Consider the following 55,438-nt stretch of genomic DNA (forward strand, 5'->3'; position numbering starts at 1 on the left):
GATGTACGTGGCGACCTCGGCGTGCGCGGGATGCACCTGATACTCGTCGATCGCTTCGACCGACGCGAAGTCCGCGACGAGCGTGACGTCCCAGTTCGCCTCCGGGTAGGCGACGTTCGCCCCTGCCGAGATGGTGAGCAGCTGCGGCACGACGCCGTCGAGCGCGTTGAGGCGGCGGGCGACTTCCGCAGCCTGCGCCGCGCGCTCGGCAGCATCTTCGGAAGCGAGCTTCCAGGTCACGACATGGCGGATCGTCATAGCGCTTCCTTCACTCCGGTCTTCGCCGCCCCGTCACGGAGAGCGCCCTCGAGCGCCTCACGCAGTCGATCGGGTGCCACGCGCCAGTGCGCATGCAGCTCGCCGTCGATCAGGACCACGGGGATCTTCTCCCACCACAGCTCGTACAGTGCGGGGTCGTCCTGGATCGACGCCTCGACGATCTCGATCTGCTCGGCTGCGGCGTCTGGCAGTTCGGCGACCACGGCGTCGATGACGTCGGAGGCGACGTCGCACAGGTGGCAGTCGGGCTTGCCGATCAGAGTCAGCGTGGTCACGCCGACGGCACCTCGACCGCGCGGCCCTGGGCGATCCACTCGCCGGTCCCGCCCTCGACGTTCGTGGCGTCGTAGCCGCGCGACTCGAGCGCCTCGACCACACGCGCCGATCGACCGCCGGCCTGGCAGATGACGTCGAACGCCTCGCTCGGCAGCTCCTCGAGACGGTTGCCGATCTCCGACATGGGGATGTTGACGGCGCCGGGGACGTGTCCCGCGGCGAACTCGTCCACTTCCCGTACATCGATGAGCGGGGTACCGGTGCGCTCGGCGAGCTCGGTGACGGTGATCGACTTCATGACAACCTCTCGGCAGGACGGAGATGGGGCCGGAGACACAAAGCGCCCGTCCGAAGACAGGCGCTCGTGTCTGGTCGCTTACTTCTTGTTGCGACGCTGGTGGCGAGTCTTGCGAAGCAGCTTGCGGTGCTTCTTCTTCGCCATGCGCTTGCGGCGCTTCTTGATGACAGAACCCACGGAAACCTCACTAAGTCAGTGGCTGGGTGTCTCCGAAATCGGACACCCGGGTACGGGCACGGAAAATGCCTCGGGTCAGTCTAGCAAACCCGAAGGCGTGGGCTGTCACACGCGCCTTCCGCCCGAGGGCGGCCGAGCATGGGACAGCCTGCGACGTCAACCGACGTCGGCGATGGGTCGCTGCAGCGCATCGGCCACAGCGGACTCCGGAACACGATAGCTGCGGCCGAAACGGACGGCGGGCAGCTCCCCAGCATGAACCAGCCGGTACACGGTCATCTTGGACACGCGCATCAGCTCGGCGACCTCAGCAACCGTGAGGAATCGGACGTCAGGAACCTCGGGCATCCCACGTACCCCTTTCTCGATGTGCACACTCTATGTGGTAGCTGGGACACGTGTAAACCTCTGTGACCCGTGTGATCAGTGAGGCATCGCGGGACTCTGAGAGGCGCCCAGCCGGCGCATAGGCATTCTGCGGGCTTCGCTCAATCGCGACTGGCAGAGTCATCGCAGGTCTCGTGCGGCACCGCCGAGTCCGCCCCCCGGGTGTGGGGACCCGCACCTCTCCCCTGACGGCAAGCCCCCCGTGTCGTCAGGGGAGAGTCGTTGCGGGGATCGCCCGAACGTCAGGCGCCGAGGCGCTTGAGGGCCGACGCGACCACATGCTTCGCGGATGCCGCCGCGCGTCCGACGACCTCGGCCGCGTGGGCGGCGCTGTCGGGAAGCGAGGCACCCGGGTATGCGATGTCGGGCGCACCATCTCCGAAGGCATCCACCAGGAACGGCACCAGCCAGTCGTCGACGACCTCGAGCGGCTCGACCGCGAGGCTGTAGAAGCGACGCTGTCCGTCCTCGCGCACGGTGACGAGTTCGGCATCGCGGAGCACCTTGAGGTGCTTCGACACGGTGGGCTGGCTGATACCCAGATCGGCGACGATCTGGCTGACGCTGGTGCCGGCCTCTCCTTCGGTCGTGCGCCGCAGCAGGAGCTGGAGGATGTCTCGCCTCGTACCGTCTGCGATCACGTCGAAGATGTCCGTCATGAGTTCAGGGTAGTCGTCCCCGGCACGGAGTACCATGACGAAGGCTCGGCGACAGGCGCCGTGCCGCCGCCCGAGGCAGGGCGTGCGACGACACACAGGGGGCAGCGATGTCGGGCATCGTTTCGGCGTCGTCCCCGCGCGAGAGCCTGAAGAGCGCAGCCGGCTGGGTCAAGCACCTCGTGACGTCATCGCCGTCGCGCTTCGCGATCGTGATCTTCGCTCTGCTGATCCTCGTCTTCACGGTGCTGCTCTCCCTGCCCATCGCCTCCGCGTCCGGCAGGGTCACCCCCCTCAGCGATGCGCTGTTCACCGCCGTCTCCACCATCTGCGTGACGGGACTCGCCACCGTCGACATGGCCAACTACTGGTCGCCCTTCGGACACGTGCTGATCTTCCTCGGCGTGAACATCGGCGCGCTGGGGGTGCTGACCCTCGCATCGCTCATGGGAATGCTGATCTCGAAGCGTCTCGGTCTGCGAGCCAAGCTGATGGCGGCAGGCGACACGAACCCGATGCGCGCGCACGGCGGTGTCGTCAACGAGAGCCAGACCGTGCGACTCGGCGAGGTCGGCCAGCTACTCACCACGGTCGCCGTCTCGGCGCTGATCATCGAGGCGTCGCTCGCGATCCTCCTCTACCCCGCTCTCGTGATGGCCAAGGTCGACCCGATCGCGGCGCTCTGGGAGGCGCCCTACTTCGCGGCGATGGCGTTCACGAACACCGGATTCGCGCCGAACGACGGCGGCGTCGCCGTCTTCGCCGACGACTACCTGGTGCTCTCGCTCCTGATGGTCGGCGTCTTCCTCGGCAGCATCGGCTTCCCGGTCATCTATACCCTCGCCAAGCATGTCTGGCATGTGAAGCGCTGGTCCCTGCACTCCAAGCTCACCATCGTCACCACCGTCCTGCTCTTCATCCTGGGTGCGGCCGTCTTCGTGATCCTCGAGTTCAACAACCCGAAGACCTTCGGCTCGATGGATGCCACCGACACCACGTTCCAAGCCTTCTTCCTGTCGGCGATGACACGCTCCGGCGGCTTCAACGTGATCGAGATGGACGACCTGAACGGCTCGTCCCTGCTCGCGGCGAGCATGCTCATGTTCGTCGGCGGCGGCTCCGCCTCGACCGCGGGCGGGATCAAGGTGACCACCCTCGCCGTCCTCGCCATCGCCGTCTGGTCCGAGGCCAAGGGACGCCAGTCCGTCGAAGCCTTCGGTCGCCGCATCCCCAGCGACGTGCAGCGCGTCGCCCTCAGCGTCGTCGCGTGGGGAGCGACGATCGTCGCGCTGTCGACCATCGTGATCGCGCAGATCACCAAGGCCGACATCAGTCACGTGCTCTTCGATGTGATCTCCGCGTTCGGTACCGTCGGTCTCTCGACAGGCCTCACCGGCGAGCTGCCGGATTCCGCCTCCTACGTCATGGCCGCGACGATCTTCATGGGCCGCGTTGGTACAGTGACTCTCGCCGCGGCGGTCGCCGCGACATCGCGAACGCAGTACTACTCACTGCCCGTGGAAAGGCCGATCGTTGGTTGAAGTCCTCCGGGGCGACGCTCCCGTCCTCGTCATCGGCCTCGGCCGGTTCGGTGCCGCCTGCGCCGGTGAGCTCGACCGCCTCGACCGCGAGGTGCTCGCGATCGACGACAACCTCGAGCTCGTGCAGAAGTGGTCCGACCGCGTCACGCACACCGTCCAGGCCGACGCCAAGAACATCGACGCCCTGCGGCAGATCGGTGCGCAGGACTTCCAGGTGGCCGTCGTGGCCGTCGGCTCCTCCATCGAGGCTTCGGTGCTCATCACGGCGAACCTCGTCGACCTCAAGGTCCCGCAGATCTGGGCCAAGGCGGTCTCGCAGTCGCACGGCAAGATCCTGGCGCGCGTCGGCGCCAACCACGTCATCTACCCCGAGCGCGAGGCCGGCGAGCGCGTCGCGCACCTCGTCTCCGGGCGCATGCTCGATTTCATCCGCTTCGACGACGACTTCGTGCTCGCCAAGATGTACCCGCCGAAGTTCATCCGCGGCGTCGGCCTGAACGAGTCCGGCGTGCGCTCGAAGTACAAGGTGACCGTCGTGGGCGTGAAGAGCCCGGGCAAGCCGTTCCGCTACGCCGAGGCGAACACCATCGTGACCAACCACGACCTGATCATCGTGTCCGGTACGAACAGCGACATCGAGCGGTTCGCCGGCCTCGACCGCTGACGTCTCCCTCCCGCCTTCCGAGCGACTCCCCCTCGCGGCGGATGCGCGACGCCCGGCGGCCGTGGTGGGATGGGGCCATGACCGACCCCACAGCGGCCCCGCCCGTCCTCGCCCTTCGCGGGCTTCGCAAGCAGTTCGGGCAGAAGGTCGCCGTCGACGGTCTGTCCCTCGACGTGCCGCCCGGATCCATGCTGGGCCTGCTCGGGCCGAACGGCGCAGGCAAGACCACGACGCTCGCGATGGCCACCGGACTGCTCCGCCCCGATGCCGGCACGGCGTGGGTGCTGGGCGCCGACGTGTGGCAGAACCCCGCCGAGGCGAAAGCCCGCATGGGTGTGCTCCCCGACGGCATCCGCATGCTCGATCGTCTCAGTGGAGCAGAGCTGCTGCGATACACCGGACTGCTGCGCGGCATGGCAGAGGCCGACGTCGTCTCGCGGACGGGTGACCTGCTCGAGGCGCTGGGGCTCGCAGAGGCGCGAGACACCCTCGTCGTGGACTACTCCGCCGGCATGCGCAAGAAGATCGGGCTCGCCTGCGCGCTGATCCACGCTCCCCGCCTGCTCATCCTGGATGAGCCGCTGGAGGCCGTCGATCCCGTCTCGGGCGAGACGATCCGCCAGATCCTGCGCTCGTTCGTCGACGGCGGCGGCACCGTGGTGCTGTCGAGCCACGTGATGGAGCTCGTCGAGTCGATGTGCGACCGGGTGGCCATCGTCGCCGAGGGGCGCCTGCTCGCGCACGGTCCGCTCGACGAGGTGCGAGCCGGACTCTCGCTTCAGCAGCGGTTCCTCACGCTCGTCGGGGCGCACGATCTCGGGACGGAGACGCTCGCATGGTTGCGCTCCTCGTAAGCCTGCGCTGGCGGCAGTTGCGGCATCAACTGTCGCGGAACCCGTGGATGATCGTCACCCTGATCATCACGGGGATGATCGCCCTCGGGCTCCTCGCCGGACTCGCTGCGGGTCTCGTCGCTCTGCGCTTCGCCGCACCGGAGGGCGCTGTCACCGCCATCGTGCTCACCGGGTCCGTGCTCGTCCTCGGATGGTGGATCGGCTCCATCCTGGTCAGCGCCGACGACTCCCTCGCCCCCGAGCGCTTCGCCCTGCTGCCGGTGACCGCCCCCTCCCTGTTGCCGGGCTTCGTCGTCGCCGGAGCCACGACCATCGGCGGCATCGGGACCACGGTCGCCCTGCTGCTGATGCTCCTCGGCTGGTCGGTGAGCCTTCCCGCACTGCTCACCGCGGTGATCATGATCCCGGTGGCGGTCGTGACCTGCGTGCTCGGTGCCCGCGTGGTGAGCGGACTGCTCGCCGGATGGCTGGCCCGACGCAGCACCCGCGACCTGGTGCTGACCCTCGGGGTGCTGCTCGCCGCCTCGTCCGGCCTCATCCTCAACCTCGGGATCGGGGCGCTCACCACCGTGACGGACGCCGGGAGTGCCTTCGCCTCGGCTGCCGACATCGCCGCCTGGACGCCGTTCGGCGCCGTGTTCGGGGTGTCGGCATCGGCAGCGCAGGGCGACGTGCTCACCGCGACGCTGCGATTGCTGATCGCCCTCGCGACGGTCGTGGTCCTGTGGTGGGCGTCTCAGCGGCTGCTCGCCGCCCGGCTCGTCTCCCCCATCCAGAGCAGCGGCGGTGGACGGGTGCGCTCCGGCGGTCTGCTCGATCGACTGCTGCCGGCGAACCCGATGGGTGCGATCGCCGCACGATCTCTGCACTACTACCGCCGCGACCCGCGGCAGCTCGTCAACATCGTGATGCTCCTGCTGCTGCCCGCGATCTTCATCGGCATCGCGCTCATGAACGGCCTGCAGGAGGCGTCCCTCGGTTTCGCCCCCGCGATCACACTGATCCCGGCGATCAACGCTCTCCTCGCCGGGACGATCGTGCAGATGTCGATCGCCTATGACAACGATGCCGTCGCGGCGCACATCCTCACGGGTGTGTCCGGGGCGGCGGACCGTGCCGGGCGCCTGCTCGGCTTCGGGATGATCGCAGTGCCGGTGACGCTCGCCCTGTGCGTGGCGACCTGCCTCCTCGCCGGGCGGCCGGATCTGCTCCCCGGCAGCATCGGCGCATCCCTCGGTCTCACGGCGATCGCTGCAGGGGCCGGCGCCTGGGTGGGGAGCTTCCTTCCGGGCCGTGCGCCCGCTCCGGAAGCCAATCCCTTCGGGCGCGGATCATCCGGCGGGGTGCAGTCGCTGCTCGCGATGATCATCATCGGACCCATCACGCTCGTCCTCGGAGCACCCGCATTCGGGTTCGCCATCGCGGCGATCTGGAGTCCCACGCTCGGCTGGATCAGCCTCGCGTGCGGACTCGCGTTCGGCGGCCTCGCGCTCTGGGGAGGGACCGTGCTGGGCGGGAAGATGCTGGATCGCCGCTGGCCCGAGGTGCTCGCCGACGTGTCCAGCGAGAGTTGAGCGCGGACGGATCCCACGCGACACGCAGGCCCCGGGCGCCAGGCCTCCCGCGACATCAGGCCCGACGGATCAGGCGTCGATGTCGAGGACGACCTCGATCACGTCGTCCACCCCGAGGCCCTCGCCGTCCTGCAGCGTCTTCTTGATCGGCACGATGTAGCCGCCGTCCTTCGGCCACAGGGCCGTGGCCACGGTGGTGGTGCCTACGGAAACCCTGGCCGGGATCATGCCCCAGCCATAGGTCACGACAGAGGCGATCTCGTGGATCGTCTCGCTCTCGGCAGGCGGCACGGTGACGAAGTGGAAAGGCGCGGGCCCGCGCCAGTACCAGATGGGTCCCTCGATCCTCAGCCGCATGGTTCAGGCTCCGGCGGCGAGCTCCCTGGCACGCGCGAGTGCGGCGTCCGCAGCCTCCGCGAAGGTGCGATCGAGGCGTGCTTCCTGCAGTACGTCGACCGCCCGCTCCGTCGTCCCCTTCGGGCTCGTGACCCGACGGCGCAGCTCTGCAGGAGCCTCGCCGGAGGCGTCGAGCAGGGCCGTCGCCCCGATGAACGTCTGCTCGACCATGAGCCGCGCATCCGCATCGGTGAAGCCCATGCCGACGGCGGCCTTGGTGAGCTCCTCGATCAGCAGGTACACGTAGGCCGGTCCCGATCCCGAGATCGTGGACAGCGCGTCGATCTGCGACTCGGGAACCTCGACGACGGCGCCGACGGTCTCGAACAGACGACGGACGAGGGCGATGTCTTCGGCGGGAACCTCGGCACCGGCGGCGAGCCCCGTCACTCCCTTGCGCACCGTCGACGGCGTGTTCGGCATCGAGCGGATCACCCTCGCCTCCGAACCCAGCACATCGGCGAAGGTCTGCAGCGTGACCCCGGCGGCGACGCTCACCACGATCGCATCAGCGGCGAGGTGCGGGGCGATCTCGCGGAGCAGGTCCGGCACCATCGCCGGCTTCACGCCGACGAGCACGATCCGCGCACCGGCAGCCGCCTCGACGTTGCCCTCCGGCCGATCGGCGAGCGCGATGCTGGTGACCTCGTCGAGGCCGGCGAACGCCTCTGCCTTCTCCGCCGTGCGGTTCGTCGCGGTGATCCCGCCATCGATGCGGACACCCGAGGCGACCACTCCGCGGAGGATCGCACCGCCCATCGAGCCGGCACCGAGGAAAGCGAGCGAAGGAAGCGAGTCAGACATGTCGTCATCCTACGGCGGGCACTCCGACATCCCCGGGCGGGCGGTTCTAGACTCGTCCCATGAGTGCATCCGGAGGCAACAAGGCCATCGTCGCGGCGTTCCTGGCGAACATGGGAATCGCCCTCGCGAAGTTCATCGCCTGGGCACTCTCCGGCTCCGCCTCGATGCTCGCCGAGGCCATCCACTCCGTCGCGGACTCCGGCAACCAGCTGCTCCTGATGCTGGGCGGACGCAAGGCTCGGCGCGAGGCCGACCGCGCGCACCCGTTCGGCTACGGTCGCGAGCGCTACGTCTACGCGTTCGTCGTGTCGATCATCCTGTTCTCGGTCGGCGGTCTCTTCGCGATCTACGAGGGCGTCGAGAAGCTCACGAATCCGCATGAGCTCGACAAGACGTGGTGGTGGCTCCCGCTCGTGGTGCTCGTCATCGCGATCGGGCTCGAGTCGTTCTCGTTGCGCACAGCCGTGCGGGAGAGCAACCTCGTGCGGGAGAAGGGGCAGTCGTGGGTGTCGTTCGTGCGCCGCTCCAAGGCACCCGAGCTCCCCGTCGTGCTGCTGGAGGACGTGGGCGCCCTGACCGGCCTCACGTTCGCCCTGCTCGGCGTCGGCCTCACGCTGCTCACCGGCAATCCGATGTTCGACGCACTCGGCACCGTGATGATCGGTGTGCTGCTGGTGCTGATCGCGATCGTGCTGGGTGTCGAGACGAAGAGCCTCCTGGTCGGCGAGGGCGCCGCCCAGGCCGACCACGACCGCATCGTGGATGCGATCAACGCCGGTGACGAGATCGAGAAGATCATCCACATGAAGACCCTCTACCTCGGCCCGGACGAGCTGATGGTGGCGGCGAAGATCGCCCTCAACGCGGACAAGCCGCTGCGGGAGGCCGCCGACGACATCGACGCGATCGAGGCTCGGATCAGGGAGGCCGTGCCTGTCGCGCGGGTCGTCTACATCGAGCCCGACGTCTACCGCCCCGCGATCGACCCGGAGCCCTCGACCGACGTCTTCGTGCTGAAGTCGTCGGACTGAACGGGGACCGCGTTCAGCGCCGCTGCTCGAAGAACGAACGCAGCAGCGCGGTCGCAGCCTCAGCCTCGACGCCGCCGACCACCTCGGCACGATAGGGCAACCGTCGATCGCGCAGCACGTCGTACATCGATCCGGCAGCACCGGCCTTGTCGTCCCATGCTCCGAACACCACACGACTGATGCGTGCCTGCAGGACGGCGCCGGCGCACATGATGCAGGGTTCGAGGGTCACCACGAGTGTGTGCTGCTCGAGATTCCAGGACCCGACCGCTGCCGCCGCGCGACGGAGCGCCTCGACCTCGGCGTGCCCCGTCGGGTCGTGGGTCTCCTCGCGAGTGTTGCGTCCCTCGGCGATGATCCGGCCTTCGGGATCGAGGACCACCGCTCCGACCGGGATCTCGGATGCCATGGCCGCTTCGCTGGCGAGCTCGAGGGCACGCGTCATCGCGCGTCGGTCGGCTGCGGTCATGCGTCGAGCCTACGACAGCCGTCGAGCCCGGCCCGAGTCCCGATGTCGTGCCTGACCGCGTGGCGCATTACCCTGTATTCATGCGTGTTCACGTGGCCGACCACCCTCTCATCACTCACAAGCTCTCGGTGCTGCGCGACGCGCGCACGCCCTCACCGGTGTTCCGGCAGCTCACGGAGGAGCTCGTGACACTGCTCGCGTACGAGGCGACCCGCAACGTGAAGGTCAGCCCGATCGAGATCACGACTCCGGTGACCACCACGACGGGTGTGAAGATCTCGGAGCCCCGCCCCATCGTGGTGCCGATCCTGCGCGCCGGTCTCGGCATGCTCGAAGGCCTCGTGAAGCTGCTTCCGACGGCTGAGGTCGGCTTCCTCGGCATGGTGCGCGATGAGACCACCTTCGAGCCGACCACCTACGCCGAGCGGTTGCCCGACGACCTGAGCGACCGCCAGTGCTTCGCGATCGACCCCATGCTGGCGACCGGTGGTTCGCTCGCCGCCGCGATCCAGTTCCTGTTCGACCGCGGCGCCAAGGATGTCACGGCCATCTGCCTGCTCGGCACTCCCGAGGGCGTCGCCGCGATCGAGGCGATGGCCGGCGACCGCGACGTGACCCTCGTGCTCGGCGCGCTCGACGAGCGTCTCGACGAGAAGGGCTACATCGTGCCCGGCCTCGGCGACGCGGGCGACCGGCTCTACGGCACGGTCTAATCCTCGGCAGCGTACGACCTCTTCGGTGCGTCTTCCGCCTCAGATGGTGAGGCGGTAGGCGCGCTCATCTCCGTGGTGAGTGAAGCCCGCACGGGCGAGGATGGGCGCTGACGTCGAGACGCGACCCTTCACCAGGGCCGTCTTCGCTCCCCATGCCGCACCCTGCCGCAGTCTCTCGGCCAGCACTGCGCGGTAGGCGCCGCGACCGCGGTGGCTCTCCAGTGTGGATGCACCCCAGAGCCGCACGAACCCGTCCTCGATCGTGCATCCTCCGGTGCTGACGGCGCGTCCATCGATGCGCGCGAGCACACGGAACCCGGTCTGCGCCTCGAGCGCCGCGGACACCTCGTCGAGTTCGGCCCGGAGACCCTCCTCATCGAGGGGCTGCTGGTGCCACACGGGCACATTGACGCCGTCGAGGTCGCGTACCTGATCGAGGGTACGCACGATCTCGGTGGACACGTCGGACGGCACCTCGACCTCCACCTCGTCGACGGGTCGTGCGAACACCGCCACCGTATCGATGTGCTCTGCCCCGCGTCGCCGAAGCTCGTCCTCGACGTCGGGCCGGTCGGAAGGATTCGTCCAGAACGTGAACTGCGAGGCGCCCCATGCTCTCGTCCGCGCCAGTGCGCCATCCACCACGTCGACGGCCGACAGCGCGGAGTCGACCTGCGAACCTCGCACTCCCCCGCCGAACCGTGCAGGATCCCGCACGAGGAGCAGATGCTCGCGCTCGTGCTCACTGTCGCGGGGAAACCACACCCACGCTGCCGCGGCGCGCATGATCTGGTCGGTGGTGTGGGCGCTCACTCGGCCGCTCCGACGAGCCGGGCGAACGCGCTGAGCCTGGCGACGCCCTCAGGCGTATACGGCAGGTCGTCGAGCAGCGCGGGCGAGTGGATCAGGTAGGCGACGACCTGTGCCCGGGAGATCGCGACGTTGAGGCGGTTCTGGAGCAGCAGGAACTCCGGACCGCGCGGCGCATCCCGACCGCTCGACGCCGCGAGCGAGGTGATGGAGACCACTGCCTCCTTGCCCTGGAAGTTGTCGACCGTGCCGACAGGGATGTCAGGGAAGCCGGCGTCGGCGAGCGCGTCGAGCACCAGCTGACGCTGCGCGTTGTAGGGCGTGACCACGATGATGTCGGACTGCGCGAGTGGTCGCGTCGACGCCTCGGGGTCGTTGTCGGTGAAGACCCGGCCGACCAGATCGGCGACCAGGCGGACGACCTCTGCCGCTTCCTCGGGCGATTGCGTCGCGTTTCTGCGGTGGCGCAGCGGGACGACATGGAGACCCGCGTCGACACCCTCGAGCGACCGGAGTTCGGTTCCGGGAGCCGAGGCGAGCTGTCCCGCGTAGGCGAGCTTCGACACCGGAGCGGCCACAAAGGGGTGCATCCGCCACGACCGAGCGAGGAAGTAGCCGTACTCGGGCCGCACGACCGGATCGCCGTCCATCACCCAGCCGAGAGCGGACGTGTCCACCGGTTCGGGGTGGGCGCCCTGGCTCACCTGCGGGAGCTGCTGCGGGTCGCCGAGGAGCAGCAGCCGTTTCGCTCCGGCCGCGACCGCGATCGTCGAGGCGAGCGAGAACTGCCCCGCCTCGTCGATCACGAGGAGATCGAGCCCGGCCCGTTCGACGCGCTGGGTGTTGCTGAAGTCCCAGGCCGTACCGCCCACGACCGCGCCCTCACCGGCGTGCTCGGCGAGGAAGGAGGCCATGCCGTTCTTCGGGATCACGGTGTATGACGGGTCCGCATCGGGATCCTTCGGCGCCTTCGCCACCTGGGCGGGCGAGACGCCGTCGGCGACGATCCGCTCGAGAAGCGTGTCGATGATGGCGTGCGACTGCGCCACGACGCCGACCTTGAAGCCGTGCTCGTTGACCAGACGCGCGATCACGCGCGAACCCGTGTAGGTCTTCCCCGTCCCCGGAGGGCCCTGCACGGCGAGGTAGCTGTGATCGAGGTCGAGCACTCCGCGCACGATCGCATCGATCGTGTCATCACCTGCTTCCGGGAGCGCGCCGCCCGAGAAGGTGCGCGGGGGCAGTCGGCGCAGGATGTCGGTGGCCGCATCCTGGGGGAAGCCCGGCGCGGCCAGGTGCACCGCGTCGGCCCACTCGTCGATCGCGCCCTGCAGCGACACCACCCGAGGCGGAGCCGCCGGAGTGAGCGCAAGCGGCAGCTCATCCCAGGTCTGTCCCTGCACAGCCGCTTCTGTGACGAGGTAGCCGTCGTCGAGCACCTCGGCGATCGTGACCGTGTGCGGTACGTGGACGGCGCGTGAGGGCACCTCGGTGTCGAACGGGGCTGGCACCTCGTACAGCGCGAACGGCTGGGCACCGGGACCGAGCGTGGTGCCGGGTGACACCTCGCCGCGGATCTCGATGTCCCTGGACATCACTCTCCGCCCCTCGATGATGCTCCACTCCCGGACGACCGATGACGACGGACGGTCTACCCGCACCACATCACGCGTGCCGTCCCACATCGTGACCGGTTCGCGCAGCCTCTGGAAGTGCGACACCCAGAAGCTCTTCGCTTCACGGGGGAAGTAGTCGATGGCCGCGGCCGCGATGCGGTGCACCTGTCCGTCGCCGCCTGCCTCCACGGCGCGCTCCGCATCGGCGAGGAGCGCGACCGATCGGGGAGACGGCTCATAGATGACCTCGTCCGCGTCGTCGGGGGGCGCCGGCGTGACGCCCTTCTCCCTCGCGATGTCGATCAGCCAGTTGCGCAGGCGCCGTGTCGAGACGCAGTCGTAGCGGTTGTAGTCGGCGAGGTCGGCGAGGACCGCGTCTGCTTCGGACCGCTGCCCGGCCGCGGCGAGCTCGCGGGCCGCGACGTACTGCACGATCGAGTCGTCACCCTTCTGCACGTCGCTCGTCCGGACGTCGTCGCCCATGTAGAGCGGCTCGAGCTTCTTGATCGAGTACGACCGAGAGCCCACCCTGACCGTCCGCAGCACGAGCGGATACAGATCGACGAACACCCCTTCACGGAGCAGCCGATCGACCTCGCCCTCGCGCACTCCGTGCCGCGCTGCCATGGCCACGAGATGCGAGGTCTCGTACGGGGCATAGTGATAGATGTGCATTCCCGGATGCGCCGCTCTGCGGGCATTGACGAAGTCGAGGAACGTCTCTAGCGCCCGCTTCTCTTCGGCGAACGTATGCGCCCACAGTGCCGAGTACTGGTCGGCGTTGTCCACCCAACCGAAGAGGTAGTCGATCCCCCAGTGCGCCTCGCCGTCGGGAGCAGGCTCGGTGTACAGCGGGTCGCCCTCGAAATCGAAGAAGATGTCGCCGTGGCTGGGGAGCGGGAGCGTGTGGATGGCCTGCGCGTAGTGCACGTCGAAGGTCGGCACACCCTCGGTGTCAGCCCGCAGCTGCAGGCGGGCCTGGGCACGGAGCGTCTCGAACGTATCGGCGTTCATCCCCGTCGGCGCCTCGATCGCGCCGGCCAGGGCGTCGATCGTCTCGATGCCTGCAGCCCGGAGCCGAGCTCGCTGCACCGGACGCATCCGCGCCACCATCAGCAGGTCCCGGTGTGCGAGCACCTGCTCCTCGCAGGTCGCGCAGCGCCCGCAGGCGACCACCTGGAGGTCACCGCGATCGTCGCCCCAGGCCAGAGGAGCGCCCGCGGCGCCGTCGGCGATGCGGCGATCCGCGATGAGGGCGCGCAACCTTGCCCTGCGCACCTGGAACAACGGGAGCAGATCGTCGACGGCGTGCGTGCTGAGCGTGCCGTCTCCGAGGATCAGGTCTACCTCGTCGGAACGGGGGATCCGCAGGCGGTCGAGCTGGTCGACATATGCCGCGAGCTGCATGAGAGCTGTCACACGGGCTTTGCGGGCGAGCTTCGAGTCCTGCACACGCCAGCGCCCGTCATCGCCTTTGCGCAGGAAGTCCGCGAACCCGACGAACTCGTCCGTCGCGAAAGCCGCCTGGAACACGACGAGCGCATCCGAGCGCAGTGCAGCCACCGTCTCGTCGACTGCTGCAGCGAGCGCTTCCGCGTCGACCGAGGACACCTTCTCGATGCGGTGCACGTTCTCGTCACCGAGATCGTGGATGTACCGGTCGAGCACGTTCTGCTCGTGCACGTCGCCGAGCTCGGCCGCGCGCTTCAGAGTCGCATCCTCCGGCTCTTCGACGGCGGGGACGCGCCCCAGCTTCGCGTCGATCGCCCGGGCCCACGCGAACTCGCACTCGGCGGCCGCCTTGAGGTCGCTCGCGCTCCAGATGACGCGTTGCGCCTGAGTGTCGATCCGCACGATGCTCCCGTTCTGTCGGATGCTTCGACACTATCCGCGGCATCGGACACAGGCGAAAGCGGACGGCTCCTCGACGCGCGGGTTCAGCGCCACCAGGTGTCGTCGGGCGTCACCGGGAGGTGTCGCTTGTGCTGCGTCGCGAGATACCTGGCCTCGATGCGACCGGCGACCTCAGGATCGACCTCGCGCCCCTCGAGGAAGTCGTCGATCTGCTCGTACGTGAGGCCGAGTTCGTCCTCGTCGGCGCGTCCGGGCTGGCCGTCCAAGAGATCGGCCGTCGGCACCTTGAAGGCGAGTCGGTCCGGAGCGTCGAGGAACTGGAGCAGCGAGCGTCCCTGCCGCTTGCTGAGACCGGACAACGGGAGGATGTCGGCAGCGCCGTCACCGAACTTCGTGTAGAAGCCGGTCACCGCCTCCGCCGCATGGTCGGTGCCGATCACCAGCAGTCCGTCGTGACCGGCGAGCGCATACTGCGTGACCATGCGGACGCGAGCTTTGATGTTGCCGCGGTTGAAGTCGCTGATGTCGCTCGTGACCGCGAACTCGATGTCCTCCTCCACTCCGTCGACACCGTTCTGGATGTTGACCTCGACGGAGGAGTCGGGCGCGATGAACGCCAGCGCGGCTTCCGCGTCTTCGGCATCGTGCTGAACCCGATAGGGCAGACGCACCGCGAGGAACTTCGCCTCGCCGCCCTCGGCGCGCACACGCTCCACCGCGAGCTGTGCCAGACGGCCGGCCAACGTGGAGTCCTGCCCGCCCGAGATCCCGAGCACGAACCCCTTCGCTCCGGTGGCACGCAGGTAGTCGGCGAGGAAGCCGATCCGACGATCGGTCTCGGCCTCAGGATCGATCTCGGGCCTGACGCCGAGGTCTTCAGAGATCTGCTTCTGCAACGACATGTCATCCTCCGTCTTGTCCTCGACCAGTATCGCCCCTGCGTGTTACGTCCGGGTGACACCGCGGCGTTCGCATGCTCCTGCCAGCGAAGGCCTGAGAGAATGGACCGGTGAAGCTCCTCGTCGCTGCCCTCGATTCCGAACTGTCCGCATTCCCGGAGGAGCTCGACGGCTTCGACCGACTCGTGACCGGCGCCGGAAAGCTGCCGGCCACGTACGGCCTGACCCGCGCACTCGATGCCAAGGTCTACGACGAGATCGTGGTGGTCGGAACAGCCGGAGCCATCGAGCCCGGCCTCGAGGCGACCGTCCACGAGGTCGGCAGCGCGTTCCAGCACGACGTCACCGACCTCGACGGCGTTCGCGGGCAGCACGTCACACTGCCTGCACGCGTCTCCACCGGACGCGACGGCGTGTTGATCGCGACCGGTGACCACTTCGTCGAGGACGCCGAGGTCACCGCCGTGATCCGCCCCTCCGGTGCTGCACTGGTCGACATGGAGACCTACGCCTTCATCTGGGTCGCCGAGCAGTTCGGTGTTCCGATCCGCGTGTTGCGTGCGGTGTCGGACCAGGCGGAAGACAGCGCGCTGACAGACTGGCGCGAGGCCGTCGCCCGCTGCAGCGTGCAGCTGCGCGACGTCATCCGCAGCGAATACGGCGTCTGACGCACGACAGGCGGATCGCACTGGCCCGCATCAGCGAGCGTCAGCGGGCGTCGATGACGCTGGGGCCGTTGGGCAGCGCTCGCACCGTGAGCTGCGCGGGGATCTGCTCCTGCATGGCCTCGACATGGCTGATCACGCCGACGGTCCTGCCGCCCTGACGCAACTCATCGAGTGTGCGCATGGCTACGTCGAGAGTGTCACCGTCGAGGGAACCGAACCCCTCGTCGATGAAGAGGGTGTCCAAGCGGATGCCGCCCGCGCGTGCCGTCACGACCTCGGCCAATCCCAGCGCCAACGCGAGTGACGTGAGGAAGGTCTCACCTCCCGACAACGACTGCGGTGGTCGGGTCTGGCCGGTGAACGCGTCGAACACCACGATGCCGAGTCCGGAAGCCGCACCGCGGGCCGCGAGCGCGTCGGAGTGCCGCAGCTGATACCGCCCGGTGGACATCTCGTGCAGCCGACGGTTGGCCGCCTCGACGATCTCCTCGAGCTCTGCTGCGAGGACGAACGTCTCCAAAGTCATCTTGCGGGTGTTGACGCCCCTGCCCGCGATCGTGTCCGCGAGGTTCTGCAGCACCTCGAACTCCGCGGCCTCGTCGGCGCTGCGAGCCTGCTCGATCGCGGCAGAATCGATCAGCCCGCCGAGCCGTTCCGCGGTGCCGGCGGCCTTGGCTGCCTCGTCGACCGCCGTGGTCCAGAGGCTACGAGCTTCCGCTGATGCTCGTTCGGCCGGTGCCAGGTCGATGGGCTCTTCCGGCAGGGTGCGGAGTTCGAGGTCGAACAGCACGGCCCGCTCCTTCTCCCGTTGCACCGCGTGCTGCGTGATCCGCGCGTCCAGCGCTTCCTGGACTGAGAGCGGGCGCAGCGCCTCTTCCGCTGCTGCCTCGTCAGCGAACACGGAGTCCGCGAGACCGGCGTCGCGCTGTGCCTGGGCGCCGACGAGGGCCTCGGCCCTGCGCACGCGCTCGGAGATCGCCTGGCTCAGCGCACGCGCAGCCGCGACCTTGGCCTCGTTGTCCGCCAGCCGTTCGGCGACCGTGGGGAATGCAGCCCGCGCCGCGGCGATCAGCTCCTGTGCCTCCGTGCGACGTTGACGCAGGACGGCATGCTGTTCGCGTGCCTCCGCCAAAGCCCTCGCGTCGTCTTCTCGTTCGGTGTCGAGATGCTCGAGCCGCGTCACGAGGTCCGCGAGCTGCGTGTCGAGCGCGGTCAGCGTCTCGACAGCCGCGCGGCTGTCCGCGAGAGCCGCAGCGGCCTCCTCGTACTCGGTCTCGGCACGTTCGACGTCGCGCCCGTCGGCGCGAGCGGTGGCGGCCGCGAGTTCGGCGCGGAGCGCAGAGGATCTGGATGCCAGCTCGCCTTCCCGCCGGGCCGCGGAGTCGCGCGCTTCTTCCGCGACGGCGATGTCCTCCGGCGAGACGGGATCGGCGTGCGTGGCCGGCGCAGGGTGCTCGAGCGAGCCGCAGACCGGACAGGGCTGTTCGTGTCGGAGCGTCGACGCGAGTTCTCCCGCCATGCCGTCCGTGCGGCGCCGGCGCAGCTCGGCCAGCGTGGACTGAGCCGCCGCATGCAACGCCGTCGCCTGCGTGAGCTCGACGTCTACCGAGAGCTCCGCTGTCCGCAGCCTCTCCGCCTCCCGCGCCGCCACGCGACGTGCGTCTGCGGTCTCCTGTGCCGCCCGTCTGTCCTCCACCCGATCTGCCAGGCTCCGCGCCGCGTCGCGCGATGCGTTGAGTGCGGTGACCTCTTCCGGGAGCGCGGCCCGCTTCGCATCGGCGGCCTGGATGCGTGCGGTGGCGACCGCGACCGCCTCCTCGGCGGCGCGCACCTCGGCGTTCAGAGCCGGTGCGCTCTCTTCGAGTTCCCGCGCCCGCTGCCAGGCGCCGATCTCCCTGGTGCGCTCCTGCGCCCACGCCTCGAGGTCGTCGTCGTCGGGAAGCCCCATCGCCTGCCCGGTCACGCGGGCGTTCTGCTCCTCCAGGCCGGCAGCCTCGAGCGCTCCAGCCGCTCGCGCAGCGGCGGCGATCATCGGACGAAGCGACTCGGCGGCGCGCGACGCGGCGAGCTCGGCACGGGCGTGCTCGATCGACGGCGCCTCGGCATCGAGGCGTTCGAGGGCGGATCTGGCTCGATCGCGTTCCTGCTGCGCGCGTCGTTCCTCTCGGGCGATGGCGAGTTCGGCGTCGGCAGCGGTCGACTGCTGCTCGGCATCGGCGCGATCGGAGGCACGACGCTCCGCACGGTAGTCGGCGCGAGCCTTCGCCCGCCGGAGGGCCTCCAGCCGCTCGTCGATCGACGCGGGAGCCTGCGACGTCTCCGCCACGGTGTCATCGCCGTCTCCCGACAGCCCGCCGGCGACCACGAGGTTCTCGGCCTCGTCGATACGCGCCTCGACGGCGGCGAGACGACTGCCGAGCACTTGTTCGGCCGCACGGCGACGATCGTCGAACCGCGCCTGCACGTCTTCGAATCGTTGCGTTCCGAACAGCCGCCGCAGCAGTGCCTGGCGATCGCGGCTGCCCGCGAGCAGAAACTCCGAGAACCGGTTCTGTGCGAGCAGGATCACCTGCAGGAACTGCTCCCGACTGAGCTGAAGGATCTCATCGAGCTCGCCGGCGACGTCGACCGCCCGCGCGGCACGGCCGATCCATCCACTGTCCGTCCACTCGTCGAGCGACACGGCGGCCGCCTGCTTGGTCATGCCACCACCGCGCTTGGCCGGGCGCAGGTACTCGGGCGAGCGCGTGACGCGGTATCGACCGGCCGGCGTGCTGAACTCGACGACCACCTCTGAGGGATCGTCAGGCTCGCAGTGATCGCTTCGGAGGCGTTTCTCGCCGCCCTCGTATCGAGGCACCCCGCCGTACAGGCCGAAGCACACCGCATCGAGGATGCTCGACTTGCCCGCCCCGGTCCGTCCGGCGATCAGGAAGATGCCGTCGTCGGCGAAGGCGTCGAAGTCAACGGTCTGTCGCGACCGGAACGGGCCGAAGCCTTCGACCACCAGACGATGAAGACGCATCTAGACGAGCGCCTCGGCACGCACCCGCTCGTCGAGCACCGCGCGGATCAGCTCGCTCTCGGCCTCTGTGGGTCCGTGCCCGGCCCGCACGTGCTCGAGGAAGGCATCGATGCGGTCGGCATCGGTGACAGCGGTGCGCAGCCGCTGCACATAGGAGCGCTCGTCGACCTCGGCGGTCACCTCCGGCTGGTGCTGCACCATGGCGCAGTACGGGAAGCTCTCGCGAAGACGCCGCATGGGCTCGCGCTGCGGCACCGCATCGGTGTAGACGGCGCAGACCCAGTCATCCGCGTGCTGCGCGACCAACTCGGTGGACAGGATCTCGTCGAGCGGGCCGGTGAGGGTGACGAGCCGCCGAGGCACCGGCAGTTCCATCCACTCCACGCCGGCGAGTCCTTCGGCGTCGATGTCGACGAGCCAGCAACCACGGGGCTTGTGCTGCTCTCCGAAGCTGTAGTGCAGAGGCGCGCCCGCGTAGCGCACGCGGTCGCTGAGCTGCTGGCGTCCGTGGATATGGCCGAGCGCCACGTAGTCGGGTCCGTCGAACACGCTCAGCGGCACGACGTCGAGACCGCCCTGTCGCACCTCGCGCTCGAGCCCGGCGGTCGCGTCGACACCCGCGGCGAAGCAGTGCGCGATCGCCACCGCTCGGCCTCCGTGCTGGTCCATGCCGGCGCGGACCAGGTCCATCGCATGCGCCATGGTCTGCGCCTGCGTGCGCAGCTGACGCCCGGATGCATCGCCCTCGGGCCAGTGCTGACGCACGATGGCCGGCTCGAGGTAGGGGATGCCGTAGAAATGCACCGGTCCGTGGTCATCGGCGATGGTCACCGGCACACCCACCGCGAGGGGGTCTGTGAGCACGTGGATGCCCTCGCGGAGAAGGCGCGCCTGGAACCCGAGTCGTGCGGCGGAGTCGTGGTTGCCGCTCGTGACGATGACGCGGGCGCCCGTCTCGTGCAGCGCCACCAGCGCATCGCCCAGCAGCGTGTATGCCGCGCCGGACGGGGTGGCGGAATCGAAGACGTCTCCCGCGACGACGACCACGTCGACCGCATTGTCGCGAACCTGCGCGGTGAGCGCCTCGAGCACCTCGGCGAGAGCGTCCATGGTCGAATTGCCATGGAACGTCCGGCCGATGTGCCAGTCCGAGGTGTGCAGGATCCGCATACTCACACGGTACGAACCCCCTCCGACATTCCGTCCGAGGCGTGCCGTGCGCGGCCCGCACCCGGCGCGGAGGAGGGAGCGGAAGGTCCCCTGACCCACCCTCGCCACGACGGTCGGCACGCGGTGATGCGAGATGCGTTGTGCACCTTCACCTGTGCGGAGTGCAGGGCTGCGCGATGCGAGATCAGGGCTGCCCTCCGCCCGACAGGTGCCGGCTTGCCCCGCCGGCTGAGGGTTGTGCCCGCTTCGTCGTGACTACCGACTCCCGCTCTCCTCCTCGAGATCGTTCGACCAGTTCGCCTGCTGGATCCTGTTGTCGAGCTCACGCAACTCCTGCGCGACGGCGTCGGCGCGCGAGCGCAGCTGTGAGACGGGGAGTGCGGAGACCTGACGCAGCTCCGAACGCATCTGGCGGAGGAACTGGTCGTTGGCCCCCGAAGCGGCGGCTGCCGCATCCGTCAGCACGGAGTGCCGAAGACGGAGCACGTCGCGGGAAGCCAGCGCGTCGGTCATGGTGCCGTCCGCACCCAGATGCAGTCGCGCGTTGGTGGCGTTGATGCGGCGGATGAGGTCGCGCAGTTGCGTCAACGCCGCGTCGACCTCGACGATCAGGGCGGCGGCATCCTCCGCCGGTTCCTCGCCCTCCTGGTAGCGGGCGTTCGCGACGATGCGCGCCCGCAGCTGCTCGATCCGGCGCTGCAGGTCGGCGCGTGCGGTGAGGGCCTCGGCGAGTTTCATGACGTCATCCTCGCAGGGGCGCGGCGTAACAGTTCGTCATACGGTCGGAGAGTCAGCGAGTACGCAGCAGGCCGGCGCGCTCCGGGTGGGCGGCGAACCAGTCGGCCACGTACCAGCACACGGCATCGACCTTGCGATCGCCGCGCTCCTCGATGTCGGCCACCGCACCCTCGACGACCTTCCCCGCATAGCCGTTCCCGCGGAAAGTCGGGATCGTGAAGGCTCGGGTGAGGGCGATCGTGTGGCCGTCGTCACGGTAGTCGAGCACGCTCACGAGCTTGCCGTCACGCATGAGCGTGTAACGCGAGGCGTCCTTCTCGTCGGTCAGGATGAAGCCGCCGACGGTGCGCGAGATCGTCATTGGAACCACGTTACGCCCGTCAGGGACGCCCGGGCGTTTTGACATGAGACGTCACGATCGGACATAATCCCCCCATGACTACCAACGCAAGCCCCTCGTCCGCCCAGGAGGCGAACAGGACTGCCGGGATGATGATGCCCGGTCGCGTTGGCATGTGTTGCCGAATGTGTCGCTGAACGAACAGCCACCCCGCCTGACCTGAACCCCTCGCCATCTGCGAGGTCAGTGTCACCGAGCATCCACCCTTTGCTCGATTCCCGGCTCCGCCGGTCATTCATGCAACGCATCAGAGCCCCTTTCGGTCCGGGCTCACGTCCTGAGGACTTCATCATCATGTCGAACACCGCACTTCTCGAGCGTCCCGCCACCACCGCCGCCGTCCGCACGCAGCCCGAGACCGCCGCGCCGCTCTCTCCTGCCGGAGCCGACCTCCCCGCCGTGCGCTCACCCCGTGGCTTCGCCCTCTACGTGGGCCTGGACGAGATCAAGGCCGCAGAGGCTGGAGTCAGCCTCCCCCTGCTCGTCGATGCCCTGCGTCGCACGCTCGCCGAGCTCGCGCCGGGAGCCGAGACCCACGCCACCGTCGCCCTCGCGCCCCACGGTTCGGGAGGGCGCGACCTCGACGTCGTGCGCCTCGCACTGCAGGAGCCGGGCGCGATCGCCCGCACCAAGGCCGCCGCCGAGGAGGAGACCACCGACGAGGAGAGCGGCGTCACGGTCGACATCTCCCGCAAGCGTGTGCTGATCGACGGCGAGTCCGCTGCTTTCACTTACAAGGAGTTCGAGCTGCTGCAGTACCTGGTGCTGCGCGAGGGACGCACGATCGAGCGCAGCGAACTGGTGTCAGCGCTCTGGCAGGCACAGGACGACGAGACGCCGGGCGAGCGCACGATCGACGTGCACGTGCGCCGCCTCCGGGCGAAGCTGGGTCGCTACGAGGACATCGTGCGCACCGTGCGCGGAATCGGCTACCGCTTCGATCGGCACGCCGACGTCGTGATCCGCTACGGTCACGGCACGCCCTCGCCCGACCGGTTCTGAGCACCCAGGACTCCGGTGTCAGGACCGGAGCGTAGGGTGGGCGCATGACTCTGACGGCCGACCCCGCTGAGGCAGGAGCCGCTCGCTCGGAGGCCCCTCGAGAGACGGTCTACCGACCGCCGCACGAGCTCGATCTGCGCAGCACCGTGGGTATGCTCCGACGCGGTGGCAACGACCCGACGATGGTCATCGACGGGCCGGTCATCTGGCGGGCGATGCGCACGCCGCTCGGACCGGCCACCCTGGCGCTGCGAATGATCGGCGGCGAGGTGCGCGCGACGGCGTGGGGCCCCGGATCGGGTCCGGCCCTCGAGCTCGTCCCCGCCCTGTGCGGGGCGCACGACGACGCCGGGGACTTCGACGCGTCGCATCACCCCCTCATCGCCGATTCCGCGCGGCGGCATCCGGGACTGCGCCTGACCCGCACCGACGAGGTGTTCGACGCGCTCGCGTGCGCGATCATCGAGCAGAAGGTGACCGGCATGCAGGCCTTCGGCGCGTGGCGCTGGCTGGTCAGCCGCTTCGGAACGCGCGCGCCGGGACCGACGCCGCGCCCGATGTTCACCGCGCCAGCACCGGAGCAGTGGCACCGGATCCCTTCCTGGGCCTGGCACAGAGCCGGAGTCGAGCCACCGCAGTCTCGCACCATCGTGCGTGCGGCTGAACGCGGAGACCGCATCGCCCGCGCCGTACGCACGGCCTCCACGGGGGCTGATCGCGATCGGGTGCTCACGAGCCTTCCCGGCGTGGGGGTGTGGACATCGGCGGAGACCCGCATCCGCTCGCTCGGCGACCCCGACGCGGTGAGCGTCGGCGACTACCACCTCGCCCACCAGGTCGGCTACGCCCTGACCGGCACTCGCACCGATGACGACGGGATGATCGAACTCCTCTCCCCCTGGTCCGGGCAGCGGCAACGCGTCGTGCGCCTCATCCACGCCAGCGGTGTGCAGGAACCGCGACGGGGTCCTCGCCTCGCACCGGAGGACCATCGCCGCCGCTGACACCGGCACCTATGCTGGTGCCATGTCCCGTTCCATGCTGCGCATCCTCGTCACCGTCGGCCTTCTGATCGTCGGCGTCGTGATCGGGCTGATCTTCCAGAACGTCTGGCTCGGTGTGCTGCTCGCCGCGATCGTGTGGCTGGGCTGGTTCCTCGGGTACGAATCGCGGCGCGGCAACAACGCCGGCGTCAACGACGAGGACCACGGCATCGAGCTCTGACCTCGATCCCCTCGCCCGTGGGAACGCGGCACAGTTCAGTAGCGGCACAGTTCAGCAGCGGCACAGTTCAGTAGTAGACGGCGAGCGGCCCTGACGGACCGTCGACAACGCGCACGGGAGTGTCGAAGACCCGTGTGAGGACGTCGTCCGTCATGATCGCGGCCGGCGCCCCGAACTCCACGACGGCTCCATCCTTCATGGCGCAGATGTGGTCGGCGTAGTGGCTCGCGAAGTTGATGTCGTGCAGCACGATGACGATCGTGCGTCCGAGCTCCTCCGACGCGCGTCGCAGGTGCTTCATCATCTGCACCGCATGCCGCATGTCGAGGTTGTTGAGCGGCTCGTCCAGGAGCACGAACTCGGTGTCCTGCGCGAGGACCATCGCGACGTAGGCGCGCTGGCGCTGCCCACCGGAGAGCTCGTCGAGATACCTGCCCTCCAGCGCGCCGAGGTCGAGGAAGTCGATGGCTCGACTGATGATCTCCTCATCCGCGCGGTTCAGCCGACCCTTCGAATGCGGGAAGCGCCCGAAGCCGACCAGTTGACGCACGGTGAGGCGCGTGACGAAGTGGTTCTCCTGGCGCAGGATCGACACGACCTTCGCCAGGTCCTTCGACTTCGTGGAGGCCACATCGAGTCCGGCGATCTCGATGGCTCCGGCGTCCATCCCGCTGAGACGCCCGATCATCGTGAGCAGAGTCGACTTGCCTGCACCGTTCGGACCGATGAGAGCGGTGATGCCGCCGGCGGGGATCTCGAGGTCGACGGGGCCGATCGCGACCTCGCTGCTGTAGTCCCGGCGGACGCCGTCGAGTGCGATCACAGCCTGCCCTTTCTGAGGATGACGATGAGGAACACGATGCCGCCCACGAGCTCGATCAGGATCGACACCATGCCCTGCGCGTAGAAGATGTTCTTCATCACGAAATACGCCCCGGCCAGGATGGTGAAGGCCGTGAGCACGGCGACCGGGAAGATCAGCCGGTGATCATGGGTATCGGCGAACTGGTACGCGAGCGTCGCGACCAGGAAGCCGAGGAAGGTCATCGGCCCCACCAACGCGGTCGAGGTCGCCATGAGCACGGCGACGAGGAACAGCACGATGAACAGCTCGCGCCGATGATCGACGCCGAGTGAGCGCGCGGCATCCGGACCGAGTGCCATCAGGTTGAGCCGGCGCGAGCGCAGCCACAGCAGCCCCGAGGCCGCGACCACCAGCGGGATCGCCAGCGGCAGGTACGAGGGATCGGCGTTGGACACGTTGCCGAACAGACGCGCGGCGAGCACGTCGAACTCGCTGGGGGTGAGCAGACGCTGCATGAAGGTGGCGATCGCGCCGAGACCGCCTCCGATCACGATGCCGACGAGGAGCATGATCTGCAGGTTGCCGTAACGACCCGAGAGCAGCCAGCCGTAGAGCGCCACCGCGAGGCCGACCATGATCGCCACCTGGATCGCGAACTGCCCCACGCCCTGGATAGCAACGATGCCCGCCACGCCGAACAGATACACGGTCGAGGTCTGCACCACCCGGTACAGCGACTCGAAGCCCATGATCGACGGCGTGATGATGCGGTTGTTCGTCACGGTCTGGAAGCTCACCGTGGCGACGGCCTGAGCGACGGCGACGAGCGCCATCACGGTCACGTCTGTCGCCCGGTGCTGAGCGATGCGCCAGAAGCCCGCGGAGCCGACGGGCATGGGATTCGCCCACGCGAGCAGACCGAAACCGGAACCTGCGGCGAGGACGATGAGGATGCCGAGCACGAGGAAGTACCGACGCCGCGCCTGCGGGGTCGTGAAGGAGCCCGCCGAACGGAGCCCTCCGGCAGTCGCCGCGTCGCTCATCGCGGCGCGCATCACGCCGTTAGCCACGTCGACGCTGCCTGAGCAGGAGGAGCACGAAGACCACGGCGCCGACGACCCCGAGGATCAGCGAGACCGGGACCTCGAAGGGCATGATGATCGTGCGCCCGATGATGTCGCAGACCGTGACGATCCCGATCCCCAGCAGACACACCCAGGGCAGGTTGCTGCGCAGATCGTCGCCGCGCACCATCGAGACGATGTTCGGCACGATCAATCCGAGGAAGGGGAGATTTCCCACGACGACGGTGACCACGCCGGTGGTGACAGCGATCAGGACGGTGCCGAGCAGGATGATCCGGTTGTAGTTCACCCCGACGTTGGTCGCGATCTCTTCGCCGAGTCCGGCGATGGTGAGTCGATCGGCGACGATGAAGACGATCACGCCGATGATGGCCACGATCCAGAGCATCTCGTACTGGCCGCGCATCACCGAGGTGAAGCTGCCGGCGAACCAGACGCCGATGATTTGCAGCGAGTTCGTGGCCAGAGCGAGGTAGGTCGAGAGAGCACCCACCACGGCACCGAGCATGATGCCGACGATCGGGACGATCAGGGATGATCTGAGCGCCACCCGCCGCAGGAACGCGAAGAACACCATGGTGCCCACGAAGGCTGCCAGTACCGCACCGGCCATCCGCAGCGGGAGGGACGGCTGCGGCACGAGGATCATGACGGCGAGGAGGCCGAGCCCTGCCCACTCCGTGGTACCCGTCGTGGTCGGCTCGACGAAGCGGTTCTGGGTGAGCAGCTGCATCACCAGTCCCGCCATGGCCATCGAGGCGCCGGCCAGGACGAGGGCGACCGTGCGCGGGATACGTGTGATCTGGAACATCTGCGCGCCGTCGTCCGCGCCGGCGATGTCGTACACACCCGTGAAGAGCGAGATCACGAGCAGGGCGGCGACGACGAGCACGCCGATGAGCAGCTTCACGTCGAAGAGCCGCCCGGCGTTGCGGGGCGGCGAAGCGATGTCTGTGGAGACCATGGTGGTGCGGCGGCGGCATCCGGATCACCCGGATGCCGCCGCGTCAGCTCAGTTCTTCGCGCTCTTCTCGAGGGCGTCGGCGAGGTCGTTCAAGAACGTGGCGTAGGTCTGGATGCCCTCGTTCAGGTAGGTGTCTGTCGGCATGTAGACGAGCTGCTTCTCCTTCACGGCGGTGACCGAGGCGAGGGCTTCGGAGCTCTCGAGGATCTCGGCCGCCTGCACGTAGTCGGGGGTCTCAGCGGCGAACACCGCATCGCGGTCGAGCACGAGGATCCAGTCCGGGTTCGAGGAGGCGATGGCTTCGACGGAGATCTCGTCGCCCTGGTGGTCGTCACTCGCATCGTCCACCTCGAGAGCGGGCGTGAGTCCGAGGATGTCGTAGATCGGTCCCAGCGATCGGCCGACGGTCGGCGCGAGGTAACCGATCTGGCCTCCCGACGTGTTGACGGCCATCACGGTGTCGGCGTCGTCGTATGCGGCCTTCGCGCGCTCGACGGCGGCATCGAAGTCGTCCACGAGCTTCTTCGCCTCGTCCTGCTTGCCGAAGATCTCGCCGAGCACCGTGACCTGGCGCTTGAGCTCCTCGTCGAAGGGCTCGCCGTCACGCGGCTCGAGGTCGACGATGGTGGCGTCGGGGACGAGGTCCGCGATCGCCGCGTTGTGCTGCGTGAAACGCTGGCCGCTGATGATCAGGTCGGGCTCGACGGCGACGACGGCTTCGAGGTTCGGCTCGCTGTGCAGGCCGATGTCGACGATCCCGTCGTCCTTCACATACGACACGGTCTCCGGCATGAGTGCCACGGCCCCGGCGGAGAGCTCGACGCCCCAGTCGGAGAGCGTCTGGAAGGTGCGGTTGTCGAGGGCGACCACCGATGCGGGTGGGGTGGCGATCTCCTTCGTGCCCGTGTTGTCCTCGATCGTGACGGTGGCTGCTGCCGGTTCGGTCTTCTCCGTTTCCTCCGAGCCTCCGGAGGTGCACCCGGCGAGGGCGAGGAGGCCGACGAGAGCGGCACTCGTAGCGGTGAGGGTTCTGGGCACGGACATGGAGAGACTCCTGTTCTGCGGGATCGGTGCGCACACGATGGGCGCCGGGGCGACGCACGGGGATCACCCGCGCCGTCCCATTTAGGTTAGCCTTACTTTATGAGCGATACGAAATCCGGTTTCTCGATCGAGCGTCGCGGCCTCGAGCTGCGCTTCCGCAACGTCACACTGAGCGCGCGTGAATGGCTGGCGCCGGACTTCGTGCGGGTGCGACTGACCGGCTCGGATCTCGCCGGCTTCGATTCGCCCGGTTCCGACGACCACATGCGCCTGTTCTTCCCCGCGGGCCCGACGGATTCCGTCGAGGAGCTGCGCGCCTCCCCCAGCCGCGAGTACACGCCGCTCGCCTGGGGCGACGACTGGCTCGACGTCGAGTTCGCGGTGCACGGCGACCAGGGAGTCGCCGCCCCCTGGGCGGCGAACGCGCCCCTCGGATCCACGATCGGCGTCGGCGGCCCCCGCGGGACGGCCGTGCTGGTCGGCGAGCCCGGATCGTGGCTGCTGGTCGGCGACGAGACGGCGATCCCCGCGATCCGACGGTTCGCCGCGCTCATCCCCGACGGCACTCCTGCACGCATCGTGATCGAGACGGTGAACCCCGGCCGAGAGGTCGAGGTCGAGGCCCCGGTCGAGGTCGAGTGGCTGCACCGGGGAGAGAAGCCCTCCGGCTCCGCCCTCATCGCCTTCCTCGAGGGGCTGACGGCCGATGACACGGTCGGCCTCGACCCGTTCGTCTTCGTCGCCGCCGAGCAGTCGATCGTCAAGCCGGGCAGGGCACTGCTCGAACGGTGGGGCGTCGACAGTGCGAAAGCAGTCGTGAAGGGGTACTGGAAGCGCGGCGAGGCGGAGTACCACGCGCCGCACTAGTGCGACGTCGGCCGTTGCTGGGAGACTCGGCACATGGCACTTCTGGATCACCTCGGCATCACCGTGACCGACCTCGAACGCGGCAGGGCGCAGTTCCATCCCGTGCTCTCCGCCCTCGGGTATGTCAGCGGCGGAGCGAACGATCATTCGATCTCGTGGAACAACGGCGACGAGACCGAGATCATCCTCTACACCTGGGATGACGACACCACTCCGCACCGACACGGCCGCGTGGGCTGGCAGCACATCGCGTTCGCGGTGCCCTCGCGCGACGACGTCGAACGCCTGCACGCGATCGCGGTGGATTCCGGCTGGACGGCCGTGCGCGAGCCCAAGGAGTACCCCCGCTACTCGGAGCGCTACTTCGCCTCCTTCGTCGAAGACCCCGACGGCATCCGGATCGAGTTCATGTACAACCCTCCTCGCGAGGCGAGTTGACTCCCGGGCGTGTCGCGCCCTAGGGTGGCAAAGCTGTGCCGATCGGTGCAGCACACCAGCCGAGGAGTCGACGGATGACCGCGCAGCGGAACCTCCCCATCGCCGCGGTCTTGCAGCTTCAGCACAAGCGCAATGACCGCTACGAGTCGTACCCTCCGGCACGCGTCGTGTGACAGCATCCGCTCTCGCAACGCCCCGTACCGTCAGGTCCGGGGCGTTCTTCCGTTGGAGACTCCCCTGACCTGTGGCTGAACACCACCACAAGGAAAGGAATCATGGAGAGGCTCTCCGCACGGCTGCTGTCGTGGGCGTCACTGATCGACGAGAAGACACTCGCTCAGGCGCACACCACGGCCCGCATGCCGTTCATCCACCCGCACCTGGCGCTGATGCCGGATGCGCACCTCGGCAAGGGGGCGACGGTCGGCTCGGTCATCCCGACGCTCGGCGCGATCATCCCCGCCGCCGTCGGCGTCGACATCGGCTGCGGCATGATCGCCGTCCGCACGCAGTTCACGAGGAGCGACCTCGACGGCCGCGAACTCGCCGAGCTCCGGGAGCAGATCGAGCGTGCCATCCCGCTGTCGGCCGGCCGGTACAACCGCAAGGTCGTGGCCACAGCCGAGCCGCGCATCGCCGAGCTCGAGCAGCTGGCAGAGAAGAGCGGTTTCGACCCCGCACAGTACGCCGGGAACTGGCGCCTGCAGCTGGGCACATTGGGATCCGGGAACCACTTCATCGAGGTGTCGGTGGATGAGCTCGACCGGGTGTGGCTGTTCCTGCACTCGGGGTCGCGAGGCGTCGGCAACAAGATCGCCGGCCACCACATCGGTGTCGCGCAGCGGCTCGCGAAGCAGTGGTGGATCGACCTCCCCGACCCCGACCTGGCCTATCTCGTCGAAGGCACACCGGAGTTCACCCGATACATCCGGGAGCTGCGGTGGGCACAGCACTTCGCCCTGCTGAACCGGGAGGAGATGATGGATCGGGTCGTCCGCCAGGTGTCGGAGTTCCTCGGCACTCCGGTCGAGGAGCAGGAGCGGATCAACTGCCACCACAACTTCACATAGTCGGAGAAGCACTACGGAAAGCAGGTATGGGTGTCCCGGAAGGGCGCCATCCAGGCGGACGCCGGTCGTCCGGGTCTGATCCCCGGATCGATGGGCACCGCCTCGTACGTGGTGGAAGGGCTCGGTGACCCGCAGTCGCTGAGCTCCTCGCCGCACGGCGCCGGCCGGGAGTACTCGCGGTCCGCGGCGCGACGGACTTTCACTCACGAGCAGCTACGTGTGGCGATGGCCGGCATCGAGTTCCGTGACACCGACGCGTTCATCGACGAGATCCCCCAGGCGTACAAGCCGATCGACCGGGTGATGGCGGATGCCGCGAGCCTCGTGTCGATCCGGCACACGCTGCGGCAGGTCGTCAACGTGAAGGGCGATTGACCGGGACTGGGCGGGGCCTCCCCCGCCCAGTCCTTCCTGCACCGACGCGACGGAGAGCGTGTCATCCACGGATCGTGGGCAACCGATATCTTCGGCTCCTGCGCTCTGGCAGGCTTGCCGGATCGATGCGACGATGAGGGAGTGGGAGTCATGAACGACGCGCAGATCTGGACGATGATCGGGTCGTTCACCGTGCTGATGTTCAGCACGCTCACCGTCGTCTCGACATTGTTCGTCCGCATCCTCCGCAGCGAGATCGGGGGCCTGCGTACGGAGATGAACGGCCAGATCGATGGGCTGCGCACCGAGATGAATGCCCGCTTCGATTCCGTGAACACCCGCTTCGATTCCGTGAACACCCGCATCGACGGTCTCGACCGCGACGTGCAGGCGCTCGTCAAACGCACGTTCGGCCTCGACCGCGAGTGACGATGACGCCTCGACACAGCAGCGGGGTGCACCCGGCCGACCGCCACGATGCCTTCCCGGAGAACCCGTGCGGCACGGCTGTCCTGCTCCTCGCCGGATCCAGCGGGCGTGTGGAGGTCGAGCGGGCGGAGATGCTGGCACGGCACGGCGCCCGTGTGAGGGCCATCCGCTGGTTCGGCGGCATCAGCCAGCGCCCTGCCCCGCACGAAGTGCCGATCGAGACCTTTGTCGAAGAGGTGGAGTTGCTGCGTCGTGACGCCGATCGCGTGGCGATCTTCGGAACATCGTTCGGAGCGGAGGCGGCGCTGGTGACCGCGTCCCTGCACCCGATCGATGCGACGGTCGCCGTCGCCCCGTCCTCTGTCGTCTGGGCTGGCAACTCAGAGGGGACCTGGTCGTCGCACTGGACCCGTCGGGGTACCCCGATGCCGTTCGTCCCGTTCGCTCCGTCGTGGACGCCGTCGACCGACCCGCCCGAGTATCGTGCTCTGTACGAGTCGAGCGTCGATCGTGACCCTTCGGCCGCCGCATCCGCCGCGATCCGGGCGGAGGACATCGACGGTGTCGTCGTGCTCGTCGCCGGCGGCGACGACCGGGTCTGGCCCAGCATCCGATTCGCCCGCGAGCTCGTCGAACGCCGCACGGCGAAGGGTCTGGACACGACGGTGATCACTCACCCGGACGCGGGGCACCGACTGCTGCTCCCCGGCGAATCGGCCGTGACCGCAGGAGTGACGATGGCGCGGGGAGGCTCTCCCGCCGCCGACGCGGAGCTCGGCGCACTCGCATGGCCGCGGATCGTGAACGCGCTCCACCTGCGGGCCTGACGCTCAGAGCGCCGGCGCGACCTCGACCTCCGGGGCACGATCGGTGAATGCGGTCTTCGGGACGAACACGAGGATCACGGCGGCGACGAGCGCCGTCACCCCGCAGACGATCCACACCGTGAAGTACCCGGCGAGCGAACCGGCGGTGGCATCCGTCGCGCCGGCGGTGCTCGCGACGCCGTGCAGGAGCGCGATGCCGAAGACGCACGACGCGATCGCTCCGCCCACGGTCTTCACCGAATTCGTCAGGCCCGTCGCGACGCCGGTCTGCGTGGCCGGAGCCGCGGAGGCCGCCGCCGCGGGGAGCGCCGCGACCAGTGCCCCGGACCCGAGCCCCACGACCACCATGTTCGTGATGACCTGCGCATAGGAGCCGTGGAACGGCAGGAAGAGGAGGAAGCCGATGCCGACCAGCATCGACGCTCCCATCAGCGTCACCCGCGGTGTGGCACGCCGCGCCACCACCGGGAACAGCAGCGCCCCCGTGATCATGGCGATGAGGTAGACGCCGATGATCAACGAGGTGGCGAAGCCGGTCGTGCCCAGACCGTAGCCGTACACCGATGGGTCGGTGCGCGCGAACGTCGACAGCGGGGCCTGCGCGCCGAGCACGCTGACGCCGAAGAGCCCGGCCGTGAGGAACACCGGTCCGAGCGCGGGCGAGCGGAACATGCGCACGTCGATCAGCGGGTCTGCGCAGCGCAGCTCCCAGAGCACGAACGGGACCACGAGCAGCACGCCGAGGATCACCACCGCCCAGGACCACGGGTTGGTCAGACCGCCCTCCAGGCGGAGCAGGCTGAGCCCGCCGGTGAAGCAGACGAGGGCGAGAGAGATGAGCACGAGGCCGACCGTGTCGAAGACACCGCCGGTGGGCTCCGGCGATTCCTTGACCCCGAAGAGGATCACGAAGAAGCACACCACGATGAGCACGGCCGGGACCAGCAGCACGACGGTGAGGGGAAGCACGTCGATGAGCGCACCGCCGACCAGGGCGCCGATGATCGCGCCGCCCTCGAGAGCGGCGACGAGCAGCCCCGCAGCCTTGGCGGTGATCGACGACCGACCCTCCATGCGGCGCGAACGCGACCAGATCAGGGCGATCTCGAGTGGAAGCCAGACGACGTAGAAGCCCATCAGCGCCCACGCGGCGAGGAACACCGGGAACGAATCGGTGAAGGGCAGCACCAGCGCCGCGGCCGCCGTGACCGCGGTGGAGATGAGCAGCATGCGCTTGTGCCCGACCATGTCGCCCAGCTTGGCGAAGGCCGGGACGACGAGTGCCGACAGCATCAGCTGCGTGCCCTCGAGCCAGTTCACGTCGGCGTCGTGGATGCCCAGATGGCGGGCGATGTCCGTGAGCATCGGGGTGTAGTACCCCTGCAGCACACCGCTCGTGAACTCCACGAAGGCAAGGAAGCCGACCACGACGGCGAGGGTGCCCAGGGTGCGGGTGCGCGTCATCGCGTCTCCTGCTTCTGCTTCGGGTCCCCCGGCAGGCTCCGAGGGGAGGGTGAGATCACCCTAGCCGTTCGAGCAGCGCCCTGTGGAACCGCTCTCCCCGTTCCAGCGCGGCGATCTCCACGCTCTCGTCGACGCCGTGGATCGACGCGCGCTGCGCATTCGACATGTCCAGCGGCGCGAACCGATAGACCGCGGGTGAGAAGCGATGGAAGTGTCGCGAGTCGGTGGCCGCCATCATCACATACGGGACGGCAGGCACGCCGGGGAACGCGACCTCGAGCGCGTCGGCCAGCAGAGCGAATTGAGCGTTATCGGTCGATGATTCCGGCGACGGTTCGCTCGCTTCGACGACCTCGACCGCGACGAGCGGATCGCGGACCCGCCGGCGCACCCGGAACACCGTCTGCTGCGTGGTCTCCCCGAGCGCGATGCGCAGGTTGACGGTGGCCGAAGCCTGCGACGGCAGCACGTTCGCCGCGGTTCCTCCGGACTGCATCGTCGGCGCGACGGTCGTGCGCACGAGAGCGGCCGGTTCACCACCCAGCGCGGCGAAGATCTGCGCGGTCAGCAGCGGCGCAGAGCCGAGGAACCGCAGCAGGTGGCGAGCCGTGCCCGGCGTCTGCGCGGCCAACTGCGACAGCATCCGGAGGATCGCCTTCGAGGCACGGGGGCGGAAGGTCGTCGGGCCGAGTCGGTCGACAGCCCTGGCGATGCGGCGGACCGCCGTGAGGGTCGGCGGGGCCGAGGCGTGGCCGCCTTCGCCCCGTGCAGAGAGCCGCAGGGTCATCACACCCTTCTCGCCGACACCGATCATCGCGGCCCGTCCGGGAACGAACGGCAAGGGCGCATCGACGACGGCACCGCCCTCGTCGACGACGAGCCAGGGGACGATTCCCCGGTCGCGCAGCACCCGCGCGATCTCCTCGGCGGCGCGTCCGTACGTCTCCTCATTGCCGCCGAAGGAGAGGTACACGTCGCGGGGCGGGACGAACTCGTCGGCGAGCAGATTCTCGACCGCCTCCAGGATCACAATCAGCGGCCCCTTGTCGTCGAGAGCACCTCGACCGTAGACCGATCCGCCGGCGATCACGCCCGCGAAGGGCGGGTGTGTCCAGGCGTCGCTCTCGTCGACGGGGACGACGTCGTAGTGCGCCATCAGCACGACGGGCCCCTCGTCCGCCGCAGCACTCCCGCTCCCCTTCCAGTGGAACAGCAGGCCGAATTCGGTGTGCCGTTCCAGACGCAGCCTCTCGTGCGTCAACGGGTAGAGCTCGGCGATCAGCGCGACGAACTCCTCGAACGGAGCCGAGCCGCGTTCATCGAGTTCGGCCGACACCGTCGGGATCCGGATCATCTGCGAAAGCCTCTCGGCGATGCCGGGGCGCACGGTCGATGTGGTCACAGCGCCATCGTACTCAGCGGCGGATCCGCTCATCGCGAGCCTTCCGACTGCGTTCGCGCTCGTCCGGCTCGGCGAAAAAGACGAGGATGGACCGAGACGAAGGAGAACGCACATGAGGATCGCCGTCGCAGGAGGAACCGGGACCGTCGGTCGACACACGGTCGAGGCGCTGCAATCGGCCGGCCACGACGCCGTCGTCCTCAGCCGATCCCGAGGAGTGGACCTCGTGACCGGGCAGGGCGTGGGTGAGGCACTCGCCGGCGCGGATGCGGTGATCGATGTCGTGAGCGTCGAGACCCTCAAGGCGAGCACGGCGATCGAGTTCTTCACCGCGGCGGCCGGGAACCTGTCCGCTGCGGCTGCCGACGCGGGTGTCGGACATCTCGTGCTGCTGTCGATCGTCGGGATCGACCGCATCCCGTACGACTACTACGCCGGCAAGATCGCCCAGGAGAAGATCGTCGAGGGATCCCGCGTGCCGTCGACGATCCTGCGAGCGACGCAGTTCCACGAGTTCGCCGGGCAGATGTTCGAGCGGGCGAAGCTCGGACCGCTCCACCTCGCCCCGAACGCCCGCGCCCAGCCTGTGGCAGCCCGTGAGGTGGGCGCACGTCTCGCGGCACTGGCAGGGGCGGAACCGCAGGGCCGGGTACGCGACCTCGCCGGACCCCGCGAGGAGCAGCTGTCCGACATGGTCCGCGCTTTCGCTCGACGTCGCGGATACCGCGGCTGGGTGCCCACCGTGAACGTGCCGGGGCCGCAGATGGCGGGGATGAGGGCGGGCCATGCGCTCCCCGGCCCCGACGCCGACCTCGGGCACCAGGGCTTCGCCGAGTGGCTCGCCGCGCAATAGCGTCCTGGAGCCGGTCGGGGAACACGACGAACCGGGCGGAGGTTGCACCTGTGGTGATGACGCGAGAGCGTCCGAGGAGGTGCGGATGGAACTGACCCTGGTGTCGTCGTCGTTCTGCGGCGCGTGTGCACGGACCAGGACCGTGCTGGCCGAGGCGGCACGCTTCCTTCCCGACGCGACCATCACGGAGATCGACGTCGCGCGAGACCCGGATACCGCCGAGAGACTCGACATCGAGGTCACACCGACGGTGATCATCCGCGACGCCAGTGGCCTCGAAGTGTTCCGCGCCGCCGGCGTCCCGACCGTGCCGCAGGTACTCACCGCCGCGGTCAGAGCGCTCCCGGCCTGAACCTCTTGCGGGCACGACGACCGCGGCGCAGACTGAGCCTCAGCGGCGCCGGCCGTGTCGTCCGTGTCAGCCTCCTGGAGTTCTCATGCCCGCTCTCAACCCGTACCTGTCCTTCCGCACCGAGGCCCGCGCGGCGATGGAGTTCTATCAACGCGTCCTCGGGGGCGACCTCGTGGTGAACACGTTCGGGGAGTTCCCCGACATGGTGCAGGATCCGAGCCAGCGGGACCTCATCATGCATGCGCAGCTGGACACTCCGGACGGTCTGGTGCTGATGGCCTCGGACACCCCCGACGGCATGCCCTACGAGAAGCCGCAGGGATTCTGGGTCTCGCTGAGCGGGAACTCGCAGGAGACCACCCGCACCGTGTGGGACGGGCTCTCGGACGGGGCGACGATCACCATGCCGCTCGACGTGCCCCCGTGGGGTGGACTGTTCGGGATGCTCGTGGACCGGTTCGGCATCCCGTGGATGCTGCACGGCGACCCGCAGGAGTGAAGACTCCCCGGCTCAACGCGGCTGCACCGCGCGACATGCGAGGTGCAGGGCGAGGCGCGCCTCCGGGTCGGTCAGGTCGATGCCGAGAAGCTCCTGCACGCGTCTGATCCGCATGGTCACGGTGTTGCGGTGCAGGCCCAGCGCAGTCGCGGTCGCGGCGATGCCCGATTCGTGGTCGAGGTAGGCCGAGAGCGTGACGAGCAGTTCGCCGCCTCCCTCCCGCAGCGGAGCCAACAGCGATTCCGCCGCGGGAACGAACGTGTCGTTGCCGGTCCACGCGAGAAGAAGCTGCTCCAGTCCGAGACTGTCCACCCGTACGAACCATCCCGTCGCTGACCGCGATGCCGCGATGCGCGCCGCGTCGCCCGCCTCATCGAGCGTCGTTGCGAGGCCTTCCGAACCGCCCTGGAGCGAGCCGACCCCGGTGGCGACGGCGAAATCGCGCAGCACCCCGAGATGCAGGTCCCGCAGAGCGGCGACGGCCCGCTCCACCTGATCCGGATCCGGCGACTCGGCGAAGGTCAGCCACCCGCTCAGTCCACGACCGGCCGTCGTCGCATGCGCCTCGCCGTCGATAGCGCTAAGGCCGGCGCTGACCGTACGCAGCAGCGAGAAGGAGTCGAGGCGGCTCCGTGCCACCATCCGGAAGCCGAGGTGATGTCCGCTGGTGCGCCACCCGCGCTCGAGCATCCGTCGTTCGACGTCGGCATCCGCCGCACCGTGCAGGTCGACGAAGTCCCGCAGCAGTCCGGACGACACCGCGACGTCGTTCACGGCCGCCACCTCGTCGATCAGGATGCGTGCGGCGACGGCGGGCATCGCGACCTCGGCCGCGACGGACAGCGACTGCACCTGCGCCTCACCGAGCCCCCGGCCGAACAGCACGAGCCGCAGACCGCTGCGCCCCGGGCTGTCCACGCGCACCGATGCGGCCGCAGCATCCCCGATGCTCGTCCGATCCAGCCAGGATTCGAAGCCGATCGCGGCGTGCAGCCGCTCGTCCAGGTGAGCACCCGCCTCCTGGAGCACGCCGGACGAGTCGATCAGCGCAGCTCCGACGCCGAGGTTCGCGGCGATGTGGCCGAGCAGGTCGGCCAGGTCATCGGCGGCGTACTCGAAGGACTGGGCGACCTTGCGCACCTGACTGAGCGTCAACGCATCCCGCGCCTCGATCAGCATCCAGCAGGCCCTCGCGAGCTGGATCGGTCGCTCGACATCGAGCAGGCAGAGGCCGATACGGTCTGCGAGGCGGAACGCGCCCGCGTCGAACGAGGCGGCTCCGGGGAGGGCGAGCCCCGAGTACCCGCGATCACGCAGGCGGCGCAGCAGTGCATCCTGCTGCCAGGTCGATGTCGGCGCTGCCGCCGTGATGATCGCGAGTCGGCCGGTGCCGGCTTCGACCAGCTCTGCCTCACTCGCCCCCACCGCGACGGCATCCCACAGTGCATCCGCGGGTCCGGCGACACGCCTGAGGGCGCCGTTCTCGGAGTGGGCGAGCAGCGCGCTCAGCTGCAGTCTCTCGTTCACGCGGCGTCCACACCCTCGAGGCCGTACGCCGAGGGCAGCACCTTCGCGCGTCGGTCCGCTCTGGCGTTCCACCAGGGAGGCGCCGGGATCGCGAGCACCGCCACCGTGCGCGCGAGCCGGAGCTCGGTCACCTCGAGGATCTCGCGCGATATCGCGTCGACGACCACGATGATCTCCGGCGCCGACGCCACGAGACGGCCATCCGTGAGCACCGCGAGGGTCTCGGAGCGGCTGACCACGCGATGGACTGCGCCGGTGAGACCGCTGATCTCCACCGCGTTCACGTGTGGATCGTGCGCCCAGGGCGATACCGAGATGATGCGACCCTCGGCGAGCAGTTCCGCCCCGAGGACGTCCGCGAGCAGAGGGAGGGGTGCTGCCGAGGCTGCGAGGTAGGCCCGGCCCAGTTCGAGCGCGTAGGCGAGGTGTCCACCGATCGCGTGCTCCGTCAGATCGCCGACCGTGAACCCGCCGAGCACGGCACATCCGACCCCGCCCGCCTGGACGATCGCCGACCGCACCACCCTCTCGGCGTCGATCGCGCGGTGCGCCTCGACGAGCGCGACGCCGTCGGACCCCGTGTCGCACGCGAACACGAGACCGGGCACCTGATCCACGAACAACGACATCTGGTCGAGGCCGGGCACTGCGCGACCGGTGCAGTCCGCGTCGACGATCACGTGTGAACCTGCGAGCGTCAGCGGAGCGAGGCCGTTCATGCCCCCGCCCTCGAGAGAGCAGACGGCCGGCACCGGATGGCCGATCCAGCGTTCGACCGCGCCCAGCAGCCGGGCGAACGGGTTCGCCCCGGGGAGCCGCTCACCGAGCAGCATCGTGGAGCCGACGAAGGCGACACCCAGGCATGGCGTTGCCGGGTCCAGCGCCGCGACCGGTGAGACCTCGATCGGCCAGCCCTCGGCTCCGGCGAGCATCAGCTCGAGCATGGTCGTCGAGCCACCGCCGCCGGAGCCGAGGAGCGCATAGCCGCGGGCGAGCGCCGTGAGGTCGTCGCGCTGCAGCATCATGCGCTCCAGCCTAGGGAGAAACGCCCTCACCCGCGGCCAGCGCTTCGATCGGAGCGAACTCCGCTGCGAGGCCGAACGCCGAAGGTCCGAAGGCGGCGAGGGCATCGGGCGTTCGCATCATCTCCGGAGTGGAGATACCCAGTACCCGGACGCGCTGACCGTACCGGAGCCCTTCCGTCGTGATGGGCTCGGCCGTCTCGTGATCGACCACGCAGATCAGGTCGGGGACGATCGCGACGAGCGTCTCGCCTCGGTGCGCGATGAGGTTCTCGTTCTGGAACGAGATCTCGAACGTGTCGCCCTCGTCCGCGCCCACCGGTGCGATGACGGCTCGCCCCTTCGCGAATCCCTCGGTCGTGCGGCGTTCGACGTCGACGACCTTGCCGACGCAGAGTTCGCGCAGGTGCGGGTACAGGGTGGTCGAGAGCGTGCGGGCGATCGCCTCGAACGGCGAGCGATGCTCCTCGCGCGCGAGGCGGATCGCGCGACCGAGCGCGAGCGCCATCGAGATCGTGCGTGGCACGGCCGTCCTCCGCACGTCGGCTCCGGTCATCGCATACTCGGCGATGTGCCCGACGCCGCCGAGACGGATGGTGATCCCGCGGGCGAGCCACTCCATCTGCCGGTCGTCGTCGCCCGTGTCGATCACGACCTTCTCGCCCCGTTCGCCGGCGAGGGCGAGAGGCGATCCGTGCACGCCGTACACGGCGAAGGTCTCCATCGACAGCTCGGGAAACGCCCGTCCCATGCCGTCGGCGTCGACCACGGGAAGCCCGGTCTCCGCGGCGACGATGAGCGGGATCATGGAGTTGATGCCACCGCATTCGATCGGCATCGTCGCATCGGCCTTGCGCCCCAGGTGCTCTTCGAGCGTGCGCAACGCCAGGGTGGGCTCCGTGCCCGCGGGGATCTTCTCGATCATCACGGTCGGCGCCCCCATCTGCGCTGTCGGGATCACGAACAGATCGTCGGGGAGCTCATCCGGGTCGAGGATCGTGATGCTGCCCTCGCCGAGAACGCGCTCGACGAGCATCTTGCCGATGTACGGATCGCCTCCCCCGCCGGTACCGAGCAGCGTCGCGCCCCTGGCGAGGTCGGGCAGGTCGGCGGCCGTGAGCTGCCAGCTCATACGGCGGCTCCCGCCGCAGCGGTTCCGACGGAGACGCTGCCGTCGAAGCGGTGCGCATCCATGTCGTACCCGAAGTACCCGGGGCCGACCATCGCGAGCGCCGCCTGCGAATGCCAGCGCTCGTCGGCCGGAGCCGCGATCACCCGCACCCGCTGTCCGTAGCGCAGCGCCTCGGTCGTGATCGGCTCACCCGACTCGCCGTCGAGCACCATGATCAGGTCGGGCGTGGTCGCGAGGACGACGCCGTCGGCTTCCGCCACCAGATGCTCGTTCTGGAACTGCAGGGTCAGCGTCGCCCCGCCGTCGCCGTCGATGCGCGCGCGCCCCCGGGCGAAGCCGGTCGTGGTGGCCCGGTGCACGTCGACCACCTTGCCGTCGAACAGCTCACGCCCGCCGAGCAGATCGACGACGCCATCGACCGGGTCCGTCTTCGCGTCCCGCGCCGCCGTGATGCGCTCGCCGATCTCGATGCATCGGGAGAGCGAGCCCGCCACCAGCGACTCACGTGCGGCGGAACCCGACATCGAGAACCCGGAGATCATGACCGAGCAGCCCATCTCCACGCAGGCCACGCGGGCGATGCGCTCCGTCCAGGAGTTGTCGACCGTCTGCAGCACGCCGGTGTTGCCCTTCTCGTCGCTGAACGCGAGAGGGGAGGCGGTCACCCCGTAGAGGGTCGGGAGCACCATCTGCAGCTCGGGGAAGGCACGTCCCATCCCGTCGGCGTCGACGAGTGGCAGACCGAGTGCTGCGGCGGCCGCGATCGGGATGGTCGAGTTGACTCCGCCGACCTCGGCGCACGCGATGTGGGTGATCGGACGGCCGAGATGGATGCTGAGCGCCTTGACCGGCTCGACGACCTCGGCGAGACTCGGCAGCTTCTCCACCATGACGGTCGGTGCGCCCATCATCGCGACGAACAGCACGAGAGCGTCGTCCGGCACCTCGTCGAGGCCCACGACCGTGACCTCACCGGCGGCCAGCGCCTGACGGGCGAGGAGTGCTCCGATGTAGGGGTCTCCTCCCCCACCCGTGCCGAGGACGGCAGCACCGCGGGCGAGTCCGTCGATGTGCGCAGACGTGATGGTCCAGCTCATATCACGCCCCCATGTCGAGGTCGCCGACGGCCTTCACGCGGATGCGCGTGGCGTTGCCGGGGAGGTACGGGATCGGAACCTCGTCGAAGTCGATGATCGATACCGTCGAGGGTTTCGCACCCGCCGCGATCGCCTTGTCGACAGCTTCCGCGCGGACTTCGGCGATCGTCTCATCGCGACGACCGGGCTCGATCGCATAGACCTTGTCGATCTCGCCGCCGACCTGGGCGATCGATGCGCCGATGGCGTTCGCGACCGCGTAGTTCTCCGGTCGGTGCACGGTGCCGAACAGGGGCAGCTCGTCGGGGAGCAGGATGGATCCGCCGCCGACGGCCACCACGGCGATGGGCTCCGGCGAGGTGCGCATGCGGTCGACTGCTTCGGAAACGCGCTCGGCGATGCGGGCGAGCACTCGCTGCACGAACACGGGGTCGAGGTGTGCGACCCTGCTCGCATCGCCCACCTGGGCGCGACCCGCGGCCACCGCGATGTCCGTGGCGGTGAGCGTGGAACCGCCGAAGACCAGGGCCTCGGTGGTCAGCCGGTACCCCACCGATGCCGGTCCGACCTCCGCGGTCTCCTCATCGACGATGCTGCCGCCGCCGATGCCGAGGGAGAGCACGTCCGGCATCCGGAAGTTGGTGCGGATGCCGGCGACCTTCACCTCGTTCGCCGTCTCCCGGGGGAAGCCGTTGATCAGCAGTCCGATGTCGGCGGTCGTGCCGCCGACATCGATCACGGCACAGTCGTCGAGACCGCTGGTGGCCGCTGCTCCGCGCATCGAGTTCGTCGGTCCGGAGGCGAAGGTGGCGACCGGGTAGCGGCGCACGTACTCCTCGTCCATGAGCGTGCCGTCGTTCTGGCTGAGGAAGATCGGCGCCTCGATGCCCTGGGCACGCACCGCCGAGGTGAGCCCGTCGACGATCTCGGAGGCGAGCTCACGGAGCGCGGCGTTGATGATCGTCGCGTTCTCGCGCTCCAGCAGCCCGATCCGTCCGATCTCGTGCGACAACGAGATGGCGGCATCATCCCCCAGCACCGACGCGACGATCTCGGCGGCCTGCACTTCGAGGTCGTGGTTGACCGGGCTGAAGACCGAGGAGATGGCGACCGAGCGGATGCCGTGCGCCTTCATGTCCTCGGCGTGCGCGCGGATCTCCTCGGGGTCGAGGGGCGAGATCGGCCTGCCGTCGAACTCGTAGCCACCGTGCGCGAGGTAGCTGCGGGCCTGGGTCGCCTCGACCAGCACCTCCGGCCAGTCGACCAGCGGCGGCAGTGCGCGCGTCGCCGGAAGTCCGAGGCGCAGGGCGGCGACGGGCGCGAGACGGCTGGCCTGCACCAGGGCGTTGATGAAGTGCGTCGTGCCGATCATCACGGCGTCGATGTCCGCACCGGCGAAGGCGTGTCCGACCCGCAGATCCTCGATCGCCTGGATGATGCCGCTCGTCACATCGGGTGTGGTCGAGTGCTTCACCCCCGCCAGGGTGCGGGTGCCGTCCATGAGGACGGCATCGGTGTTGGTGCCGCCGACGTCGATGCCGATGTGCATGATTCTCGCTTTCCGGTGAGGGGATGTCTGTCTCAGGGCCGGTCAGGCCGCTGCTGCCGCTTCTTCGATCGGGGCCGCCTGTCGCGTCGTGGCGACTCCGACCCCGCGCACCCAGCCGAGCTTGCCCGCCACGATGTACAGCACCATGGAGAGGAAGAGACTGAGCAGGGACGGGATGCCCCACGTGACGAAGTATCCGACGAGTGCCGAGACGAGCCAGACGACGATGGTCGCGGGCACGATGCGCGGTGCCGTCGCCGGCAATGTGCCGGCTTCTCGGGTGGCGTCGAGCTCGGGGCGCCAGCGACGCACGATGTAGTACTCGGCGACCATGATCCCGGCGATCGGCGGGAATGCGACGCTGAGCACGATCAGGAACTCGGTGAACTGGCCGAGGATGCCGACTGCGGCGAGCACGGACCCGACGATGCCCAGCACGATGGTTGTCGTGACGCGGTGCAGGTTCTTGCCGAACGCGGTCGAGATGAAGTTCACGAGCCCCAGCGTGGAGGAGTACAGGTTCCAGTCGTTGATCTTCAGGGTGCCGGTGAGCACGATGAACAGACCGATGAAGCCGACCGACGAGGTCACGATCGCGACGATGTCGCCGCTGGCGGCCGCGTGGGCGAGCAGCACGCCGGCGAGGCCGATCACGAACTCACCGAGCGAGACGCCGACCACGGTCTGCTTGATGACGTCGGCGCGGGAGCGGTTGAAGCGGGTCATGTCACCGGTGATGATCGCACCGACGATGAGACCGCCGGCGACGATGCCGGTCCCGGCCCAGACGCTCATGGTCGGGCCTGGGGCAGGACCGGTGAGCAGTTCGCCGATGTCGTGGCGGGTGAGCTCGGAGATGACCGACCAGCCGACCAGGATGAGGAACAGCGGCACGGTGATGTTCGCGAGCCACTGCATCCCCACGAACCCGAAGGCCACGATCGCGGTGACGGCAAGACCGAAGATGAGGCTCCAGGCCCACACCGGCAGGGCACCGGGCATGAGCGCGTCGAGAGACTGGGCGGAGATGGCCGACTGGATGCCGAACCAGCCGATCAGGCTGATGCCGATCGCGAGGCCGACCAGCGAGGCGCCGATCTCGCCGAAGCCGGTCCAGCGGGCGAGGAGTGCGGTGTTCAGGCCTTCGCGCTGGCCGATGAAGCCGACCACGCACATGATCACCTCGAGGATGAGCGAGCCGAACAGGAAGGCGAGGACGGCCTCGCCGAAGGTCATGCTGTAGCCGAGGGTCGCGCCGAGGAGGAACTGCGAGAGGGCCGAGACCTGTCCGAATCGCTGCACGGCGATTCCGAACCAGGGTTTGCGGGCCTCCGGAGTCACTCGGGAGAGCGCGAAGTCGTCTGCGTGCGCCGTGCGTGCCATGAGGATCCTTCGGGAGGAGGAGGACGGGTTGTGCGCCACAGTAGCGACGCTTCCCACGGCCCCGACATGTGCATATCGCACGAGAATCACGCGAGGATGTGCAGGTCGCACACCTGGGGTTTCTCGCCTCGCTTGTCGCACCTGCCTCGACGCCGAAACCCACGCTCAACGCCGAGACCCACTCCTGCCGACGCGGGCAGGAGTGGGTCTCGGCGCCAGGCGTGGGTCTCGAGGACGGCCTGGGGCGCGTGGAGTCAGTGCAGCGCGTTGGTCTCGATGAAGGCGCGCAGGGCCTGCTCGTCGTCGCCCATCTCGGTCACGTGCTGAGGCGCATCGAGCATCTCCTGCAGCTCCGGCGCGTAGCCGAGCTCGACACCGATGGCCTCGTGGATCGTCTCTGCGAACTTCTCGGGCTTCGCGGTCTCGAGCACGAGCATCGGCACGCCGGGCTCGACATACTCGCGGGCGACCTTGACACCGTCGGCCGTGTGCGGGTCGATGACCTCGCCGGTCGCCTCGTACACCGCGCGGATGGTCGCCAGTCGATCCGCGTGCGTCGACGTGCCGCTGACGATGCCGAACTCTTCGAGGAAGCGCTCCTTGTCGGCGGAGAAGTCGAAGTCGCCCTGCGCCTCCAGATCGTCCCAGGCGCCGACGACGCGAGCGGGGTCGCGGCCGACGAGCTCGAAGATGAAGCGCTCCAGGTTGGACGCCTTCGAGATGTCCATCGAGGGACTCGACGTGGCGAGGGTCTGGGCGGCGCTGCGCGGTCGGTAGACGCCCGTGCGGAAGAACTCGTCCAGCACGTTGTTCTCGTTAGCTGCGAGCACGAGACGACGGATCGGGAGTCCCATCTGCTTCGCGAAGAAACCGGACAGGATGTTGCCGAAGTTCCCGGAGGGCACCGTGAACGACAGCTCTGTCCAGCCTCCGGCATCCGTCGCCCGCAGCCAGGCCCAGAAGTAGTAGACGGTCTGCGCCGTGATGCGTGCCAGGTTGATGGAGTTCACCGCGCCGAGGTGCTGGGCGCGCTTGAAGTCGAGGTCACCGGCGAGCTTCTTCACCAGGTTCTGGCAGTCGTCGAAGACGCCTTCGACCGCGATGTTGTGCACATTCGCGTCATCGAGCGAGAACATCTGCGCCCGCTGGAACGCGCTCATGCGGCCCTGCGGCGACAGCATGAACACGGCGACGCGCTCCTTGCCGCGCAGCGCGTGCTCCGCCGCCGAGCCGGTGTCTCCCGAGGTGGCGCCGAGGATGTTGAGCACCGCGTCGTTGCGCTCCAGCGTGTACTCGAGCACCTGGCCGAGGAACTGCATGGCCATGTCCTTGAACGCGAGCGTCGGTCCTTCGGAGAGCCCGACGAGCGTCAGGTCGTCGTCGATCGCGCGCAGCGGCACCACACCGTCGGGGAAGTCGGCGTACGCGGCATCCGTCATCCTGGCCAGGTCTGCACGGGGGATGTCGGTGGCGAACAGCCCGAGCACCTCGGTCGCGAGTTGCGGATACGTCAGCGCACGCCAGCGCTCGAGCGTCTCGCCGTCGACGGTCGGCATGACCTCGGGCACCGCCAGTCCGCCGTCGGGCGCGAGGCCCTCCAGAAGCGTCTCGCTGAACGACTGCGGCTGCATGCCGCCGCGGGTGGAGATGAACTGCACGTTGGCTCCTCGGCTCGGGACTCGGCCCGTCCATTCTCGCAGGGTGTTCCCCGTCGAGTTGACGCGATGACGGAGGCGGGCGCTGCACTCAGAACAGCGAGGTGGGCAGTGCCCCTTCGTGCTCCAGCAGCCAACGCTTGGTCTCGAGCCCGCGACCGACGTCGCCGCCCGAATAGCCGCCGAGTCCGTCGCCGGCGACGACCCGGTGGCAGGGGACGATCAAGGGCACGGGGTTGGCTCCCATGATCGAGCCGATCCCCCTGGCGGGCACCGCGGTTCCGCTGCGTGCGGCCAAGCCGCCGTACGTGATCGTCTCACCCTGCGCGACGGTCTCGTGCAGGGCAAGGAGCACAGCTCTGGTCGCCGCGGTCTGCACGCCGAGGTCGACCGGCACGTCGAAGCACCGCAGCCTGCCGTCGAAATAGGCTCGGAGTTGCGCGAGAGCTTCCGTGAGCAGCGGATCGGCGCCCGGCTCGGACACCACCACACTCCCGTCGGGCGGAGTCGACCGCCACGTGACGCGGGTGATCGCCCCACCGTCGCTGACGACTCCGACGACGCCGACCGGAGTCGCGAGCGTTCCGAAAGCCGACATGCGTCGAGAGTACCGCCCGTTCCGGACACGCAGACCGGCCGAACGATCACGGCGCGGAGGAGCGATCTCGCAGGGAGAGGGTATGGCGCCCCGCCGCTTCCGGCGCGACCCTGGATGGTGGCATCCCCTTACCAGGCACGATCACCATCTCGCTGACAAGGAGCACCCCATGAACACCACCACGGCCGCGCTCGACCTCGCCGATGTCCGTCTGCACTACGAGCTCCGCGGCGAGGGACCGCTGCTCGTCCTGATCGGCGCGCCGATGGATGCCGACGCCTTCGCTCCCTTCGCCGACGAGCTCGCCACCGATCACACCGTCCTCACCACCGACCCGCGCGGGGCCAAACGGAGCATCCTGCACGACCGCTCGCAGGGCTCCAGCCCCGAGCAGCGCGCCGATGATCTCGCGGCGCTCATCGAGCACGTCGATCGCGGACCAGCGACCGTCTTCGGCTCCAGCGGCGGCGCCGTGACCAGCCTGGCGGTCCTGCAGGCGCACGGCGACCTCGTATCCGTCGTCATCGCCCACGAACCCCCACTCCTGGAACTGCTGCCCGACCGCGTCGAACAGCGCCGCCTCACCGACGAACTCCGGTCGGCGGCGCTCTCCGGCGACCGCGTCGGCGCCTGGAGGCTCTTCTTCGCGCAGGCGAACATCCCGATGCCCGAGGAGGCGCTCGTCCAGTGGTTCGGCGGCGAGGTCGATCCGCAGCACCACGCCGACGAACAGTTCTGGTTCCGTCACGAGCTTCCGGCCAGCGTGCGCTGGGAACCCGACCTGGCGGCACTGCGAGCGCGCACGGCCGACCTCGTGCTCGGAATAGGCCGGGAGTCGGTCGGCCAGCTGTGCGAACGCACGACGACTGCCCTCGGGGAACAGCTCGGAGTCGAGCCGACCCGGTTCCCCGGCGACCACACCGGATTCGTCGATCACCCCGGGGAGTTCGCCGCGCGTCTTCGTGAGGTGCTCGACCGCTGAGGAACGCCCGCCGATCGAGGCCATCGAGCGCACGACCAGCTCGACGGCCTCGACACGTCAACCGCGGCAGAGCTGATGCCAGAGCGCTGCCCAGTGCTCCGGGCGCAGCTCACGGGGAAGGCGACACTCCCTCGCCCCGGCTGCCGCCACTGCCCGCCGGGCCTTGCCCACAGGGATGCGTGCGGCGGCGGCCACGACCGCGGCGAGGCTCCCCCCTCGGCCCGTGAATATCGCGCGGACGAACGCCTCGTACCGCTGCCGATCCGATACCGCGACGAGAGGCGACCCCCGACGGGTGATGGCGAGCAGACCGCCGTCGACACTCGGCTGCGGTGTGAAACCCCACGCGGGGACGCGCCCTTCCAGGGCGAACTCGAACCACGGCGCGGACTGCGCCGTCATCATGGTCGCGCCGCCCACACCGGCGCGCTTGCGCGCCATCTCCCATTGCGTGAGCAGCACCGCCTCGTTCCAGCGGTCGCCCGAGAGCAGGCGCCGCAGGATGGGCGTCGTCACGTGGAAGGGGATGTTGCCGACCACGGTGTCCGCATCGAGCGGGTGCCGTGTGGCGTCGGCGATCTCGATGCGCACACCGGGCAATGCCCTGCGCAATCGGTGCACGCGGTGCTCGTCGACGTCGATCGCGGTGAGCGGTCTGCCCAGATCCGCGAGCACGCGAGTGAGCGCTCCGTCGCCGCAGCCGAGTTCGAGGATCGAGCCCGAGGTACGACCGACGAGGGCGGCGATGCGGGTCAGGGTCGGGCGGTGGGTGAGGAAGTTCTGGCCGAGTTCGTGACGGCCGCCATGGATTGAACGAGGCATGAGTGCGCTCCAGAAGAAGAATCGGAGCACCTCGGAGGAGGGAGACGACGCGAAGAAGCGTCAGTGAGGACTGCCCGTCCCGAGGTGCGATGACATCTCGGTGGACGGCGCGCAGATGCGTGCGGAGAGCGAGCGCGCCGTCAGGCGCGGCGGTCGCGGAACACGAGAGTGCGCCCCATCACGGGCGCTGCGCATATTGTTCCCATGCCTGCCAGCATATCCGCCCTCAGATCCAGCCGCGCTCCTCGGCCATCAGCACGGCCTGCTGACGGGTTCCGACCGAGAGCTTCCCGAGGATGACGGAGATATGGTTGCGCACCGTCCCCGGGGCGAGTGAGAGCGCCCGTGCGATCTGGCCGGTCGTCTCCCCACGCCGACCGGCACGCAGCACGTCGAGCTCGCGGTCCGTGAGCGGTGAGCGCTCGTCGCTCAGCGCATCGGCGGCGATCTCCGGATCGACATAGCGAGCCCCCGCCGCGACCCGGCGGATGACAGCGGCGACCTCGTCGGCCCCACGGGACTTCGGCAGGAAGCCGGAGACACCCGAGGCCAGGGCACGTCGCAGCACTCCCGGGCGTGCATGTCGAGTCACCACCACGCACCGCGTCGCGATCGCCCTGTTCAGCTTCTCCGCCACCTGCACGCCGTCGAGGCCCGGCATCTCGAGGTCCAGCAGACACACATCCGGCTGCAGCCGCAGAGCCTCGGCCACGGCCTGCTCGCCGTCCTCGCACTCGGCGATGACCTCGATATCGTCTTCCAACCGGAGGAGGGCTGCGAGCGCGGATCGGATCATCGCCTCGTCATCGGCGAGCAGCACCCGGATCATCGAGCCTCCTCCGATCCCATCGGCACAGTGACGACGACGACGAATTCGGTGGCCTCACGCCGGACATCGAGAGTTCCGCGCGCTTCCTCGATCCGCCGCCGCACACCGTCGAGGCCCGATCCGTCGTGCTCGATATCGGCGTCGACCGCGACATCATTCGCGATCTCATAGCGCCAGTCGTCGCCGACGCGACCCAGCAGGAGGCGTGCATACCGTCCGCCGCCGTGTCGGAGAACGTTCGTCGTCGTCTCCCTGATGACCGGACCGAGGGCGGATGCCGGTGCGGCGTTCGCATCCGCGTCGATCGTGGCTCCCACATCGAGGCCGGCCGCCGTCAGGAGATCACGGGCGTTGGCGAGTTCGTCTCCCAGCGGCACGGAGCGGAAGCGCGTCGCGAGGTCTCTGGTCCCCTGTCGCGCCTCGTCGACGCTGATCCGCGCCGCACGGAGTTGCTCCATCCCCGCATCGGCGTCACTCGGCAGCAGACGCTCGGCGAGCTCCAGCTGCAGCGCGATGACCTGGAGGTGATGCCCCTGCAGGTCGTGCACGTCGGTCGCCACCCGGAGGCGTTCCTGCGTGGCGGCGAGCCGAGCCTCGGAGGCCCTGGCGCGATCGAGGGTGATCAAGACATCCCACCACCACAGCGAGGTGACCGTCATCACGGGGAGGAAGACGGTGTAGGCGGCGGTGAAGAGGAAGGGCACCTCGGGAGCGACGTCGAGGTGCGAGTCGACCACTGCGAGGGCGGCCAGGACGACCGTCGCAGCGATGACGACCTTGTATCGGACACCCGGCTGCCAGTTCAGCAGCACGATCGACTGCACGATGGGCATGAGGGCGAGCTGCCAGCTCCCGATCAAGCCGCCGGCAGCCGCACCATAGGCGACCGCGATGAGGAGCGGTGCGCCGAGGCGCATCCAACGCACACCCGGCTCCGCGTCCAGACGATGCCGATAGTCGAGGAGCAGCGAGACCGTGGAGGCGACCCAGAGGACTCCACCGCCTCCGACGATCACACCGCCGATACCCCGGAGGTCGACCGCGAGCGTGGTGACCGTCCACGCAGCGACAAGCGCGAGTTCGAACATGATGACTGCGGACGCCGTGTACCACCAGGTCGCGGTCACACCCCGCGACAACTGCCTCGCTCCCGGACTCGGCCCGACGGGGGCAGGGGGCTCGATACGACTGCTCACGCTCCCCACGATAGGGCCGTGACAGTTGTCACGGACGCGTCGTGCGATCTGCCCGGGAAGCGATGACGGGCCGACACTGCCGCCGAAGGGAGCATTCGGCTGGACTGGAGTCATCGCATCGGAGACTCCGATCGCACCGACAACCGGGAGTATCCCATGAACCTCATCGAGACCTTCCAGAACCTGGTGGCCCAGGTCCCCGAACTCGTGCAGCCGCTCATCGTCGCCCTCGCCGGCGCGATCCCCTTCATCGAGGGTGAAGGGGCGGTGAGCATCGGCATCATCGGCGGCATCTCTCCGGTGATAGCCGCGATCGCCGCGATCGTGGGCAACTTCCTCTGCGTCCTGGTGGTAGTGATCGTCAGCTCCGGAGCCCGACAGGCCGTCGTGAACCGTTCGCGAGCCAAGACCGCGGCGCTCGCCGGTGCCGGCGGCGGCACGATCGACGAGCCGGCCGCGGATGCGGCCGACACTGGTCGCGGCACCGCGCGTCGCGAGAAGTTCCAACGTGCGTTCGAGCGCTACGGCGTTCCCGGGGTGAGCCTGCTCGGACCGCTCCTGCTGCCGACGCAGTTCACCGCGACCATGCTTGCGGCTTCCGGCATCGGCAGGGCGCGCATCCTCTTCTGGCAGGCTCTGGCCATCATCGGCTGGACCACCGTCGTCGCCGTCATCGTCGGAAGCGCGGTGTACGCGATCCGCTGATCTTCGCGAGGAGACTGGATTCAGAATATCTTGAATTCAGTCTTTTCTGTACAGTTGAGCTGTGACCACCGCTCTCGCCTCCCTCACCCACACGGCAGCAGTCGCCCGTCTGGGGCACGCCCTCTCGGACGCCACCCGGGCCGGTGTGCTGCTGGCACTGCGAGAAGCGCCCCGATACCCCGCCGACCTGGCCGATGCGCTCGGCGTCTCACGCCAGGCCATGTCGAACCACCTCGCCTGCCTCCGCGGATGCGGGCTCGTCGAGAGCGTTCCGGACGGACGCCGAAGCAGCTACCGACTCGCGGATCGCCACCTCGCTCCAGCCCTCGACATGCTCATGCGGGTCACGCTCATCGTCGAGCCGGACTGCTGCTCGGGTGAAGGCTGCACCTGCTGATGACCCCCACGGCAGCCGCGACGCGCCGCGAGACCCTCCACCGCCGCATCCGCCTGATCGTCGGAATCACCATCGGCTACAACCTGATCGAGGCGGTCATCGCGATCGCCGCCGGATCCGTCGCCTCGTCAGCCGCGCTCGTCGGCTTCGGACTGGACTCCACGATCGAGGTGCTCTCCGCGGCCGCGGTCGCCTGGCAGTTCACCCGCCGCGATCCGGAACGCTGGGAGAAGCCGACTCTGCGCGTGATCGCCATCGCCTTCTTCGCACTGGCGATCTATGTGACGGCGACGTCCGCGACTGCGCTGGTCACGGCCGAGCGCCCCGAGCACAGCACGATCGGCATCGCTCTGACCGCGATCAGCGTCGCGGTCATGCCGTTCCTCTCCCTCGCCGAACGCCGCGCGGGGCGAGAACTGGGTTCGGCCACGGCGGTCGCAGACTCGAAGCAGACCCTCATCTGCACCTACCTCTCCGCCGCGGTGCTGGTCGGGCTGGTCGCGAACTCGCTGCTCGGCTGGTGGTGGGCCGATGCGGTCGCCGGTCTCGTCATCGCCGCCTTCGCGGTGCGCGAGGGCCTCGAGGCATGGCGGGGCGACGCCTGCGCGACGTCGGTCGGGATGCTGCTCGAGGACGACGCCCACGACCACGACCACAACCACAACCACAACCACAACCACAACCACGACAACGCACGCTGAAGCCGCCCCCAGGGGCGGCACCTAGGCTGAGGGGATGGAAACCGCTCCCCCGACGTCGGCTCGGGATCTGCTAGGTCGGACGGTTCTCGTCACGGGCGCGAACGCGGGCATCGGATACTGGTGCGCGGAGCAGCTCGCCGCACGTGGCGCACGCGTCGTCCTCGGCTGTCGCTCCCCCGAACGCGCGCGCACGGCGGTCTCCTCGATCAGAAGCCGGGTGCCGGACGCCGACCTGCGCGTGCTGGCACTCGACCTCGGCTCGCTCGGAAGCGTGTCAGACGCAGCCTCCGGAGTGGATGAACGCCTCGACGCGATCATCTGCAACGCCGGCGTGAAGGCGGCGGATCGGGCGGCGCGCACGAGCGACGGCCACGACCTCATGGTCGGCACGAACTTCCTCGGTCACTTCGCCCTGGTCGCACAGCTCGAGGCGGGGCTCGCTCCGGATGCCCGTGTGGTCGCGGTCGGCTCGATCGCCCACCGTTTCGCACGCCTCGACCCGGCGACGCTCGACGACCCGTGGACCGGTTCCTCACTGCAGCAGTACGGGCGGTCGAAGGCGTCTCTGATGGCTTTCGCGTTCGAGCTGGCACGGCGCTGGGGCGGCTCATCCCGCTCGGCGGTCTGCGCGCACCCGGGCTATGCGGTCGACCCGCTCACCCCTCAGCGCCCCGGCCTGGCGGCGGTGCCCGGAATCGTCCGCGCGCTGGCGGCACCGACCAAGATGCTCGTGCAGGGCAAGGATGGCGGGGCGCTGCCGATCGTCCATGCTGCGACATCGGCGGAAGTCCTCAACGGCGAGTACTGGGGTCCCGGCGGTGTGCTCGAGTTCCGCGGAAGCCCCGCGCGGGTGGCGGCGTCGGAGGAGGTGCGCTCATCCGAGGTGGGCGCGGCGCTGTGGGCGGCGGCCGAGCGCCTCACCGGGGTGCCCTTCCCGACGTGACGGTGCCGGGTGTCCGACCCCCGCGACAGGATGAGGCCATGATCACGCTGCTCTCCGCGCCGTCCAACCTCGGCCTCCGCCCGCCACAGCCCGGCGCGGTTCCGGGTGCGGCGAAGGCCCCGGAAGCGCTGCGCGAGGCCGGGCTGTTCAGCCGATTCGCCGCGGTCGGCGCCACCGACTCGGGCGTCGTCCTCCCCGGACGCTATGTCGACGACGCCGCGACGAGGCCCCCCGGCCACGTGCGGAACGAGGTCGCGATCGTCGATCACGCGCGACGCCTCGCCGCCCGCATCGGTCAGGCGTTCGACAGGGATGAGGAGCCGCTGGTGATCGGCGGCGACTGCTCGATCCTCCTGGGTGCAGGCATCGCCTGCGCCCATCGCGGCGGGATCGGACTCGTGCACATCGACGGCCACACCGACTTCCGCCACCCCGGCAACGACCCCGACAGCGCGAGCGTGGCCGGGGAAGACCTCGCCGCGGCGGTGGGACTGCACTGGCCGGCCATCGCCGACATCGACGGCAGCGGCCCTTACTTCCCTGCCGCCCGCACCGCGCACATCGGCCACCGCGACGACGACGAGCAGCAGCAGGAGGCACGCGCCGTCCTGGGGAGGGTTGCTCCGGCAGCGGAGGTCCTATCCCGCGGAGCACAGCGGGTCGGCGCGGAGTGTGCCGCAGTGGCAGGGCCGGCCTACTGGCTGCAGCTCGACGTGGATGTGCTCGACCCCTCCGTCATGCCCGCGGTCGACAGTCCCGACCCGGGAGGGATCGGCGCGGCGGAGCTCACCGCACTGCTGCGGGAGCTCGCGCCGCGCGCCGTCGGCGCCTCCGTGACGGTTTTCGACCCCGACCTCGACCCCGACGGGCGCTACGCCCGCCTGCTGGTCGATGTCCTCTCGGAGGGACTCCACGAGCTGGGAACCCTGACACCGCGCACCTGACGACGGAGGCGCGGGATCAGGCGTCCGACTCCGCGATGGGATCGGTCATGACCCGCACGCGCGCGATGCGTCGGCGGTCCATCTCGGCGACCTGGATCGTCGCACCGGGAACCTCCACGGTGTCTCCGACCACGGCGAGGCGTCCCAGCTGCTCGGTCACGAAGCCGGCGATGGTGTCGGACGATCCGCGCGGCATCGCCAACCCGGTCGCCTCTTCGAAGTCCTGCAGGTTGAGTCGCCCGTCGATGCCGTCGTCCGCCGAGATGAACACCTCCGCGTCGTACTCGTCGAAGATCTCGCCGACCACCTCCTCGACGAGGTCTTCGAGGGTGACGAGACCGTCCGTCCCGCCGTACTCGTCGACGACCACCGCGATGTGATGCCCCTCGGCCCTCATGCGGGTCAAGGTCGGCAGCACGCGCGCGGTCGAGGGGATGTAGGGGATGTCGCGCATGAGCGCGCTCAGCGGACGGGTCGGATCGTCGGCGGCAGCCTCGAACAGGTCGCGCACGTGCACGAACCCGGTGATGTCGTCGATCGAGGTCTCCGACACGGGGTAGCGCGAGAACGGCAGGTCGCGCACCTGCGCGATCACCTCTCCGACCCGCGCGGCCTCGTCGAGGGCGACGACCTCGGGGCGCGGCCGCATGACCTCGCTGACCTGGCGTCCGCGCAGGGACAGCACGTCGTCGAGGATGCGTCGTTCGTCATCCGGGAGCCCCTGGTGGCTGGCCACGATGTCGCGCACCTCCTCGTCGGTCATCTCGTCGCTGGTCTTGTGCGGATCCCCTCCGAGCAGCCGGACGAGGGCGTTGGTCGAGACCGAGAGCAGCCAGATCACCGGACGCATGATCGTCGCGAACTCGTTGAGGGCTGGCGCGACCGCGTAGGCGAACTGCGCGTTGCGCTGGATCGCGAGACGCTTCGGCACGAGCTCGCCGAGCACCAGCGACAGGTACGCGATCACGAGGGTGAGCACGAGCGTCGCGACGGTCAGCGAGAGGGCGGGCGTCAGCCCCCACGACTCGAGAACCGGTGCCAGGGACGGCGCGATCGACGTCGCACCGTATGCCGCCGAGGCGAAGCCCGCGACGGTCACACCGATCTGCACCGCGGACAGGAAGGTGTTGGGATTGCGAGCGAGGGAGGCGACCTTCGCTCCACGACGACCGCGCTGCCCGATGGCGTTGATCTGACTCTCACGCAGCGTGACCAGCGCCATCTCCGTCGCAGCGAAGACACCGCCGATCAGCACGAACGCGAGGACGAGGGCGATGTTCCAGAGCAGGTCGCCCATCAGCGGGCCGCCTCGTCTGTGGTGGGGTGAGCGCCCGGGACGAACCGGGCGCTCGTACTGTCAGAGTCCGAAGAGTCAGAACAGCGCTGCGCGCTCAAGAATGCTCCTTGTTGTCGGTGGTGTTGTTGGTGTGGGTGGTGGATTCGGTGGATGAGACCTCGTGGCCCGAGGCCGGGACGCGACGGGTCTTGATCAGGCTGGCCACGGTGGCCACGGCGATCGTCGCGCCGATGAAGAGCAGCGAGAACCAGATCGGGATCTCGGGGGCCCACTCGACGCCCTGGCCGCCGTTGATGAACGGAAGCTCGTTGACGTGCAGCGCGTGCAGGACCAGCTTGACGCCGATGAACGCGAGGATGACGGCGAGGCCCTGAGCAAGGTAGACGAGCCGCTCGAGCAGCCCGCCGATCAGGAAGTACAGCTGACGCAGACCCATGAGCGCGAAGGCGTTCGCCGTGAAGACGATGTACGCCTGGTCGGTGAGGCCGTAGATCGCGGGGATCGAGTCGACCGCGAACACGAGGTCGATGAAACCGATCGCGATGATCGTCAGCAGCATCGGAGTGACGAAGCGCTTGCCGTTCTTCACGACGGTGAGGCGGTCGCCGTTGTAGTCCTCGCTCACCGGCAGGTGACGACGCACGAAGGTCATGAACCGCC

The 55,438-nt window shown here is 68.9% G+C and carries 58 protein-coding genes and 1 pseudogene (1 of these 59 cut by a window edge); 24 read left to right on the forward strand and 35 right to left on the reverse strand.

What is annotated here, in order from left to right; all coding sequences use genetic code 11:
• The 6 genes from AX744_RS04535 to AX744_RS04555 form a co-directional block, all read right to left on the reverse strand.
• Window positions 1-258: Dabb family protein (locus tag AX744_RS04535; RefSeq protein WP_061015522.1), on the reverse strand; the 258-nt coding region annotated here is incomplete at its 3' end.
• Window positions 255-554, reverse strand: a complete 300-nt coding sequence (locus tag AX744_RS04540; protein WP_046747303.1) for a glutaredoxin family protein — start codon at window positions 552-554, stop codon at window positions 255-257. The genes AX744_RS04535 and AX744_RS04540, both read right to left, overlap by 4 nt.
• Window positions 551-853, reverse strand: a complete 303-nt coding sequence (locus AX744_RS04545) for a rhodanese-like domain-containing protein (RefSeq protein WP_058630462.1) — start codon at window positions 851-853, stop codon at window positions 551-553. Before AX744_RS04545 ends, AX744_RS04540 begins: the two co-directional genes overlap by 4 nt.
• 78 nt (window positions 854-931) lie before the next feature.
• Window positions 932-1,030, reverse strand: coding sequence for a 30S ribosomal protein bS22 (locus tag AX744_RS19915; protein WP_003792170.1), 99 nt, complete (start codon window positions 1,028-1,030; stop codon window positions 932-934).
• Window positions 1,031-1,186: 156 nt separating this feature from the next.
• Window positions 1,187-1,378, reverse strand: coding sequence for a helix-turn-helix domain-containing protein (locus tag AX744_RS04550; RefSeq protein WP_017204627.1), 192 nt, complete (start codon window positions 1,376-1,378; stop codon window positions 1,187-1,189).
• 281 nt (window positions 1,379-1,659) lie between these two features.
• Window positions 1,660-2,076 (reverse strand): ArsR/SmtB family transcription factor, encoded by a 417-nt coding sequence (locus AX744_RS04555; RefSeq protein ID WP_061015566.1) that lies wholly within the window; start codon window positions 2,074-2,076, stop codon window positions 1,660-1,662.
• Window positions 2,077-2,183: 107 nt separating this feature from the next.
• On the opposite strand from AX744_RS04555, the gene AX744_RS04560 reads away from it, so the two are divergent.
• The 4 genes from AX744_RS04560 (at window position 2,184) to AX744_RS04575 (ending at window position 6,706) form a co-directional block, all read left to right on the forward strand.
• On the forward strand, window positions 2,184-3,614 hold the full coding sequence (locus AX744_RS04560) for a TrkH family potassium uptake protein (RefSeq protein ID WP_046747301.1): 1,431 nt from the start codon (window positions 2,184-2,186) through the stop codon (window positions 3,612-3,614).
• On the forward strand, window positions 3,607-4,278 hold the full coding sequence (locus AX744_RS04565) for a potassium channel family protein (protein ID WP_021198064.1): 672 nt from the start codon (window positions 3,607-3,609) through the stop codon (window positions 4,276-4,278). The genes AX744_RS04560 and AX744_RS04565 overlap by 8 nt, the downstream gene beginning before the upstream one ends.
• 77 nt (window positions 4,279-4,355) lie before the next feature.
• Entirely contained in the window at window positions 4,356-5,132 is a 777-nt protein-coding gene (locus AX744_RS04570) for an ABC transporter ATP-binding protein (protein WP_046747300.1), read from the forward strand.
• A gap of 47 nt (window positions 5,133-5,179) precedes the next feature.
• Entirely contained in the window at window positions 5,180-6,706 is a 1,527-nt protein-coding gene (locus tag AX744_RS04575) for a hypothetical protein (protein ID WP_231728738.1), read from the forward strand.
• Window positions 6,707-6,775: 69 nt separating this feature from the next.
• Here the strand turns inward: AX744_RS04575 and AX744_RS04580 are convergent, their stop codons facing one another.
• Window positions 6,776-7,063 carry a DUF1905 domain-containing protein gene (locus tag AX744_RS04580; RefSeq protein WP_061015524.1) on the reverse strand — a complete coding sequence of 96 codons (288 nt, stop codon included), beginning with the start codon at window positions 7,061-7,063 and terminating at the stop codon, window positions 6,776-6,778.
• A 3-nt stretch (window positions 7,064-7,066) separates the two neighbouring features.
• Entirely contained in the window at window positions 7,067-7,906 is an 840-nt protein-coding gene (gene proC / locus AX744_RS04585) for a pyrroline-5-carboxylate reductase (RefSeq protein ID WP_061015525.1), read from the reverse strand.
• A gap of 59 nt (window positions 7,907-7,965) precedes the next feature.
• On the opposite strand from proC, the gene AX744_RS04590 reads away from it, so the two are divergent.
• On the forward strand, window positions 7,966-8,937 hold the full coding sequence (locus AX744_RS04590; RefSeq protein WP_061015526.1) for a cation diffusion facilitator family transporter: 972 nt from the start codon (window positions 7,966-7,968) through the stop codon (window positions 8,935-8,937).
• Between the two features lie 13 nt (window positions 8,938-8,950).
• Here the strand turns inward: AX744_RS04590 and tadA are convergent, their stop codons facing one another.
• Window positions 8,951-9,406: a tRNA adenosine(34) deaminase TadA gene (tadA, locus tag AX744_RS04595; protein ID WP_058630456.1), complete on the reverse strand. Its 456-nt coding sequence runs from the start codon at window positions 9,404-9,406 to the stop codon at window positions 8,951-8,953.
• Window positions 9,407-9,486: 80 nt separating this feature from the next.
• Between tadA and upp the strand changes: the two genes are divergently transcribed.
• The gene (upp, locus tag AX744_RS04600) at window positions 9,487-10,119 is read left to right on the forward strand and encodes a uracil phosphoribosyltransferase (protein ID WP_021198071.1); all 633 of its coding nucleotides are present in this window, start codon (window positions 9,487-9,489) and stop codon (window positions 10,117-10,119) included.
• A gap of 39 nt (window positions 10,120-10,158) precedes the next feature.
• Here upp and AX744_RS04605 read toward each other — a convergent pair whose 3' ends face one another.
• From AX744_RS04605 to nadE, 3 genes are all read right to left on the reverse strand, one after another.
• Window positions 10,159-10,932: a hypothetical protein gene (locus tag AX744_RS04605; RefSeq protein WP_046747294.1), complete on the reverse strand. Its 774-nt coding sequence runs from the start codon at window positions 10,930-10,932 to the stop codon at window positions 10,159-10,161.
• A complete protein-coding gene (locus AX744_RS04610; RefSeq protein ID WP_061015527.1) occupies window positions 10,929-14,399 on the reverse strand; it encodes a TM0106 family RecB-like putative nuclease in 3,471 nt (1,156 codons plus the stop codon). The genes AX744_RS04605 and AX744_RS04610 overlap by 4 nt, the downstream gene beginning before the upstream one ends.
• An 83-nt stretch (window positions 14,400-14,482) precedes the next feature.
• Window positions 14,483-15,301, reverse strand: a complete 819-nt coding sequence (gene nadE / locus AX744_RS04615) for an ammonia-dependent NAD(+) synthetase (protein ID WP_061015528.1) — start codon at window positions 15,299-15,301, stop codon at window positions 14,483-14,485.
• Between the two features lie 107 nt (window positions 15,302-15,408).
• Between nadE and AX744_RS04620 the strand changes: the two genes are divergently transcribed.
• Window positions 15,409-15,966, forward strand: coding sequence for a phosphorylase family protein (locus AX744_RS04620; RefSeq protein WP_061015529.1), 558 nt, complete (start codon window positions 15,409-15,411; stop codon window positions 15,964-15,966).
• Window positions 15,967-16,006: 40 nt separating this feature from the next.
• On the opposite strand, the gene AX744_RS04625 is transcribed toward AX744_RS04620, so the two are convergent.
• From AX744_RS04625 to AX744_RS04640, 4 genes are all read right to left on the reverse strand, one after another.
• Window positions 16,007-18,991 carry an AAA family ATPase gene (locus AX744_RS04625; RefSeq protein ID WP_061015530.1) on the reverse strand — a complete coding sequence of 995 codons (2,985 nt, stop codon included), beginning with the start codon at window positions 18,989-18,991 and terminating at the stop codon, window positions 16,007-16,009.
• Window positions 18,992-20,161: an exonuclease SbcCD subunit D gene (locus AX744_RS04630; RefSeq protein ID WP_058630451.1), complete on the reverse strand. Its 1,170-nt coding sequence runs from the start codon at window positions 20,159-20,161 to the stop codon at window positions 18,992-18,994.
• Window positions 20,162-20,416: 255 nt separating this feature from the next.
• A complete protein-coding gene (locus tag AX744_RS04635; RefSeq protein ID WP_046747288.1) occupies window positions 20,417-20,899 on the reverse strand; it encodes a DIP1984 family protein in 483 nt (160 codons plus the stop codon).
• Between the two features lie 52 nt (window positions 20,900-20,951).
• Complete coding sequence (locus AX744_RS04640) at window positions 20,952-21,260, reverse strand: GNAT family N-acetyltransferase (RefSeq protein ID WP_061015531.1); 309 nt, start codon at window positions 21,258-21,260, stop codon at window positions 20,952-20,954.
• Between the two features lie 333 nt (window positions 21,261-21,593).
• On the opposite strand from AX744_RS04640, the gene AX744_RS04645 reads away from it, so the two are divergent.
• The 3 genes from AX744_RS04645 to AX744_RS04655 are packed head-to-tail and all read left to right on the forward strand — an operon-like array spanning window position 21,594 to window position 23,525.
• Entirely contained in the window at window positions 21,594-22,301 is a 708-nt protein-coding gene (locus AX744_RS04645) for a winged helix-turn-helix domain-containing protein (protein WP_058630499.1), read from the forward strand.
• A gap of 44 nt (window positions 22,302-22,345) precedes the next feature.
• Window positions 22,346-23,305 (forward strand): DNA-3-methyladenine glycosylase family protein, encoded by a 960-nt coding sequence (locus tag AX744_RS04650; RefSeq protein WP_061015532.1) that lies wholly within the window; start codon window positions 22,346-22,348, stop codon window positions 23,303-23,305.
• A 22-nt stretch (window positions 23,306-23,327) separates the two neighbouring features.
• Window positions 23,328-23,525, forward strand: coding sequence for a hypothetical protein (locus AX744_RS04655; RefSeq protein WP_021198082.1), 198 nt, complete (start codon window positions 23,328-23,330; stop codon window positions 23,523-23,525).
• Window positions 23,526-23,592: 67 nt separating this feature from the next.
• Here the strand turns inward: AX744_RS04655 and AX744_RS04660 are convergent, their stop codons facing one another.
• From AX744_RS04660 to AX744_RS04675, 4 genes are read right to left on the reverse strand one after another with little or no spacing between them, the layout of a single operon-like run.
• A complete protein-coding gene (locus AX744_RS04660) occupies window positions 23,593-24,348 on the reverse strand; it encodes an iron ABC transporter ATP-binding protein (protein ID WP_046747285.1) in 756 nt (251 codons plus the stop codon).
• Complete coding sequence (locus AX744_RS04665) at window positions 24,345-25,373, reverse strand: iron chelate uptake ABC transporter family permease subunit (protein ID WP_046747428.1); 1,029 nt, start codon at window positions 25,371-25,373, stop codon at window positions 24,345-24,347. Before AX744_RS04665 ends, AX744_RS04660 begins: the two co-directional genes overlap by 4 nt.
• Window positions 25,374-25,392: 19 nt before the next feature.
• Window positions 25,393-26,379: an ABC transporter permease gene (locus AX744_RS04670; protein WP_046747284.1), complete on the reverse strand. Its 987-nt coding sequence runs from the start codon at window positions 26,377-26,379 to the stop codon at window positions 25,393-25,395.
• Between the two features lie 48 nt (window positions 26,380-26,427).
• Window positions 26,428-27,423: a siderophore ABC transporter substrate-binding protein gene (locus AX744_RS04675; protein ID WP_061015533.1), complete on the reverse strand. Its 996-nt coding sequence runs from the start codon at window positions 27,421-27,423 to the stop codon at window positions 26,428-26,430.
• 99 nt (window positions 27,424-27,522) lie between these two features.
• Between AX744_RS04675 and AX744_RS04680 the strand changes: the two genes are divergently transcribed.
• From AX744_RS04680 to AX744_RS04700, 5 genes and pseudogenes are all read left to right on the forward strand, one after another.
• Entirely contained in the window at window positions 27,523-28,290 is a 768-nt protein-coding gene (locus tag AX744_RS04680; protein ID WP_061015534.1) for a siderophore-interacting protein, read from the forward strand.
• 33 nt (window positions 28,291-28,323) lie between these two features.
• On the forward strand, window positions 28,324-28,728 hold the full coding sequence (locus AX744_RS04685) for a VOC family protein (protein ID WP_061015535.1): 405 nt from the start codon (window positions 28,324-28,326) through the stop codon (window positions 28,726-28,728).
• Window positions 28,729-29,003: 275 nt separating this feature from the next.
• Window positions 29,004-30,173 (forward strand): annotated as a pseudogene (locus AX744_RS04690) (RtcB family protein).
• A gap of 150 nt (window positions 30,174-30,323) precedes the next feature.
• Window positions 30,324-30,602, forward strand: coding sequence for a hypothetical protein (locus tag AX744_RS04695; RefSeq protein ID WP_218867779.1), 279 nt, complete (start codon window positions 30,324-30,326; stop codon window positions 30,600-30,602).
• 2 nt (window positions 30,603-30,604) lie between these two features.
• Window positions 30,605-31,429, forward strand: a complete 825-nt coding sequence (locus AX744_RS04700) for an acyl-CoA thioester hydrolase/BAAT C-terminal domain-containing protein (RefSeq protein ID WP_061015537.1) — start codon at window positions 30,605-30,607, stop codon at window positions 31,427-31,429.
• Window positions 31,430-31,432: 3 nt separating this feature from the next.
• On the opposite strand, the gene AX744_RS04705 is transcribed toward AX744_RS04700, so the two are convergent.
• The gene (locus AX744_RS04705) at window positions 31,433-32,893 is read right to left on the reverse strand and encodes an MFS transporter (protein ID WP_061015538.1); all 1,461 of its coding nucleotides are present in this window, start codon (window positions 32,891-32,893) and stop codon (window positions 31,433-31,435) included.
• A gap of 55 nt (window positions 32,894-32,948) precedes the next feature.
• Window positions 32,949-34,295: a M20/M25/M40 family metallo-hydrolase gene (locus AX744_RS04710; RefSeq protein WP_082738403.1), complete on the reverse strand. Its 1,347-nt coding sequence runs from the start codon at window positions 34,293-34,295 to the stop codon at window positions 32,949-32,951.
• Between the two features lie 112 nt (window positions 34,296-34,407).
• Between AX744_RS04710 and AX744_RS04715 the strand changes: the two genes are divergently transcribed.
• The 3 genes from AX744_RS04715 to AX744_RS04725 all read left to right on the forward strand — a co-directional run bounded on the left by AX744_RS04715 (window position 34,408) and on the right by AX744_RS04725 (window position 35,999).
• Entirely contained in the window at window positions 34,408-35,148 is a 741-nt protein-coding gene (locus AX744_RS04715; RefSeq protein WP_061015540.1) for an SDR family oxidoreductase, read from the forward strand.
• Window positions 35,149-35,233: 85 nt separating this feature from the next.
• Complete coding sequence (locus AX744_RS04720; protein ID WP_061015541.1) at window positions 35,234-35,500, forward strand: thioredoxin family protein; 267 nt, start codon at window positions 35,234-35,236, stop codon at window positions 35,498-35,500.
• Between the two features lie 85 nt (window positions 35,501-35,585).
• Window positions 35,586-35,999, forward strand: a complete 414-nt coding sequence (locus AX744_RS04725) for a VOC family protein (protein WP_061015542.1) — start codon at window positions 35,586-35,588, stop codon at window positions 35,997-35,999.
• 12 nt (window positions 36,000-36,011) lie between these two features.
• On the opposite strand, the gene AX744_RS04730 is transcribed toward AX744_RS04725, so the two are convergent.
• The 8 genes from AX744_RS04730 to AX744_RS04765 form a co-directional block, all read right to left on the reverse strand.
• Entirely contained in the window at window positions 36,012-37,526 is a 1,515-nt protein-coding gene (locus AX744_RS04730) for a PucR family transcriptional regulator (RefSeq protein WP_061015543.1), read from the reverse strand.
• Entirely contained in the window at window positions 37,523-38,551 is a 1,029-nt protein-coding gene (locus AX744_RS04735) for an S-methyl thiohydantoin desulfurase domain-containing protein (protein ID WP_046747272.1), read from the reverse strand. The genes AX744_RS04730 and AX744_RS04735 overlap by 4 nt, the downstream gene beginning before the upstream one ends.
• A gap of 10 nt (window positions 38,552-38,561) precedes the next feature.
• Window positions 38,562-39,680 (reverse strand): DUF917 domain-containing protein, encoded by a 1,119-nt coding sequence (locus AX744_RS04740; protein WP_061015544.1) that lies wholly within the window; start codon window positions 39,678-39,680, stop codon window positions 38,562-38,564.
• A complete protein-coding gene (locus tag AX744_RS04745) occupies window positions 39,677-40,777 on the reverse strand; it encodes a DUF917 domain-containing protein (RefSeq protein WP_061015545.1) in 1,101 nt (366 codons plus the stop codon). Before AX744_RS04745 ends, AX744_RS04740 begins: the two co-directional genes overlap by 4 nt.
• A 1-nt stretch (window position 40,778) precedes the next feature.
• Window positions 40,779-42,326 (reverse strand): hydantoinase/oxoprolinase N-terminal domain-containing protein, encoded by a 1,548-nt coding sequence (locus AX744_RS04750; RefSeq protein WP_046747269.1) that lies wholly within the window; start codon window positions 42,324-42,326, stop codon window positions 40,779-40,781.
• Window positions 42,327-42,368: 42 nt separating this feature from the next.
• Entirely contained in the window at window positions 42,369-43,709 is a 1,341-nt protein-coding gene (locus AX744_RS04755; protein WP_058630433.1) for a purine-cytosine permease family protein, read from the reverse strand.
• A 254-nt stretch (window positions 43,710-43,963) separates the two neighbouring features.
• Window positions 43,964-45,367, reverse strand: a complete 1,404-nt coding sequence (gene thrC / locus AX744_RS04760) for a threonine synthase (RefSeq protein WP_061015546.1) — start codon at window positions 45,365-45,367, stop codon at window positions 43,964-43,966.
• Between the two features lie 88 nt (window positions 45,368-45,455).
• The gene (locus tag AX744_RS04765; RefSeq protein WP_061015547.1) at window positions 45,456-45,962 is read right to left on the reverse strand and encodes a methylated-DNA--[protein]-cysteine S-methyltransferase; all 507 of its coding nucleotides are present in this window, start codon (window positions 45,960-45,962) and stop codon (window positions 45,456-45,458) included.
• 169 nt (window positions 45,963-46,131) lie between these two features.
• On the opposite strand from AX744_RS04765, the gene AX744_RS04770 reads away from it, so the two are divergent.
• Window positions 46,132-46,944: an alpha/beta fold hydrolase gene (locus AX744_RS04770; RefSeq protein ID WP_061015548.1), complete on the forward strand. Its 813-nt coding sequence runs from the start codon at window positions 46,132-46,134 to the stop codon at window positions 46,942-46,944.
• Window positions 46,945-47,001: 57 nt separating this feature from the next.
• On the opposite strand, the gene erm is transcribed toward AX744_RS04770, so the two are convergent.
• The 3 genes from erm to AX744_RS04785 all read right to left on the reverse strand — a co-directional run bounded on the left by erm (window position 47,002) and on the right by AX744_RS04785 (window position 49,791).
• Window positions 47,002-47,766, reverse strand: a complete 765-nt coding sequence (gene erm, locus AX744_RS04775) for a 23S ribosomal RNA methyltransferase Erm (RefSeq protein WP_061015549.1) — start codon at window positions 47,764-47,766, stop codon at window positions 47,002-47,004.
• A gap of 226 nt (window positions 47,767-47,992) precedes the next feature.
• Complete coding sequence (locus AX744_RS04780; protein ID WP_061015550.1) at window positions 47,993-48,595, reverse strand: response regulator transcription factor; 603 nt, start codon at window positions 48,593-48,595, stop codon at window positions 47,993-47,995.
• Window positions 48,592-49,791 (reverse strand): sensor histidine kinase, encoded by a 1,200-nt coding sequence (locus tag AX744_RS04785; protein ID WP_061015551.1) that lies wholly within the window; start codon window positions 49,789-49,791, stop codon window positions 48,592-48,594. The genes AX744_RS04780 and AX744_RS04785 overlap by 4 nt, the downstream gene beginning before the upstream one ends.
• Window positions 49,792-49,947: 156 nt before the next feature.
• Here AX744_RS04785 and AX744_RS04790 point away from each other — a divergent pair, with 156 nt between their 5' ends.
• The 5 genes from AX744_RS04790 (at window position 49,948) to AX744_RS04810 (ending at window position 53,481) form a co-directional block, all read left to right on the forward strand.
• Entirely contained in the window at window positions 49,948-50,496 is a 549-nt protein-coding gene (locus AX744_RS04790; protein WP_058630427.1) for a hypothetical protein, read from the forward strand.
• Between the two features lie 61 nt (window positions 50,497-50,557).
• Window positions 50,558-50,893 (forward strand): ArsR/SmtB family transcription factor, encoded by a 336-nt coding sequence (locus AX744_RS04795; RefSeq protein ID WP_058630426.1) that lies wholly within the window; start codon window positions 50,558-50,560, stop codon window positions 50,891-50,893.
• Complete coding sequence (locus AX744_RS04800) at window positions 50,893-51,594, forward strand: cation transporter (protein ID WP_061015552.1); 702 nt, start codon at window positions 50,893-50,895, stop codon at window positions 51,592-51,594. The genes AX744_RS04795 and AX744_RS04800 overlap by 1 nt, the downstream gene beginning before the upstream one ends.
• A gap of 34 nt (window positions 51,595-51,628) precedes the next feature.
• Complete coding sequence (locus AX744_RS04805) at window positions 51,629-52,537, forward strand: SDR family NAD(P)-dependent oxidoreductase (protein WP_061015553.1); 909 nt, start codon at window positions 51,629-51,631, stop codon at window positions 52,535-52,537.
• A 38-nt stretch (window positions 52,538-52,575) separates the two neighbouring features.
• Window positions 52,576-53,481 carry an arginase family protein gene (locus AX744_RS04810; RefSeq protein ID WP_082738400.1) on the forward strand — a complete coding sequence of 302 codons (906 nt, stop codon included), beginning with the start codon at window positions 52,576-52,578 and terminating at the stop codon, window positions 53,479-53,481.
• A 16-nt stretch (window positions 53,482-53,497) separates the two neighbouring features.
• Here the strand turns inward: AX744_RS04810 and AX744_RS04815 are convergent, their stop codons facing one another.
• Window positions 53,498-54,778 (reverse strand): hemolysin family protein, encoded by a 1,281-nt coding sequence (locus tag AX744_RS04815; RefSeq protein WP_061015554.1) that lies wholly within the window; start codon window positions 54,776-54,778, stop codon window positions 53,498-53,500.
• A gap of 94 nt (window positions 54,779-54,872) precedes the next feature.
• Window positions 54,873-55,438 carry the 3' portion of a TerC family protein gene (locus AX744_RS04820; protein WP_061015555.1) on the reverse strand. It continues 475 nt past the right edge of the window, so only the last 566 of its 1,041 coding nucleotides appear in the window; the start codon falls outside the window, past its right edge; its stop codon occupies window positions 54,873-54,875.

The organism is Microbacterium sp. CCH5-D1 (genome assembly GCF_001557335.1).
In the GTDB taxonomy this organism is placed as follows: domain Bacteria; phylum Actinomycetota; class Actinomycetes; order Actinomycetales; family Microbacteriaceae; genus Microbacterium; species Microbacterium oxydans.

Bases quoted from the DNA above. Each gene is read 5' to 3' on its own strand.
- upp (WP_021198071.1), top strand. From the start codon at position 9,487: ATGCGTGTTCACGTGGCCGACCACCCTCTCATCACTCACAAGCTCTCG.
- AX744_RS04745 (WP_061015545.1), bottom strand. From the start codon at position 40,777: ATGAGCTGGACCATCACGTCTGCGCACATCGACGGACTCGCCCGCGGT.
- AX744_RS04705 (WP_061015538.1), bottom strand. From the start codon at position 32,893: ATGACGCGCACCCGCACCCTGGGCACCCTCGCCGTCGTGGTCGGCTTC.
- AX744_RS04790 (WP_058630427.1), top strand. From the start codon at position 49,948: ATGAACCTCATCGAGACCTTCCAGAACCTGGTGGCCCAGGTCCCCGAA.
- AX744_RS04735 (WP_046747272.1), bottom strand. From the start codon at position 38,551: ATGATGCTGCAGCGCGACGACCTCACGGCGCTCGCCCGCGGCTATGCG.
- AX744_RS04670 (WP_046747284.1), bottom strand. From the start codon at position 26,379: ATGGTCTCCACAGACATCGCTTCGCCGCCCCGCAACGCCGGGCGGCTC.
- AX744_RS04650 (WP_061015532.1), top strand. From the start codon at position 22,346: ATGACTCTGACGGCCGACCCCGCTGAGGCAGGAGCCGCTCGCTCGGAG.
- nadE (WP_061015528.1), bottom strand. From the start codon at position 15,301: ATGTCGTTGCAGAAGCAGATCTCTGAAGACCTCGGCGTCAGGCCCGAG.
- AX744_RS04755 (WP_058630433.1), bottom strand. From the start codon at position 43,709: ATGGCACGCACGGCGCACGCAGACGACTTCGCGCTCTCCCGAGTGACT.
- AX744_RS04695 (WP_218867779.1), top strand. From the start codon at position 30,324: ATGAACGACGCGCAGATCTGGACGATGATCGGGTCGTTCACCGTGCTG.
- AX744_RS04805 (WP_061015553.1), top strand. From the start codon at position 51,629: ATGGAAACCGCTCCCCCGACGTCGGCTCGGGATCTGCTAGGTCGGACG.
- AX744_RS04800 (WP_061015552.1), top strand. From the start codon at position 50,893: ATGACCCCCACGGCAGCCGCGACGCGCCGCGAGACCCTCCACCGCCGC.
- AX744_RS04580 (WP_061015524.1), bottom strand. From the start codon at position 7,063: ATGCGGCTGAGGATCGAGGGACCCATCTGGTACTGGCGCGGGCCCGCG.
- AX744_RS04750 (WP_046747269.1), bottom strand. From the start codon at position 42,326: ATGCACATCGGCATCGACGTCGGCGGCACCAACACCGATGCCGTCCTC.
- AX744_RS04720 (WP_061015541.1), top strand. From the start codon at position 35,234: ATGGAACTGACCCTGGTGTCGTCGTCGTTCTGCGGCGCGTGTGCACGG.
- AX744_RS04700 (WP_061015537.1), top strand. From the start codon at position 30,605: ATGACGCCTCGACACAGCAGCGGGGTGCACCCGGCCGACCGCCACGAT.
- AX744_RS04645 (WP_058630499.1), top strand. From the start codon at position 21,594: ATGTCGAACACCGCACTTCTCGAGCGTCCCGCCACCACCGCCGCCGTC.
- AX744_RS04575 (WP_231728738.1), top strand. From the start codon at position 5,180: ATGATCGTCACCCTGATCATCACGGGGATGATCGCCCTCGGGCTCCTC.
- AX744_RS04770 (WP_061015548.1), top strand. From the start codon at position 46,132: ATGAACACCACCACGGCCGCGCTCGACCTCGCCGATGTCCGTCTGCAC.
- AX744_RS04725 (WP_061015542.1), top strand. From the start codon at position 35,586: ATGCCCGCTCTCAACCCGTACCTGTCCTTCCGCACCGAGGCCCGCGCG.
- AX744_RS04675 (WP_061015533.1), bottom strand. From the start codon at position 27,423: ATGTCCGTGCCCAGAACCCTCACCGCTACGAGTGCCGCTCTCGTCGGC.
- AX744_RS04630 (WP_058630451.1), bottom strand. From the start codon at position 20,161: ATGCGGATCCTGCACACCTCGGACTGGCACATCGGCCGGACGTTCCAT.
- AX744_RS04780 (WP_061015550.1), bottom strand. From the start codon at position 48,595: ATGATCCGGGTGCTGCTCGCCGATGACGAGGCGATGATCCGATCCGCG.
- AX744_RS04715 (WP_061015540.1), top strand. From the start codon at position 34,408: ATGAGGATCGCCGTCGCAGGAGGAACCGGGACCGTCGGTCGACACACG.
- AX744_RS04560 (WP_046747301.1), top strand. From the start codon at position 2,184: ATGTCGGGCATCGTTTCGGCGTCGTCCCCGCGCGAGAGCCTGAAGAGC.
- AX744_RS04640 (WP_061015531.1), bottom strand. From the start codon at position 21,260: ATGACGATCTCGCGCACCGTCGGCGGCTTCATCCTGACCGACGAGAAG.
- proC (WP_061015525.1), bottom strand. From the start codon at position 7,906: ATGTCTGACTCGCTTCCTTCGCTCGCTTTCCTCGGTGCCGGCTCGATG.
- AX744_RS04665 (WP_046747428.1), bottom strand. From the start codon at position 25,373: ATGAGCGACGCGGCGACTGCCGGAGGGCTCCGTTCGGCGGGCTCCTTC.
- AX744_RS04625 (WP_061015530.1), bottom strand. From the start codon at position 18,991: ATGCGTCTTCATCGTCTGGTGGTCGAAGGCTTCGGCCCGTTCCGGTCG.
- AX744_RS04810 (WP_082738400.1), top strand. From the start codon at position 52,576: ATGATCACGCTGCTCTCCGCGCCGTCCAACCTCGGCCTCCGCCCGCCA.
- AX744_RS04740 (WP_061015544.1), bottom strand. From the start codon at position 39,680: ATGAGCTGGCAGCTCACGGCCGCCGACCTGCCCGACCTCGCCAGGGGC.
- AX744_RS04635 (WP_046747288.1), bottom strand. From the start codon at position 20,899: ATGAAACTCGCCGAGGCCCTCACCGCACGCGCCGACCTGCAGCGCCGG.
- erm (WP_061015549.1), bottom strand. From the start codon at position 47,766: ATGCCTCGTTCAATCCATGGCGGCCGTCACGAACTCGGCCAGAACTTC.
- AX744_RS04655 (WP_021198082.1), top strand. From the start codon at position 23,328: ATGTCCCGTTCCATGCTGCGCATCCTCGTCACCGTCGGCCTTCTGATC.
- AX744_RS04590 (WP_061015526.1), top strand. From the start codon at position 7,966: ATGAGTGCATCCGGAGGCAACAAGGCCATCGTCGCGGCGTTCCTGGCG.
- tadA (WP_058630456.1), bottom strand. From the start codon at position 9,406: ATGACCGCAGCCGACCGACGCGCGATGACGCGTGCCCTCGAGCTCGCC.
- AX744_RS04685 (WP_061015535.1), top strand. From the start codon at position 28,324: ATGGCACTTCTGGATCACCTCGGCATCACCGTGACCGACCTCGAACGC.
- AX744_RS04815 (WP_061015554.1), bottom strand. From the start codon at position 54,778: ATGGGCGACCTGCTCTGGAACATCGCCCTCGTCCTCGCGTTCGTGCTG.
- AX744_RS04550 (WP_017204627.1), bottom strand. From the start codon at position 1,378: ATGCCCGAGGTTCCTGACGTCCGATTCCTCACGGTTGCTGAGGTCGCC.
- AX744_RS04570 (WP_046747300.1), top strand. From the start codon at position 4,356: ATGACCGACCCCACAGCGGCCCCGCCCGTCCTCGCCCTTCGCGGGCTT.
- AX744_RS04765 (WP_061015547.1), bottom strand. From the start codon at position 45,962: ATGTCGGCTTTCGGAACGCTCGCGACTCCGGTCGGCGTCGTCGGAGTC.
- AX744_RS04680 (WP_061015534.1), top strand. From the start codon at position 27,523: ATGAGCGATACGAAATCCGGTTTCTCGATCGAGCGTCGCGGCCTCGAG.
- AX744_RS04545 (WP_058630462.1), bottom strand. From the start codon at position 853: ATGAAGTCGATCACCGTCACCGAGCTCGCCGAGCGCACCGGTACCCCG.
- AX744_RS04555 (WP_061015566.1), bottom strand. From the start codon at position 2,076: ATGACGGACATCTTCGACGTGATCGCAGACGGTACGAGGCGAGACATC.